The organism is Actinomyces sp. HMSC075B09, assembly GCF_001812395.1.
GTDB lineage: Bacteria > Actinomycetota > Actinomycetes > Actinomycetales > Actinomycetaceae > Gleimia > Gleimia europaea.
The window spans coordinates 57,672-99,165 of the sequence record NZ_KV808735.1 but is presented as its reverse complement, the minus strand read 5'-3'; the positions used below and the strand labels follow the sequence as shown (position 1 = coordinate 99,165).

Sequence of the window (41,494 nt, the reverse complement as noted above, 5' to 3'; positions counted from 1 at the left end):
CCCCCCCCCCAGCGAGAGCACACACCTCATATCGTGAGTGTCACCACGGTCGGTTCCGCTGCGCCACATCGCAGTCCAGGGCCGGCCCTCAATCAGGTCCAGCACTTGGCTTCATCCGTGTCTAAGCCGAGCTGGCACACACAGCGAGCACGAGGTGGGCTCACCTCAAGGATTGGAGTTCTCGCGGAGCTCGTGGTAACGTGCAGGTAATCGTTCAGCCCGCTTCGACCACTCGGTTGCAGACGGGCTGGATTTCTATCCAGATAGCAGCACTCCATGAAGAAGATCAAGAATCCCACCACGGTTGATGAGCAGATTGCACTCATGCGCACCCGCGGGATGAAGGTCAACGAGTCGCTAGCACGGCAATGGCTATTCAGCGTCTCTTACTACCGATTGTCCGGGTACTGGTACTCATACCGAGTGCTTCCGGAGCCTGAAGATCCCAAAGAACCACAACGCGCTGATGACTTCGTGCCGGGCACAACGTTTGAGGAAGTAGTGGCGCTCTACGAGTTCGACCGCAAAATGCGCACACTTATCTACGATGGGATTGAGCGCATTGAGGTTGCGCTTCGCGCGCGGATCGGTGAACTACTCATCACTAAAGGGGCCTTGTCCTACAAGGATCCCGGCTGTTTCCGGGAGGAATTCCAGCATCAAGATTGGCTAGAAACTGCAGAGAAGCGCGTGGACCGAGCACGCAAGCGCAATCATGCTGTTGCTCACTACGCAGCCAACTATGACGACTACCCTTTCTGGGTTCTTGCTGATGTCCTAGATTTCTCCGACATTTCGATGCTCTTTGACGGCCTCATCCTGGAGGATCAGCGAAGCATCTCACACAGGTTCGGTTTCCGTCTTGACCCTGATCAGCTGAATTCGCGCCAGAAGAAGAGCTACTACAATCAAGATCCACTCGCTCGATGGTGCGAACAACTCACCGTCCTACGAAACACTTGCGCTCACCACGGCCGACTGTGGAACCGTTACTTCACTCCCGCATCCACGAACGCTTTCCGCACGATCCAAGAGTTGTCTTGTCTCCCTAAAGGGCAAAGTGAACGACTCTTCGGGGCTCTCACCATCATCGCGTTCATGCTACGAAGCGTCTCTCCTGGCTCAACCTGGGTGAATAAGGTTCGCAAGCTGGTAAAGGAAGAGTACGAGCCACTGGCATTGCGGCAAATCGATGAGATGGGGTTCCCCGATGACTGGAGGAACCTACCTGTCTGGGACCTCGACTGAACAAAAGCGTGACCGTATCTTACCTCAGGGCGAGACAACGGCCACGGCTACTCGTTATCAGGCTTTGAACACGACTTCCTCAAGTCAAAACCTGATCCAGATCATAAAAATCATCATGGAACTCCTAGACGATACCCTATTCGAGTGGGTTCAAACGAAGACTCCACCGACTCCGAAACAGATCGAACTTGCATCAGTTGCCGTGGGAGATCGCAGGCGCGGGGCTCTAACCGATCCTATTATTCGCAACGCGCAAGAAGCTCTCCAAATGGCGGTTATACGAGACTGGTTAACCGCACGCGGATACACAGGACAACGTTATTCCAGCAATCTACCTCTGAAAGGCCTTCTCGCAGGAACTTTCTCGATACACAATGTCCGCGTCCAAAACCAAGACGGCAAGATGATCAATATGCCGATCGCCCTCATTGTTCAACCACATGTACGCAGGACATCCGATTTCCCAGTCCTTATTGAAGCCAAGAGTGCTGGCGACTTCACTAACACAAACAAAAGACGTAAGGAGGAGGCAACGAAGGCACACCAGCTGAAACGTACCTACGGCGAGGAAACTTGACCATCTCCTACTTCTATGCGGTTATTGTAATGCTGGATACCTTGGCTACGAAGCTGCTGAGGGACTCGACTGGGTCTGGGAACATCGCGTGGAGGATTTGGAAATTGTAGGAATTTGATCTGTCTATATTGGAGACGAAGCGCCCGGCTGATCAGGACAGACTGGACGCCAAGCGGGGAGCCGCTGAGCATAACAAAGAAGGGCAGTTCGCCATTCCCTCCTCTCCAGCGCACTCAATTGCCAAGTTCGTTCTCCCCCTCGTTTCCGTTGTAGATTTGATGGCCTTTATGTTGAACAATTCCTGGTCAAAGCCAGCTTCCCGATGAACCCCAACTGGTTAAGTTGTATCAAGATATTCAACTCATGTTCCCTACGACGTAGTTGTTGATACGTTACGACGCTTGCCCGTGCTGGGTGCATTTAGGTTTGGGCGGGTGCAAAACCGCGTGACCAGGGATTTTAGCCGAAGAAGATGGGTTCGCTGAGTTCTCGATGTAGTCCAGCAGATCGTCAACGAGGCGTGATAGTTCGATGTCGCAGGCGTGGAATTTCAGGTTACGGTTACGCCAGTAAAGGGACCAGAGTTTGGTGGATTTGGCGTAGCGCAGACGGGCTATCGGGAAACGGGTGTGTTCACCTTGCCCGTCCCTTGGTGGGCGGACTTAAACGATGGTGACGTGACGGTCGACGACGTCGGCTTCAACCTTGACCTGTTCCCATAGGTGTTTGGGGACGCGGGCATCGCACCAGCGACGGATGCGGACGAGGTCGAGCTGCGATATTCCCATAGCCTCAAAGCTACGGGAACCGGCATGCCAATGGATCCCGCACTTCTCTGTCTATCCGACACCTTTCGGCGACACTCATACTTTTCGGCGCAAACCACACTTTTTGGCACTACCCCCTTAGAACACTATTCGCGACCCGATCGAAGCACCCACAACCTGCTCAGGCACCCGCTTCCACGCTCGATCCGCACCATGCCAGAAGCACAACAAACCCCTCGAATTCCCTGTTTTACCTAGTAAAACTCGGAACCCGAGGGGTTCGTGCCGCACTCACACTTTTGTAGCCAAAGTTGAGTACTAATGGTTATCTGTACTCAACTTTGGATACAAATCCCGGAGTGGGTGCATGACCGGGGTGGGTGGGTGGGTGCAGTTAAGCCTTAGGTGGGTACACATGACCGCCAGACTGGGTGCAAATCGCTAGGTTTGCTGCACAACCTCAAGCAAGTTCAACCACGTCCACCTGGCATGACAAGCTGGTTCTACCTGTAGAAAACAACACGCGCATATCAGACACCTGTGAAAGACGAAGGCATCCCGGTCATTCTCTCCAGGACCGCAGCATGAAGTTCCTGCATGTTAACGACATCCCTTTGTTTCATGTCTGCCCTAGACACGACCGGGAATACTCGATCGAATTCAGGAACCATGTGTCGCTCTTGTCCATGTCTAACAACGACGAATGCAAGTCCGTTTATTGCCATCGAGAAAAGAAAGTCACCCCTTCTTCTGGCAGACTCAGCAAGGGTTGTCACACTGAAGAAGTATCCGTTTATTCCTGAAACATTCTCATTCAAGTAGATCTCAAACCCCGATGGCGTTCGCCCCTGTCGCAAGGTTCTGATCCAAGTCTTGTCAACCTTCTTGCCCGAGGCAATGGAAAGCAGTAGTGCAGTCTTTAGACACCACTGGATAAGTAAATCTACTGGCTTGACTAACGTAGATAGCACCTGTGCAGTTTTATAAAACTCCTGGTATGCGGCTGCAATAGGCTTTTCCAATTTTCGACCGAAGAATCCATTGCAGGAATCACATAAAATCTCAGCTGTAACTGGAGTCACTTGCCAGTACTTGGCGAGCCAATTCGGGGAGCAGTGTTCCCTCGTGACCCCATGCACACCGCACGCAACACAAACTTCTTCCTGCCGGATTTTTTCAGGTAACTCAGTCTGTTCACGAGTGGCGATGTAGCAGAAATATGAATCGTCACGCATTTGTTCTCCCCCAATAAAGATACTGGGGTTTCCCGGAACAACGAAGTTCCAGCTATTCGACATATCGATAATCTGATCCAGTTGTTTCGATGCAAGAGATCCGGGGAACACCGCCATCAATGGCGCTGGTTCATTCGTCATGACGCTGGCGATCAACTGCCCGAGCGTCGTTTGAATGATCAACGTCAAGGTTCCTGTGCCGCTGAGGAAGTATGCGAGGCGCGGTTCTATTAAGAACTTCTGCGACCTCCATTTTCCGTTAGCGTCGCTATAGCCCAGCTCAACAGAATCGGCACCAATTTCACTAATCGCAGGCGAGAGTTCGTCAAAGACTAAGGGAAACCTTACCCGCTTGGGAGTACGACGAGCCTTTATACTCTTAAGGAAGTCCAGTGTCTCAAAGCCACTAGCTGGATCATCCACCAACCCGTTCCACTCGACAACTGGGATGGCCATGAGTCGGTCGGTAGCTCCCGAAACACTCAGAGACTGATTTCTTCCAATTTTGTCATTACTCGACCCCTCCCCTACAAATAAGTAAGATGAGTAAGATGCCGCGGTCTCATTCTGAACCGTCTTAATCAGCTTATGAGCTATAAAGGACATTTTCTCTCCAGTATTACACGCTTGGGAGCCGTCTACAGCGGTTACGCAAGTATTTGCGCAATCTCCAGATGGATTTCCAACTTGGTCTAGCTCTGGGTGCAACGTTGGCCCTACAAGAATCTCTCCATGCCTGTCGGCAACATTTAAAGCTTACCTGGGCACGCCCGTCTTAGAATTGAAATTGCGAGTGTATAGCTCGTGGCTGTTTCGAGGAGGAGACGCCAATGGTTTCAGTCAATCTCATCCAGCATAAGGTGTTGCAGTGGCACTCCAAGGTCGAGACCGATCCGCCCAATGATGAGTGGAAGACATCGGCGAGCGCTGTCGAAGGGGGGCGCAATCAGCCGCAAGACCGGCGAGTACGTCGCCACATTGACTGACGTTGGCAAGCTGTACCTGCTGGATAACCCTACTCCCCCAGCTCCGAAACTTCCGCGCAAGCCAAGGCTTCCGAAACCGGCGGCCGAAGAGCCACTATCTATCGAATCAGAGGTAGCCAAGCAGTTATCCACCGGGGTCTCTCCGACGACAGCACCTAAGCGAATAAATCGTATGAAGCGTCCTGGGTTTTGTTCCTCGGTTTTATTGAGGAGGATTTGGGTATGTCCCAGAGATATTCACAGGAATTTAGAGCTCGTGCGGTGCGGCTTGTCTAGGATCGACTCCAGGGCGATCCTGGAGTGTCGGTCAGTGCCGTGTTGACGGATACGGCAGACAAGCTCGGTATAGCGAAAGAAACACTGCGCCGGTGGTATTCCCAAGATCAGGTCGATACCGGTCGTAAACCGGGGATCATGAGCGAGGAGAACGCTAAGATTCGCCGGATTCATGCCGAGAACTATGGAGTGTATGGCGTGCGGAAAATGTGGCACGCGATGCGTCGCGAGGGCTGGGAGATCGGCCGGGACCAAACTGCCCGATTGATGAAAATCGCCGAGGTCAGTGGCGTGCGTCGAGGTAGATCCCCAATCACAACTAGGCCACCGCAAGCGCCGGACACGAGGCCAGACCTCGTCCAGCGCAACTTCCGTGCCAATGGCCCGAACCAGTTGTGGGTTGCTGACATTACCTATGTTCGCACTCGGACCGGATTCGTCTACACCGCATTCGTCACCGACGTGTTCTCGCGCATGATCGTTGGCTGGTCGACCCGCTCAACCATGCGTACTGAAGCACTACCGTTGGAAGCTCTCGATCAGGCCATCAGCCAGGCCAAAGGCAATCTTGCCTCGCTCGTCCATCACAGTGATCACGGCTCGCAATACGTCTGCATCGCATACGGTGCCATGCTCGCCGAGCATGGGATCGCCTCATCGACCGGCACGGTTGGTGATTCGTACGACAATGCACTAGCCGAGAGCGTAAACGGTCTGTATAAGACTGAGCTGATCTACTCCCAGCACTGGGCCGGGGTAACAGAGGTTGAGTTCGCGACCATGAACTGGGTCCATTGGTGGAACACCAAGCGGCTACACGAAGCACTCGGACACCGGACCCCAGCAGAGCAGGTCAACAGTTACAATCAAACTCGTGCCAGAGCGTTGGCACCCATTTAAGAAGCGGAACAAAACCCAGGACGCTTCACACTCAAATTTTCAGCAACTACGCCTCAGGTATCTCTATGCAGAAGATCTGCCACAGACTCAACGCGCAAGAGATTCGCACAACCCGTGGAGGTAAGTTTGCCCCTAAAAACCTAAACAAGATACTCAAAAACCGTGCCTACATCGGTGAGTATTCATACGGTAAACAAGTAATTAAGGACGGGATGCCCCGCCTAGTTGACGACCTCACCTTTGAGAAAGTCCAGCACCGCTTTGCCCTCAATAAACGCTTAGGAGCGAAAACCCTGGCCGAACTCACCGCCCAAGGGGACGATGCCCCCGACTATTGGCTGACCGGGCGCACTTACTGCCTGGACTGTGGCGGATCCATGGAAGGTGTCTCAGGTACCTCAAAGACAGGACGCACCTACAGGTACTAATACTGCCTGAATCAACGTAAAAAGACATGCTCTGCTAAACCAATACGTAAAGAAGAAATCGAAACGCACATCGAAGAGATTATTGAGTCTTTCCTCAGCGACCCTGAAATGCTGGCCTCACTAGCAGTAGACACGGCAGACCATTACAGGAAAGCACACGGCCAAGAAAATGAAATCCTCAAAGCCCTAGAAACCCGCCGCAAAGATGTAGAAATCCAACTCGCCAACTTCGTCAAAGCAATATCCCAAGGAATCTTCAATGACACCACTGCCGAAGCCATGCGTACACTGGAAGAACAAAAATGCGATCTCAATCAAGCCATCCAAACAGAAAACGTCAAAACCGCCCTCTTTGAGGATGAAGCTTCCATTAGCTCGTTCTACAAGCGCTTCGCCCAGGCCACGATCGACACGCCCGAGACCCGCGATCAGCTCTTCGAATACTTCGTGGACAAGGTATTCATCGGTCGCGAGCAGATCGTCATCGCGTCCTATTTCCATGACAGCGCAGCGCCCATCGAGTTCGAGGACCTCGAAGAAGCACTCGCCAGCGGACACAGAGCGGGGGAAGTGCGAACCTACGCTCGAAAGCGAGAGTTCAACACTTCCCCCTCAGGTGGAGCTAAGGGGATTCGAACCCCTGACCTCTTCCATGCCATGGAAGCGCGCTACCAACTGCGCCATAGCCCCTTAAACAAGTAACAACTATACAGAACAACTCTGCCCTAGCCAAACCGGCACCTGTGCGACCGCTCACGCGCACGCCGCTACTGACAATCGGCTGTCACGCCCCGATGTTGTGGCCTACCAAGCGCCAGTACGGGGACCTATCAGCTTGCTCCAGAATCGACCAGTGACAGTTGTCCAGGCCGCGCAGACCAGACCAAGATCCCGGCGCGATCCCGAGCAATTGGGTAATCCCCTGCGTAATCGCCGACCCGTGCGACACAAACACGTACGTGCCGGGGGTAGCGTTAACAACTTCCGTAACTACCTCGGCGAAGCGCTGCCCCACATCCTCGCGCGATTCGATCTGTGCTCCTGCGCAATCGCCCGTTGCACGCCACTCGCGGTACCACTGTGGATGCTCCGCCAGCATCTCATCACGGCTCATCCCCTCAAAAGCACCAAAGTTGCGTTCCCGAATCCGTGGATCCGCAACCACTTCCACGCCCGAATGCCTCGAGATTTCATGGGCCGTATCCATCGCGCGTGACAGGTCAGATGAAACAATCGCATCGGGTTGAAGTGCCGCCACTACAGGGCCCATCTTAGCGGCTTGTGCTCGTCCCACCTCATTTAGCTCAATATCAATCACGCCCTGAACGCGACCTCCAATATTGAAGTCCGTCTGGCCATGACGTACAAAAATCACACGAGACTTAACAAGGGGTGCGTCACTCATAAGCCACTCAACTCCTCAAAGCTCAAGAATCGGGCAATCTGCCCACAAACGCTCCAACGCGTAAAACTCGCGCTGCTCATCCAACTGAACGTGAACCACGAAATCGCCAAAATCCATCAGAACCCAAGAAAGCTCCTCGCCGCTCTCCACGCGCGGACGCCTGCCTCCGGCCTCCAGCACCTTATCGGTGACCTCATTTGCAATGGCCTGCACCTGGCGACCACTCGACGCAGAAACGATCAAGAATACGTCCGTAAATGGAGTGCGCTGGCCAACTAGAATCGCAACCGGGTTGACGCCCAACTTATCTTGCGCAGCCTTAACCGCAACCTGCAGGTACTGCTTCGTAGAATCACTAAGTTCCAAAATCCACCTTCCGGCCCCAAAACCACTACTGCCTATACAAACCGTACTTATCTATGTACTGCACGACCCCGTCCGGCACCAAATACCACACCGGCTTTCCGGCCTTCACGCGCGCGCGACAATCCGTAGACGAAATTGCCATCGCGGGCACCTCCAGCAAAGACACCGACGCCGGTGGAAGCCCCTTCGCGTTCAGCTCATGGCCCGGCCTTGTCACGCCAATAAAATGCGCCATCTCAAAAAGCTTGTCCGAATCCTTCCACGTGAGGATCTGTTCCAGCGCATCCGCGCCCGTAATAAAGAAGAGGTCAGCATCCGGCCTCATTGCATGAATATCGCTCAACGTATCAATCGTGTATGTGGTGCCACCGCGATCAATATCGACGCGCGAAACCGTAAACCGATTATTCGAGGCCGTTGCAATCACCGTCATCAAATAGCGATGCTCCGCAGACGTAACCCTGCGCCCCTCCTTGAACGGCTGCATCTGAGTGGGAACGAAAACCACCTGATCCAGATTGAACACGTCCATTACTTCTGAAGCCGCAACGAGGTGCCCATGGTGGATCGGGTCAAACGTACCGCCCATCACCCCAATGGACGGCCTATGATTCAATACCTCGCCCTTCACGTGCCTCACATTCAATCCAAATACCGGCCGCTAACTACTTCCCTATCCTACGGGTTTGAAAGGATGTCGAAAGCGTATAAGCATTACTCGTCCGGATCGGTCCAAACTCCGGCTTCACGGTCCATCCAAAGCTCGTCGCGAGCCGCCTGCTTCGCATCCATACGCTCGTGGAAACGCGCCTTGCGTTCGCGCCTGGTCAGGCGCTCGCCACCCTCAAATCGCATGTCTGAACCGCGCGGGCCAAGCAACTCAGCACCTGTCTCCATGGTCGGCTCCCAATCGAAAATGACACCATCCTCAATGGATCCAATCACCACGGGATCACCCGGCAATGCACCAGCCTGTGCCAAGAGGTCTTCCACTCCCGCCAAACTCAAACGATCTGCCAGGTAGCCAACCGCCTCATCATTTGCGAAATCAGTCTGCAAAATCCAACGCTCCGGCCTGCGGCCTCGAACCTGGAACAAGTCCTGCCCAGCGTGAGAGACCTTGCGAACCGTAATGACCTCATCACGTTCACGTCCGCCAATCGCCTGCGGACGCAATACCGTGGGTGCAGGCTCGATCTCGGGCATCGAGTCACGATGATCCTGCACCATCTTCGCAAGCGCGAAAGACAGCTCCTTCAACCCCTCGTGCGTTACCGCAGAAACCTCAAAAACCGGCCAGCCAAACGCATGTAGCTCCTCGCTTTGCATATGTGCCATATCGCGGCCATCGGGGATGTCGATCTTATTCACCACAATCGCGCGCGGACGCTCCCCCAAAGGCACATAGCCTTCCAACTCGCCCAAATCGGAACGATACTGAGCTAGCTCCTCTTCAATCGTCTTGAGGTCCGAAACCGGATCGCGCTCAGGCTCAAACGTTGCCGCGTCCAAAACGTGCACAATCACAGACGAGCGTTCAATATGACGCAAAAACTCGAGACCAAGTCCCTTACCCTCCGAAGCTCCTGGAATCAGGCCCGGCACATCCGCAATGGTGTAGCGAATCTCGCCCGCCTGCACAACCCCCAGATTAGGAACCAGTGTTGTAAACGGGTAATCCGCAATCTTCGGACGGGCAGCCGACATGGCGGCGATAAGCGAAGACTTGCCCGCGGATGGGAAACCAACCAGCGCAACGTCAGCAACCGACTTCAGTTCCAGAATGACCGTGCGTTCCTCGCCCGGCTCACCCTTCAACGCAAAACCCGGAGCCTTGCGCTTACGAGAAGCCAATGCCGCGTTGCCAAGGCCTCCTCTACCACCCTCAGCGATGACCACGCGTGTCCCCACCTCGGTCAGGTCAGCGATGAGGGACCCATCCGCATCCTTAACCACTGTACCCACTGGAACCGGAAGTACTACGTCCTCACCGTTTCGGCCCTCACCGTCTCCACCAAGACCAGGAGTGCCATTCTCAGCCTTGCGGTGTGGAAGATGGTGGTAGTCAAGCAGAGACGTAGTTTGATCCGACACCTCAAGAATCACGTTTCCACCATCGCCACCATTACCCCCGTCGGGGCCGCCGAGTGGCTTGTACTTCTCACGGCGAATCGATGCGGCGCCGTGACCACCATTGCCACCGGTAACGTACAAAGTCACCCTGTCAACAAAAGACGCCATAGCTACTCCCTACGCGGCAAGCTTTTACAAATTCAGATAATAAAATTTTGAGGGTGATGGGAAACCCCAATCACCCTCAAAGCGTTAAGACTAGTTAGGCAGATACTGCCTCAACCACGTTAACGACGCGCCGATTGCGCTTGTTCGCGAACTCAACATCGCCTGCAACGAGTGCGAAAAGCGTGTCATCCTTGCCGCGACCTACGTTCTCACCAGCGTGGTAACGAGTCCCGCGCTGACGAACTAGAATCTCGCCGGCCTGTACAAACTGGCCTCCGAAGCGCTTGATGCCGAGACGCTGGGCATTAGAGTCGCGACCGTTCTTGGAAGAACCGAGTCCCTTCTTACTTGCCATCTTTCAGCTTCTTTCTGTCAGTCCTAAAACGAGTTTAGGAACACTAACTACTTGATGCCAGTTACCTTGATCTTCGTCAGGGGCTGACGATGACCTTGGCGCTTGCGGTAGCCAGTCTTGTTCTTGAACTTGATAATAGAAATCTTCGGACCCTTGGCGGGCTCAACGATTTCAGCAGTTACCTTAACCTTGCCGAGCTCCGACACGTCCGAGGTTACCTTGTCACCGTCGACCACCATTAGGGGCTGGAGTTCGACAGTATCGCCGGGTTCTCCTGCCAACTTGTCGACGACGACGACATCACCGACGGACACCTTCTCCTGTCGGCCGCCGGCCTTGACGATCGCGTAGACCACGTTGCTGCTCATCTCTTAATAGATTACGAATTAATTATGCGTTCAAAGAAACGCACCGACGATCAAGACTACTTGAAACGCGCGTAGCAATCAAACGAATTTGCTCGTTTTGCCACTTGTAGGCGTGTGGGATTCACCACCGGAGCCGCGCGCGTGTCGCCTTGAGTTTACTTATTCTCTTCCCCACCGGCATTAGGTTGCGACATTACCGCTCGCCTAGCCTTTTTAGCAGGACGGGAAGAAGCGTCAGGTAACTGAATGTCATCGAGGCTCACAGCCGCGGGCCTTCCAATCTTTTCAGTCTTCACCGGTTCGGGCAGATCTAGCTTCACCTTGGGGTGTCCAACCTCCATGGTGACCGCTCGCCGTGCTCGTTTGCGGGGCACAACCGCGCCTCCACCCGAATGATCCGGTTCCTCTAAAAGCTTTGCGGCTCGAGGCGCCGAAGACAACTGCTTCCGCTGACTGCTCGAGGACGCCTTCCTGGGGCGCTTGCCTTCCGGCTGAGTCTCGTCCGTAGCCACACCGTGGTTCGCAGCCTTGGCGCCATCCTTCTTCTCTCTCGACTGCTTCGAATCACGCTTGTGACCCGCTCCTCTTCCAGACTTCTTCGAGCTAGCCGCGTCATCGCCGTTATCTTGCTCAGATAAAACATTTACCTCGCCAGCTTCACCTTCACGAGGCTCTGTGGAGTCGCTAGCCGAATTCTTGTCATCGCGCTGCTTGCGATTTCTTTGCCCTCGCTTGCGATCAGAGTTTTTCGAGTTGCTCTGTTTTTCTCCCTCATCTTCGTGATGCTTCGAAGCAGCCGAGGCAGCGATTGCTGAAAGCGCTGCCTTCACTTCTTCATGCTTTTCATCGGATTCCGGCTCGCTTGCCGGTTCCGAATTCTGCTTCTTAGGCGGGATAGCGTGTCCAGACTTATCTTTTTCCACCGGACTGGAATGAACGATGAAGCCCCTGCCCTCACAGCACTCACACGGGGTAGAGAAGGCTTCAACTAACCCTTCACCAACCCGCTTTCGAGTCATTTGTACAAGGCCTAGAGCCGTAATCTCCGTAACCTGATGACGGGTACGATCACGTCCCAAGCACTCCACCAGCCTGCGTAGCACGAGGTCGCGGTTAGACTCGAGCACCATGTCAACAAAGTCAATGACGATGATTCCGCCAATATCGCGAAGCCGCAGCTGCCGAACAATCTCTTCAGCAGCCTCCAGGTTGTTCATGGTGACCGTTTCTTCAAGAGTGCCACCTGAGCCAATAAACTTGCCCGTGTTCACATCGATGACGGTCATTGCCTCCGTGCGGTCAATAATCAAGGAACCACCCGAGGGAAGCCAGACCTTATTATCCATTCCCTTCGCAAGCTGCTCATCAACGCGATGCGAGTGGAACACGTCCTCGCGTTTGGTCCAGTGAACCAAACGACCTTTCAGGTCCGGTGACAGCTTTGACACGTACTCGCTGATGGTCTTCCACGTACCCGATCCCTGCACCGTTAGCGAAGAAAAATCCTCGTTGAAGACATCGCGAACCACGCGAACAGCGAGCTCTGGCTCTGATCGCAGCATCACCGGAGCTTTCTGCCCCTTCTTCTGCTTCTGCACAACCTCGTCCCACTGCGCCTGCAGGCGATTCACATCATCGCGCAACTGCGCTTCCGTTGCCCCCTCCGCAGCAGTACGGACGATTACTCCCGAATCCTTCGGAACGATCTTAGACAGTAGCTTCTTCAGACGCGCCCGCTCCTTCTCGGGAAGTTTGCGCGAAATACCAGTCATCTGCCCGTCCGGCACCAGCACCAAGAAGCGGCCTGCCAAAGTGATTTGCGAGGTCAGCCGGGCACCCTTGTGCCCGATCGGATCCTTCGTGACCTGCACCAGGACCGTGTCACCCGACTTCAAAGCCTGTTCGATGCGACGCGGCCTGCCTTGGAATCCGAGCGCCTCCCAGTTCACTTCACCGGCATACAAAACCGCGTTACGACCCTTTCCAAGGTCAACGAACGCCGCCTCCATTGACGGCAAAACATTCTGCACGCGACCGAGGTAAATGTTGCCCACCATTGTCTGCTGGGTGCGGCGCGCAACGTAATGCTCCACAAGCAACCCATCTTCAAGAACGGCGATCTGGTTTAAACCATTCTTCTCGCGCACGATCATCTCGCGCTTCACAGACTCACGCCGGGCCAAGAACTCCGATTCGGTTACAACTTGACGGCGACGGTTCTCTCGACGCCCCTCACGCCTACGCTGACGTTTAGCCTCTAGACGCGTTGAGCCCTTAACGCCCTCAACCTCGTTAGACAGTTCAGAAGAATCATCTTCTGTCGAGGAACGCCTACGCCTGCGCCTGCGCACCGTAGTGACCTGCTCTTCGTTCGCATCGTCGCCAGTCTCCTGTGACTGTTCGCTGACGCTCTCGTCATCATCGAATGAGGACGAGTCCGCAACCTCTTCTTCCAATTCCTCTACGCGCCTGCGAGACCTCTGTTTACGAGCGGGACGCTCATCATCATTCCCGCTTGTGTCGGGGTGAGAAATCGCCGGAGCTTGGAACAGCAGCGTCGCTGCAGCAGCCACAGGGACCTTTGTCCCTTGCGGGACCTCCTCATTCGCTTTGCGCGCGCCCGAGAAAACCGGGGCGCCTACACCGGGCGAAAACAGATCGGTTTCGACCCCTTTTTCGCCGCGATCAGCCTCATTATTATTTTCTTTTGTCACAAGCCTTCTCCAGTTAGCGCAGGACTTCATACCAAGCTCCTGCAGCAGCCGTCTTACGCAGACGGAAACCTAAACGGTGTAGCCCAAGCGGCTAACACAAGCGCCATACAGGGAGAAAACATCACCTGCTTGCGCCACTTTCACGGTATGGCGAAAGTATCTCCAAGAGGAATTATCGCACAATATACGAAGATCGGACGAATACGTCGGCACAGAGGACGAAAATGCGTCCTTTGACACCATTTTCACCACCTCAAACATGGACCGAAAACAGCCTCGTCAATTATTGAAAAAACCTTTTTGGAAACAATAATTTTGCCTAATTATTTTTTTGTTTACCATTTCGTTATCAAAAACAACCCTTGTGAGCGGTCTAACATGCGCGTTATTACACGCTTTGTCAGATAGAATCTCGATTTGGAGATAAATCTTCCGCGCACACCTTGTATTCATGCATAAAGTGGTGTCTAAGAGGGGTCGTCGAAAGTCGCCGACCTCATTTACCTATCAACTCGGAAAGGCGGAAACATGACCGTCCTCCCAGCAGCACTCGACGCAGTGTTTCTGGCGCGGTGGCAGTTTGCAATCACAACTGTCTACCACTTCCTACAGGTACCCCTAACCATTGGCCTGGGTCTCCTGGTTGCAATCATGCAAACCAAGTGGCACAGAAGCGGTAATGAGGTCTGGCTGCAGGCAACGCGATTCTTCGGAAAACTGTTCCTTATTAACTTCGCGCTAGGCGTCGCCACCGGCATCGTACAGGAGTTCCAGTTCGGCATGAACTGGTCCGAATACTCCCGCTTCGTTGGCGACATCTTCGGCGCACCGCTAGCAGTTGAAGCACTGCTCGCATTCTTTATGGAATCGACCTTCCTTGGCCTATGGATCTTCGGCTGGGGTCGCATCTCAAAGCGGATGCACCTCGTTGCCATCTGGCTTGTAGCCATTGGCTCCACGCTTTCAGCCGTATGGATCCTCGCTGCAAACTCTTGGATGCAGCATCCTGTAGGCGCCTTCTACAACCCGGCCACCGGCCGCGCAGAACTTGACGGAGCCGGCGGCTTCTTCAAGGTCATCTCCAACCCCGTGCTATTCCTCGGATTCACGCACGTCCTCTTCACCTCCCTGTTCGTAGCTGGCACCTTCGTTGCCGGCATCGCAGTGTGGTGGACAGTGCGTTCCGCAAATGCTGGGGAGCACGGTGAACGCGAAGCACGCGAAATCTGGAAGCCGATCGCTAAGTTCGGCGCTTGGGCCCTCATCATCGCTGGCCTTGGCACCGTAGCAACCGGCCACTTCCAGGGCGTAGAAATGGTTAAACTCCAGCCAATGAAGATGGCTGTTGCTGAAGGCATCTGTATGGATACCGAAGGCGCCGCCTTCACCGTCGCTGGCTTTGGCGAATGCCCCCTCGACGATTCTGGCGATATGACCCGCTTCATCACGGTTCCTGGACTCGCATCGTTCCTGTCGCATAACTCCTTCAACGCTGAAGTAGAAGGCGTGCGCGACATCCAAGACCGTATGGTCGAGATGCTTAACGCCAACGAGTCGTTCACTTCGCGCTACGGTGATGCATCGCAGTACGACTTCCGCCCACCATCGATGCCAGTGTTCTACTCCTTCCGCATCATGGTTACGCTTGGCCTCATTTCGATGCTGCTGGGCCTAGGAATCCTCTACTGGTACCGCGGCGATAAGCTCGCCCGTTCCAAGTGGATGGCTAACTTCGCCCTCTTCTGCCTGCCCTGGCCGTTCATCGGCGCATCCGCAGGTTGGATCTTCACCGAAATTGGCCGCCAGCCATGGGTGGTATACCCGAACATTGCTGGCGCGCTGAACCAAGATCCAGTTGGTGGTGTTCTCCAGCTCACTGAGTTCGCCGCATCGGGTACGGTCCCGGCGGGACAGGTGCTGGTAACCACGGTGCTGTTCACCCTCCTATACGGCGGGCTCGGCGTCATCTGGTTCCTGCTGTTGCGTCGCTGGGTACGCGAAGGCATGCATGTGCCCTACTCGAAGACGAATGAAGTAACCCCCGACACGCACCTGTCGTTCGGATACTGAGGAAGGTTGGTATAAACAATGAGTTGGCTCAGTATCGTTTGGTTCATTCTCATCGCCGTCCTCTGGACCGGCTACCTGATTCTGGAAGGCTTCGACCTTGGCGTTGGTGCCCTCCTCCCGTTCGTAGCTAAGAACGACGAAGAACGCTCCCAAGCTGTGAAGACCATTGGCCCTCACTGGGACGGCAACGAAGTTTGGCTCCTCACCGCAGGCGGCGCAACCTTCGCAGCATTCCCAGAGTGGTACGCCACCATGTTCTCCGGCATGTACCTAGCACTGTTCCTCATCCTTGTGCTCCTCATCCTGCGTATCGCAGCGATCGAGTGGCGCAAGATGATTGACTCCGTTAAATGGCGTTCCACTTGGGACACCATCCACACGGTTGCAGGTTTTGGCGTTCCCCTACTGTTCGGCGTTGCATTCGCAAACCTCGTACAGGGCATGAAGATCGAGGTCGTAGACCCGATGACCCTTGAGGCCGTGACGCCCCCAATCACCGATGATGTGCTCGTACACTCCGTACACCACCTGACGGGCGGTTTCTTCTCGCTCCTCACGGTGTTCACACTCCTTGGTGGCGCAGCTGTTCTGCTCCTCGCCCTCTCCCAGGGCGCACAGTTCCTGTCGCTCAAGACTGCTGGCCCGGTGCACGACCGCGCGGAGGCTTTGTCCTCCAAGCTTTCGATCATTGCCGCTGGCGTTACCGCGATCTGGGCACTGTGGGCAGTAATCGCCTACGCCGGATCCGTCTGGGCGTGGCTACCACTCGTGGTTGCCGCAATCGCCCTCATCGTGTCCGCCGCACTATCGCAGAAGGCGCTCAACAATTCGATGGGCTCGTTCCTCGCGTCCTCGGTTGGAATTGCCGGCGCTGTCTCCTTCATCTTCGTTGCAATGGCACCGAACGTGATGAAGTCCAGCATCGATCCGGCATATTCTCTCACCATCGCGCAAGCGTCGTCCTCACACTCGACGCTCGTTGTGATGCTGACCGTAGCGATCGTGATGGTACCGATCGTCCTCGCATACACGGCATACTCCTACTGGGTATTCCGCAAGCGCGTCTCGCCTGATGACGTCGCAGAGAACCAGGGTCTACTACCCAAGCAGATCCGTGTTGGAGCGAACTTCCTCAAAGGCTAGATGAAGCACCAAGATGCGGGGCTGACCAATGCACGGTCAGCCCCGCATCTCTAATATAAGATGTGTATTCCACTTGAATCCGTATGAAAGTGCAGGACGGGTAAGCGTGAAACCCCTGGATAAACGATTGCTGACATACGCGGCAGCGGCCAAGAAATACATCATCTTCATTACTATTTTTGGCACGCTCACGGCAGTCCTCGTACTTGCACAGGCAATTTCAATATCCTCGGCCATCTCCCCCGTTATTTCCGAAGGCAAAACCCTTACGGACGTCTTCCCGTGGGTGATTACGTTGCTGGTAATCGTGACCGTGCGAGCCGGCCTGGTCTATCTTCTAAACTCACGTGCACACCGCGCAGCAAATGACGCCATTATTGAACTTCGCGAGCAGGTGCTTGACCACGTCACCAAGCTCGGCCCCCGCTGGCTAGCCCGCAAAGGCACCGACACAATCACGCTCATAACCCGCGGCCTAGATGACCTAGGACCATACTTCGTGTCCTATCTACCGCAACTACTCATGACTATGACGGTAACTCCCGTGGCTCTAGCCGTCATGCTTTACTACGACTTCCTCTCCGCCCTCATCGCAGTACTCACCATCCCTCTTATCCCTATCTTCATGATCTTGGTCGGCAAACTCACCCAGGAGTATTCCGACCAGAAACTGAAGACCATGGAGCGGCTTGGGTCCCAGCTTCTTGACCTCATCGCCGGCCTCGCCACCCTAAAAGCCCTCGGTCGCGAGAAAGCGCCTAACAAACACGTGCATCAGCTGGGACAAACCCACGCGAAAACCTCCATGCAAACCCTTCGCGTTGCATTCCTCTCTGGCGCAATCTTGGAGTTCATCGCCACCCTGTCCGTCGCACTTGTTGCCGTTGAGGTTGGCATGCGCCTGGTTTACGGCAACATTTCTCTATACGCCGGATTGATCGTAATTATGCTTGCCCCCGAGGTGTACCTGCCCCTGCGCGAAGTTGGCAAGCAGTTCCATAACTCGGCAGACGGTGTAGCCGCGGCAAACGCCGCCTTCGAGATTCTCGAAGAGCCCGTTCAAGCGGAGGGTAGCACCGAGGCACCAAACCTTGCCCAGGACCTCGTTCAGATTGAAGATCTCCACGTCGCCGCACGCGGCGCATGGGCTCCCGCCGGACTTAAAGCATCCATCCAAAGAGGGAAGATCACTGCCCTCGTAGGCCCGTCAGGCGCCGGCAAAACTACGACCGTTATGGTTCTTCTAGGGTTGCTCAAACCAACTCGCGGACGCGTGTTAGTGGGCGGAATTGACCTAGCCGAAATCGATCCGTCTTCCTGGTGGCGGCAACACACGTGGGTTCCCCAAGCACCCGCCATACTGCCGGGAACTATCCGAGAAAACATATCCTTCGGTCTTGACGTCTCACAATACAAACTTGAAGAAGCAGCGCGCGCAACCGGTTTTCTTGAAGTCGTGGAAAAACTCCCGGCCAAATGGGACACCCCGATTGGTCAAGGAGGCATCGGACTATCGGTTGGGCAACGCCAGCGCCTTGCCCTAACTCGCGCCCTTCTGGAACAAACTCCCTGGGTAATACTCGACGAGCCAACCGCGCACCTGGACGCCCTCACCGAATCACAGGTCATCGACACAATGATTCGCCTTCGCGACATGGGACGAACCGTTATCGTCATCGCGCACCGCAAAGCCGTAGTTGATGCAGCCGACTCCATCGTCCAAATCGAATCACGCCCCGCCACCGAACAGGAGATTCTGGACTACCCACAGCTTGCGGAAAAGACTATTGAACAGTTCTTCCTTACCGAACAGCCCCGACTGTTGGAGGAAACCCGATGAGACTCTTCATTACCAAGCCAGAACGCGCCGCACTCAAGCGACTCATGCCCATGCTGCAGGTAAACAAGGCGCAATTTGCCCTCGCTGTACTACTCGGCGCACTCGGACTTGGCGCCACCATCGGCCTGGGAGCCACATCTGCGTGGCTCATCGCTCGCGCTTCACAAATGCCACCCGTCCTCTTCCTCACCGTGGCCACCGTCGGCGTACGCTTCTTTGGCGTATCCAAGGCAGTTTTGCGCTACGTACAACGCCTCGCATCACATACCGTTGCAATCTATGGCATCGCAGATCTTCGCGAAAATGTCTACCGCACGCTCTCCACGCGCAAAACCGATGCCATCACCAAACTGAAACGAGGTGACCTCTTAGAGCGCACCGGAGCCGACGTGGACGCCTTGGGCGACCTGCTTGTAAAATCGGTACTCCCCGCTTGGATCGCGGCAGTAGCAGGCATCGGTACCGTGATAGGCATTGCGTTCCTGTCACTTCCCGTAGCGCTAGTGTTAGCCGTCTGCCTACTCCTATCAGGTGTAGTTGGTCCCCTCCTCACCGCCCGGTCCGCCAGAATCGCGCAGCTTGCCGAAGAAAAGGCCCGAACCGAATTAGCCAGTGAGGCCCTGACCCTCACCGACCACTACGCTGAACTTGCCGTATCCGGAAAAATGCAAGGCGTTCGCGACGCCATTCGCAAAACCCAAAACGACCTTACCTTGGCCAAAGATCAGGCCGCGCGTCCCGCAGCATTCGCTGCCGCCATCGACGCAATAGCCATGGGCCTTGCCGTGGCCGGAGCAATAGCGCTTGGCATCCCAGAAGTGCACGCCGGCCTCGTCTCCGCCGTTGCGCTTGCCGTGCTTGTACTCACGCCGCTATCGTCCTTTGAAGGAACCGCCGAACTTGGCCCTGCAGCCGTTCAACTTATCCGCTCCGCACGCGCGGCTACCCGCATCGACGAAATCCTCAACACCGACGAGATGCCAAGACGAGTGGACATTCCGAAAGCAAAAGGCCCAGTGTTGAAGGCGGAAAATCTCTCCGTAGGATGGCCGGGCGGTCCGATTGTTGCAACCGACATAAACCTCGAGCTAAAACCCGGCTCTCACCTGGCACTCGTAGGCCCGTCGGGCATTGGGAAATCCACTATTTTATTCACTCTGGCCGGCATGCTTGAACCAAAGGCTGGACGCGTAACCTTAAATGGCGTGGACATCTACGGTGCCGACCGCGCAGAAGTGGGTAAGCGAGTCTCCCTAACCGCTGAGGACGCACACATCTTCGCAACCTCAGTACTGGAAAACCTGCGCGTAGCTAACCCCTCGTTGACCGAAGATGACGTGATCGCGCTCCTAGACCGCTCGGGCCTACACGAATGGAGGACCAATCTACCAGAAGGACTGGAAACCATCCTCGGCTCTGGCGGCACCACCGTTTCTGGAGGTGAAAGGCGACGCCTGCTACTTGCGCGGGCCCTTGCCGCACCAGCTCCTCTCCTGCTTATTGATGAGCCGGGCGAACACGTTGACAACCGGACTGCCGACAGACTCATCCGCGACCTTTTGACCGTAGATGGGGAAAGCCAAGACCTGGGCGTTTTGGTAGTGACACACCGTCTAACTCCTCTAGATCACGCCCAGCAGGCAATGGTTATCTCCGCAAATGAAGGAGAGCCAGCGACCATAACCGCACGTGGCACGCATGCCGAGCTCGTCGCGGGCAACAACGCTTACCGTTGGGCGCTTACACGCGAAGGCAGTCTGGAAATCTCCAACTAGAGGAAGTCGCTATGTTTGATCTTTTCCAAGCGGATTCCCCCGGGGCGATGGTGAGCGCAAACTCATCCCTTAAAGCCGACCCCGAGCTCAAAGCCACACTCGAAGCACTCGTCCACGAAGTATGCGACCTCACGCAATCTCCCCAGGGACTGTTCGTTATCCAAGACGTGTGGGGAGCTCCCTCGCTTCTCATTTCAAATAACGACCGGTTCGAGAACATGGACGTCCCCGCAAAAACGTTTTTGCGACTCATAGCCGCGAACATTCATCCGAACTCCCCCGTTGTTCTCAATGAGATCAGCCCGCAAGTTCTCCAGGCCGGTATCACTTTTGACATTAAGAGGGCCGTTGGAGTACCCGTACTACAGCGCGGGCAACTGCTTGGCCGCCTCGTGGTTTTCGACAAATCTGATCCTTACAGCGAATACGACCTGCGCATCGCCACTCACTTTGCGAAAATGATCAGCCTTGAAGTAGAAGTTTCTGAACTTTCCAGGCGCGTAAGTCAAGACGAGCAGTGGATAGAAACCAGCCAAGGAGTAACCCAAGCTCTCTTCGATGCAACAGATGATGAGGGGCTAGAGCCCGTAGTTAGCGCTATCAAAAACGGGTTGCAGGTGGACACCGTTTTGGTGATCCTCCCATCTGTGGCGGGCACTTGGGCGTGCGAATTTGCCAGTGGACATATGGCCGAAGAGCTGCTGGGCGCCGTCTTCCCAGAAGGAGGGCGCGCCCTCTTTGTGATCTCGGAGAAGGCGGGCATGATCGTTGAGTCGTTCGATTCTGCTCTCAACGTTAAGCTCGCTCCCCTGCGACACTTCGGCCCCGCCCTATATGCGCCCCTCATGAACCGCAATGAAGCAGTTGGCGTGCTCGTGCTACTTCGCAAAAAAGGCGCCATGCCCTTCGATATGCCCGACCTTCGTTTTGCTGAAAGCGTCTCACTGCAAGCGGCATTCGGCCTAGAAATATTCGAGGCGCGACACATCATCGAAATGACCGCGCTTGCTAACGAGCGTGAACGCATCAGCGCTGACCTGCATGACTTCGCTATTCAGGAGCTTTTTGCCGCCGGCATTCAAATAACTGCCGCTAAGAACGAACTTGAGAAAATCAATGCGCCAGATGACGCCAAACAATACCTAGATGGAGCCCTCGACGCCATCGACAACTCCGTTGTACAGGTTCGGTCAATCGTGCAAAACCTCAAGGATGATGTTGAAGGAACAAACGTCTTTGAGCGAATCTGCCAGGTGACTTCGGCGGCAAGAAGATCGCTCGGCTTCGCCCCCTCTTGCCTTCTGAATATCGACGGCCGCGCGGTAACTGACGTGCAAGATCCAGTCGTAGAACAGGCCCTATCCCTATTCGGCGATGAGCTAGCCAGCGATATTACCGCCTTCGTTCGCGAAGGCCTCTCCAACGTCGCCAGACACGCGCAAGCAGATGTAGTGACCGTTAATATCGACCTAAAAACTCAAGGTGAACCGCAGATCGATATTGAAATCGAGGACGACGGGATTGGGATCGATCCGAATAGGACCCGCAACTCGGGGCTCGCTAATCTAGACAAGCGCGTGAAAAAACACGGCGGCACAATGAGCATCGATAAACGCACCGACAAGGGCACCACCCTAAAATGCGAACTACCGATCGCGTAACGCTGCTGCTCGACTTCGAAGCGGACAGAGCTTAGAGCTACGACTGACCCCGCCACGGAGCTGACTGCTGCCCCGCGGCCCATGCCATAACTTGAGTGCGCCTCTTCAGTCCCATCTTAGAAAGAAGTGACGTGATGTGGTTCTTCACCGTCTTTTCAGAGATTCCTAGTGTCTCAGCGATCTCAGCATTAGACATGCCCTTTGAGATGAGTCCCACGATTCGTCGCTCCGCGGGCGTCAAAGCGGCCATCACATCATCCTGGTCGCCTGCCCGACGGGTGATTGTCTTCTCGTCCAGCAACACCTTGCCATCATGTACAAGACGGATAACGCGGCTTATTTCCGCGCCGTGGACAGTCTTAAGAATGAATGCCTTGGCTCCGGCCTTACAAGACTCCGCAAGCGCGTCATCGTCATCAAAAGAAGTAAGAACTATACATTTCGTATCGGGAAGCGATTTACGCACGTGATTCATGATGTCTATACCCGTGCCATCAGGTAGCTGCAAATCGACCAACATCACATCGGGAGTGGTCAAGTCTGCCCGGGTTATGGCGTCGTGCACACTGCCGGCTTCCGCAACTACCTCAAATCCTTCGGTACGGCCGACGAGTTCTATAATGCCGTAGCGGACAATCTCATGGTCATCCACAACCATTACGCGAATATTTGAGTCAGTACTGGAATTCTTTATAGCCACGGAATAATTATATGCGAAGCTATATAGTTTCTCAGCACCGGTTATCCTTTGGACACCCCTCGCTTACGCCGGCCAGAGCGAGGCTGGCACACGGGGCAATAATGATGTGAACGGCCACTAATACTGACCCTAGCGATAGGCGTACCGCAGTTAATACAAGCCTGCCCAGCGCGTCCATAAACCGCTAAATAGCGGGCGAAATAACCCGGCTCGCCAACCGTATTCACATACAGTTCATCGAAAGAGGTGCCTCCAGCTTTAATCGACCTGCGCATAACAGCCCGGGCCGCTTCTAAAATCTGATGAACCTCGTAGACACGGACGTTCTTACCCATTCGCTGGCCGTGCACGCCAGCTAGAAACAGAGCCTCGTCCGCATAAATATTACCTATGCCAGACACTATCTCTTGATGCAAAAGCAGGTTTTTAACCGCGCTTCTTGACGCGCGTATCTTTTGCACTACCTGGTCAGGATCAAACACCGGATCTAGCGGATCACGCGCAATGTGCGCCGCGGACTGCGGAATCGCATCCAAAGTGGCGCCTTGACCAGCGACAGCTCCGTCCAAAGTAGGAACGCAATCACACACCTCAATTCGCCCGAAGGTGCGCTGATCTACAAACGAAAGCACCTGGCCATTGCTCAAAACGATTCTGGCATGCTCATGGCGAAAACGTGGAAGGTCACCATCACTCAGCCGAAGCTGCCCGGACATGCCCAGGTGAAACACGAGGCCACGGCCACTATCTAACTCCGCCCACAAAAATTTGCCTCGGCGCGCCAGAGCCTCCACTCGTCTGCCTCGGATAGCGTCTTCCAGCGCCGCGGGCCCGCCCGGCTGGTTACGTGCCGTACGCTCACCCCAAACGGTTACGCCCGTAGCCGTCTGCCCCACGATATGGGGAGCTAAACCCATGCGGATAGTCTCTACCTCGGGAAGTTCAGGCATTGTTCACTCCAGCTATTCTGCGCTTTTCGGGTCGTCCTCACGCAAGTGGAAATAAGCTGCCTTTGCGGCGCTCGAGTTCGCGGTTTTCTTCGACGTGCCTTCCCCCTCGCCCATCACAACGCCGCCAATCGAAACGGTCGCGCTGAAAATACGCGCATGATCTGGGCCACGGCTCGTCGTTTCATACATTGGCTCGCCAAGGCCCGCCTGCGCCGTGTACTCCTGGAGCGTGGTCTTGTAATCAGACGAACGCCCAAGCTCAACCGCATCCTCCAAGAAGGGACGCAAATGTTCCTCAACAACCCTTCGCGTGGGCTCTAGGCCATGCGAAATGTAGGTCGCTCCAATTAAAGCCTCGACCGTGTCACAAAGAATGGAATCACGATCACGCCCACCCGTTAAGTTCTCGCCCTTTCCAAGCAAAATATAATCTCCCAGGCCGATGCTTCGCCCCACTTTAGCGAGCGTCACCTGCGAAACTATAGCGCCCCTCATCCGCGACAACTGGGCCTCAGTGCACGTGGGGAACTTAATGAAAAGATGCTCCGTCACGATGATCGACAAAACCGAGTCACCAAGAAACTCCAGCCGCTCATTGTGCGGCAAATCGCCCTGCTCATACGCAAACGAACGATGCGTCAAAGCAAGTATTAAAAGTTCAGGATCCAGCTGAATTCGCCAGCGTCCCAAGAGATCTAGAGGATCACCTGCCGGCCCACTGGCGTCTCGTGATTGTTGTTTACTCACTTTTCATCTTGCTCGAGCAACGCCGCAAGCTTGGCGAAACGCGGATCAATCACCTCGTGCATGTGGTCGCTCGGCAAATCCTCCCACTTCTTGCCACACACATCGCAAAGTCCCTTGCAGTCAGGCTTGCACAAAGGCTGGAACGGGAAGCTCGTCACAATCGCATCCCTAAAAATCGGCTCAAGCGCGATCTCGTCACCGTCCAAAACCTCGAGGTCTTCAACTCCCTCTTCACCATGTTCCTCTCGCATACGCGCGATAGCTTCAGCAGTGAAGAACATTTGCGATACTTCCGTAATTTCCACGCCCTCAATCGGCTCGAGGCAACGCACGCACTCCGAACGCACCTGCGAATCAGCGCGCCCTTCAAACAGCACACCTTCAACGAGGGAACGAAGCGTAATATCCACGCTCACAACAGAGCCTGGAACCACCTCCATCACAACCGTGCCAAGGTCCTGGGGCGCCACCAGATCAAGGTGAAAGCTACGCTCCTGATTCGGCTCCGCGGGGAGCGTGCGAATATCCAAGATCGCGCCATTAAACTGGCGATCAGCCATCGCTAATCCCTCCAAGAAAAGTATCTACAAATAGCTAGTGCGCCCCTCGCACAGGGCTACGCAGGAAAACATTTTAACGCCCGGCGCGACGGGCCTCTTGACGAGACTCGATTGCATCCTGGCCGGCATGAGTCTGGTGTGCAATACGATCAATCGCGATTGCGAGCGTCTCCAACGAATCCGCGCAATACTGATCGGCGTCCTCAGCAAGCTCCATGGCCTTTTGATGTGCCGAGCTAACGATTTCCTCAGCGCGCTCGCGAGCCTGAACCGAGATGTTCTCCTGCGCGATCAACCCCTCGGCCTCCGCGTGCGCCTGCTCAACTATCTGCTGGGCCTGCTCCTTGGCATTTGTAACCAGGCGCTCAGCCTCTGCCGCGGCACGCTCACGAACGGCCTCGGCGTCCTCACGCGAACGCTGCGCCAAATCATCAGCCTTTTTGCGGGCGTCCTCAACAATGCCGTCAGCCCTGGCATTTGCCTCATTAATAGTGGATTCGGCGGCCGAATCCGCGCGCCCCATTACCGCATCCGCATCTGCAACCACCGCATCCGCCGCAACCAAATCATCGGGCAGTGCCTGACGGGCCTGCTCCAGCAAGTCAAGCACCTCAGCCTTGTTAACGAGCACTGAAGCACTCATAGGCAATGCGCGCGCAATCTCAACTAGATCCTCAATCTGGTCAAGAGCAGCGATCACCGTGGAAGGGCCGTACACGTCATCAATAGGCTCCCCCGCCTGCGCGCCCTGCAGATCATCCGAGTAAATATCGCTCATGATTTGGCCCCCTTAGCCACGAATCTTAATATCCAATGTTTCTTTCACGCCTGCACTAACCATAGACGAAACATCACCACCGTTAGCCGCAACTTCCTTAACAATCGTAGAAGAAATGTGAGCAAGCGCCGGGTTGGTAGCAAGCAGAATAGTCTCAATATCGCCTAGCTCGCGGTTAATCGTAGCCTGGGGAAGCTCAAATCCCGCATCAACCGCGGAGCGAAGCCCCTTCACGATCACGTTCGCGTCATTTTCAACGCACCACTTGGCCAACAGTCCGTCAAGAGCTTTAACTTGCACACCGGGCATCCCCGCCGTGCTTTGTTTAGCAAGCTCCACGCGTTCCTCGATTGAAAACCAGTACTTTTTAGACAGGTTGTCTCCCACTCCAACGATTACTTCGTCAAAGAGCTTCACGCACCTTTTAACAATGTCGAGGTGACCGTTTGTGAACGGGTCAAAGGAGCCTGGAAATACTGCGCGTATCATGCCTCCACGCTACCGGTTTGCCGCGAAAAAGTTAGGAACCACACCATGGTTTCGCCCCATTTCTTACTCGACTCACGCTGGTACGAAGATGGCCACTGCGGTTCGGGGGTGCGGGCTGACAGTTCGACTACTACAAGAGCGTCTTCCTCTAAGAATTTCTCTATATGTTCAAGCACGTTGCGTAGCAGGCCCATATCAATATCGTAAGGAGGGTCTAGGAATGCCAGGCTAAAAGAGTGAATGCTCTCAAACTTCGCTGCGTCAGCTCGAACCACCCGCACATTGGGGAAACCGTTTTTGCTCACGTTGGAGCGCAAAACCTTTAGGGCACCCGTCGAGTTATCTACCAACGTGGCGCTGGCTGCTCCTCGCGAAAGCGCCTCAAACCCCAGTGCACCCGAACCGGCAAAGAGGTCCAGCACTCTGGCTCCGCGAACCTCTCCCCAACTCTCTAAACGCGAGAATAGAGCCTCTCTTACCCGCTCAGACGTTGGTCGCGTACCGGCTGCAGGCACCTCCAGCCTGCGCCCGCCAAACGTTCCTGAAACAATCCGTGTCATACGTAAAGCCTACGCGATATCATGATCGTTCCATCCACTGGACTGCCTGGTCCATCCGGTTCGCCGCCTGCAGTAGCTGCGGGTAGGTGCTTAGGGACATGTCTTCTTCCAACAGCGTTTCCGCGTACTTGCGAGCGGCTTCAATAATCGCCCCGTCGCGCGTGACACGCAAGGCCTTCAACGAAGTGCGCGCGCCCGACTGGCTCTCGCCCAGCACGTTACCTTCCCTACGCAGCCTCAAATCTGTCTCCGCTAACGCGAACCCATCCGTAGTGGAAGCAAACGCCTCCAAACGCTTCATCGACTCTGGGGCAAGTCCCGTTCGGTGGTGGGCCATGCAGATCGCCTGCTGACCACCGCGACCAACTCGTCCTCGCAACTGGTGCAACTGAGATAGACCAAACTGTTGCGCATCCAAAATAACCATCATTGAGGCGGCAGAAATATCTACACCTACCTCGATAACCGTTGTTGTTACCAAGATAGGGGTGGTTCCATCATCAAACCGATCGATTGCCTCAGCCTTCTCTTCTACGCTCATGCGCCCGTGCAGCAACCCAACCTCAATACCCCCTAACTGCGGAAGGTTGGCCAGCATCTCGCGGCTATCCATCACGTTGGCCAACTGCGAATCATCACCATCGGCCGAATCTATTCGAGGAGCCACCACAAACACGCGGCCGCCGGCCACAACTTCTTCTTTGGCTCTCTCCCACATACGCTTGTTCCAAGCGTCATTCGCCGCATCAACGAGGAAGGTTTGAACCTCTTTGCGGCCCTTCGGTAGCTCGCGAATAGTGATCGCATCTAGATCCCCAAAAACCGTCATTGCGATTGTGCGCGGAATAGGCGTAGCCGTCATGGTTAGCATGTGTGGAGCTATTTGACCACCTTCGCGAAGTCGATCGCGTTGAGCAACCCCGAAGCGATGCTGCTCATCCACCACCACAAGCCCCAGATTAGAAAACTGGAGCGAATCCTGAATCAGCGCGTGCGTGCCAACGAAAACCGCCGGCTGGCCCGAAGATGCGAGTACAGATACATCACCACGATGTTTGGACTTAGACGAACCCGTAAGGAGCTCCACCGGGACGGGCAGCATTCTTGAAAGCGACACCGCGTGTTGAGCTGCAAGCACCTCCGTGGGAGCCAGTAAGGCTGCCTGATACCCCGCGTCCACGGTAGCCGTCATCGCAAGGCCAGCTACCACCGTCTTACCCGCACCGACATCGGCCTGCAGTAACTTTTGCATGGGATGCTCACCCGCCATATCTGACAGGATTTGTCCCAAGACCTCTTCCTGGCCGGCTGTCAAGGTGAACGGTAGCGCAGCCTTTGCAGTAGCAAATGCTTCCCCCGCTTCTATGCGAGGCGCCGTAGCATCTTTACTGCGGGCACGACGGCGAAGCAACGCCGTTTGCAAAGTGAGGGCTTCGGCCCATCTAACGGTTAGTTTGGCACGCGCAATTTCCTCATCAGATTGTGGATCATGTAACTGCCTCAGCGCCTCAACGTACGTCATGAGGTCGCGATCTTCGCGCAGTTTTGGCGGAATCGGATCGAGGACATCACCGGGCTTCAACATCGCCGCAATAATCTTCGCGGACTTGGATGTCAGCCAGCTTGGACACTTCGAGTTAGCCGAGTAAATCGGGATCGGACGATCCACGCGATCCTTCGCATCACCCTGCTCAAACCGCTCAAAATCAGGATGGGTCAACTGCAGGCGACCGCGATAGGAAGATACCTTTCCCGCAAATAAATGCGACGACCCGGGAGTAAGCATCCTCTCATGCACCGACAGCGCGCCCGGATGGCGGGCAAAAAAAGTTGCGTTGATACTCTTGTAGCCGTCCGTAAGTTCAACTGATAGACGCACTCCCCCATTGCGGTTGCGCACCATCTGCGCAGACTCCACCTGCGCGAGCAACGTCACGTCCTCTCCCTCATGAATCGCTGCGAGAGGAGTTAGCTTGCCCCAATGCCCGTAGCGCCGCGGGAAGAACATGAGCAAATCTGACGCCGTTTCCAGCCCTAGGGAGGCAATCTTCTTAGCCGTGCGCGGCCCGAGCAGACGATCCAACGGCGAATCAAGTAACTGCGGCTTGCTAGGAACGGAAGCACTCATCGATTTACCAACACCACCTGGGTGCGATTATCACGCGCATACTCCACGTACTGCGTAGCGCCGCGATCATCTAGCGCCATCTCAATAGAATGTCGAAGAAGCATGTCCGGTTCAGGCGCGATCATCACAACTCGTTCCAGCCCGTAACCAACCAATTGCTTAAGAGAGAATGACACCGTTTGTGGGTCCACTTCCTCTAGGACCGCAACGCGTGCCTTCGCAGCCCTCGCTGCTGACTCGAGCAGATCGCGAGTGATCTTGGCCGTTCGATCCCCCACCTGCGGCATGAATATGGGCGCTGCCTTCCCCGCAAGTACGCTTACCGCCACGTCCGAATAAGGCGGCGTATCACTCACCACAAAAACTTCGGCAGATTTTAGAGCAAGCCTTTTCGCGCGCATCGCAACCTCAGCGGCGTCCTCATCACCTGCCACCACAAGGCTTACCCGGGAGGGAGCTGACAGCATGAGCTCAGAAATCAAAACCGCGTCCTGACGAATCGGATTCAAAATCACGTGCGCTCCAGTAGAGGCAACCTCCTCCAAGAAATGCTCATTACGCAACAGAGCAATTACGAGCACAGTTTCGGGGCGCTGCCACGTGGGGCGAGAAAGATACAAAACGCCCGACTCTTCTTCTTGCACGGCCAGTTCGTCATATCCAATCAACTCCCCATAGCGGGCATCCTTAACTACGATATGGCGCGTCCACCCAACCTTGGGTAAAACCGCGGCGGGGTCGGATGTGTCAATGTGGAAACGCCACGTACCCATTCCAAGCTGATCCACGCTACCCTGCATCGAATACCGATAGCCCCGCTCATCCAGACTCGCCCGGAACTCCGCAAGGTCCTCCGCCATGCAATCTACGTGAAAATCAACGGAGAACTGCGCCCCCTCATGCGGAGCCTCGCTCCGTTTTGAGATCTTCGCCGACTGCGCGAGCGAACGCATCATGTCACGCGCTACCTCAAGTGGAGCAAGAGAGTTCTCGTAGACCGAATGCAGCGCCGAAATCATCACAGCGAACACGCACGCACCCGGGTTTATCCACCCGCTAGTAGCCTCTATTAGCGCATCCTGGACCACCATCGATGCGCGGCCAACCATCATGTGCGCCGCGTCAATCGGATCCGGCGTATCCAACGCCACCGCTCGTGCCGCCGTAGCCATCTCCATTAGCTCTGCGGCAGGCGTTGAAAAAGCATCCTCCAGCGCGTTTGGAAGAGACGCGAGGAATGCGCGCATATCAATCGGTCTTACCTCGTTTGCCGAGGTAGCCGATGACAATGCCGCAATAATGCTCGTTATCAGTATGCCCACATGGCCCGCGGATCCCGCCCGTGCATACACCGTTAGTGCCTGTAAGAACGTGGACGCCGAATCTACCTCTTCGCCAGAGCGTTGCATTAACCGTTTTACCGCGGCGAACGAACGAGCCGCGTTAGCTCCCGTATCAAAATCTGACCCGCCCAGAGCATTCAAGTCATCCAAGAATGGGGCGAGGGCATCAAGCGCCTCGCCGCAACGGTCGATAAACTGAACAATGTCTTCCCCGCTCAGTGCGGAACGATACTGGCTGGTCATAGACAAATGGTCTCATAAGACACGGACTAAATGAGGGAGTCTAACTGCCAGCAAAGCCCATACTGTGGTCCACTAGACACAAAAACACGCCCCGATAGTTGGCAAAGGGGCCTTCATTTCGATAGTCTAAACAGGTTGCCTGAGGTGCGCGTACCTGCGTGCCCCAGCAGTGTTCAGAAATGAACAGTTGTATGAGACTTTACTAGGAATCGGAGATAGACCGTGGCTTCTAAGTGCGACGTGTGTGGCAAGGGACCCGGCTTCGGCAAGAGCGTTTCGCACTCCCACGTGCGAACCAACCGTCGTTGGAACCCCAACATTCAGCGTGTGCGTGCAGTCGTTAATGGCACCCCTAAGCGCCTCAACGTATGCACCACCTGCATCAAGAGCGAGCGCGTTACCCGCGCTATATAACCTACCACTCTTACTGTGTTCGCCCTCGAAAGAGGGCGAATTTTTTTATACCGCCAGGCCCTGCTCATCTTGAATTCCTTAACAAGACGGCAACATCTTAGCTGTTGACGCAACGAGCTAGTTTGTTATCCTGGCGAATGATGATCCCAAGATTAGGAGGATATTTGGCACACTAATCCGTCATTTCGCGCGTGCTCCCTCGCGTATTCTCTATGGGAATTAAGGAATATTTATGTCTGACCAGAACTCTAATTCGATGGTCTCCCCTTCCACGTCTATTTCTGAAGCGCGCAAACAAGACCGAAATGTTCGCGCCGACACGTCATTTTTTGGCCATCCTCGTGGATTGGCAGCACTTTTCAATCTGGAGCTGTGGGAACGTTTCTCATATTTAGGTTTCCAAGCTATCTTGGCTCTCTACTTCGCCGACGCTATAGCCTCAGGAGGACTAGGCTACGATCAGCAAACCGCATCTTCTGTGGTAGCAGCATACGGCGCTCTAGTTTATTTGTTGGCCCTCGTTGGTGCTTGGATAGCCGACCGAGTTGTCGGTACGTATCGCTCCGTTCTATGGGGTTCCGTCCTTATTGCCAGCGGACACATTTTTATGGGAATCCCCCCGGAGTTCGCAACCTGGGTCGGTTTAGCTCTGATTATTCTCGGTACGGGCCTATTGAAGCCAAATGTCTCGACAATGGTCGGAGAGCTATACGAGCAAGGCGATAGACGGCGCGACGCAGGGTTTTCAATCTATTATTCCGGAATCAACATCGGCGCTTTCTTGGGCCCACTCGTTGCTGGCTTTCTTGGCCAAACCTACCACTGGCACCTCGGATTCGCAGCGGCCGCAGTGGGGATGATTATCGGAATATTTTTCTTTATCCGCGGACGTTCCTCGTTTGCTGGGAAGGAAAGATCACAACGAATCCAAAACTCCTTCGAATTTGATGCAAATTTTTGGAAAACCACCGCGGCTGCCACAACAGCAATTGTAATTGGCCTCGTTTTTTTCTTCGCCACCGATGCCACTTTGGGAACGCTGGTGAACCTGGTGACCGGAGTTTCTGCGTTAGTTCCTTTTGCTTTTATTATCTGGATGGGACGTTCGGATTCTGTTACCCCTACGGAAAAACGCAATCTTTTGCCTTTTTCCTTGTTGCTTATCGCCCTTGTGGCATACAACCTCACGTACTTCCAGACAGGGAACACTTTGAATTTCCTGGCCCTGGAACAAACCTCAAACACGATCGGAAGTTTTTCCTACCCATCCACCTGGTACATATCTTTAACTGCGATCGTCGAGATCATAATGGGACCTGTTCTTGCCTGGATCTGGGTAAAACTTGGCAAACGGCAGCCTCATGTGGCTTCGAAAGTCGGCATGGGTACGATGCTGGGTGGTGTCGCATTTCTAATGGTCACACTCGGTCAAACCTTAACCCCGCGTGGCGCCCTTATGTCGAGCATTTGGATGGTCTCTTGCTATGTTTTCCTCGGGCTTGGAGATTTGATCTTGCAGACCTCCGGGATGTCCGCAACCACGAAGCTCGCACCGCGCGCATTTGCCTCTCAAACTATGGCACTTTGGTTTGCCGCAATGGCGCTAGCGCAGGGTATCCAGGCACAAATCGTTAAATTCTTTACATACGAAAATGCCGCATTTTATTTCGGTATTCAAGGAATCATCATCGTGGTTTACGCAATACTACTTATGGCTCTAACACCGTGGATGCGTAAACGTATGAAGAACGTTGTCTAGGAGGCGACTCAAACATGAAATACATTGAGCAGTTCCCCTTTGAACACGAAGTGATAGAAGAGTGGATCCCTTTATCTGATGGAACAAAACTTTGGATGAAGCGTTGGATGCCACAGACCAATCATCCAGTACCTGCCATTTTGGAATATCTACCATACAGGGCCGGAGACTGGACAGCCCCACGCGATTACGAACGGCACCCTTTCTACGCCGGGCATGGCTATGCTTCGATCCGAGTCGATATTCGGGGCCACGGCAACTCCGAAGGCGTACCGGGAGACGAGTACAGCCCTCAAGAACACGCCGACGGCGTTGAAGTGATCAACTGGATCGCACAACAGGATTGGTGCACAGGCAATGTGGGGATGTTTGGCATTTCCTGGGGCGGTTTCAACTCGCTTCAGCTGGCTGCACTGCACCCAGAACCGTTGAAAGCAATTGTCACCACCTGCTCGACAGACGATCGTTACGACAACGACGTGCACTACCTTGGTGGCTCGATGCTGGGTGTTGACATGCATGCATGGGCTGCCACCATGTTAGCCTTCGAGTCACGCCCCTTAGACAAACGTGTTTGGGGGGAAAAGTGGCGAGAGAAGTGGGAGTATCGACTAAACCGAATGGAGCCATACATCGACACGTGGCTGAGTCACCAAAGAAGAGACTCCTACTGGGAGCACGGCTCCGTATGCGAAGACTACTCCCAAATAAATGCAGCTGTTATGGCTGTAGGTGGCTGGTACGACCCGTATCGCGACACCGTATTGCGTCTTTGCGAACACCTTTCAGCGCTTGACAAAAATGTTAAAGGGCTACTCGGGCCTTGGTCTCACCAGTATCCCGATCGTGATCTACGTCCCGGACCACATATAGATTTTCTAAACGAGACCCTACGCTGGTGGGATCACTGGTTAAAAGAAAAGCCCAATGATGTGGTTAATGAGCCGTTGTTGCGTACTTGGATAACAGATCCGATTCCACCTCGGTCCGTCTACGATGAAATGCCCGGACGTTGGGTTGCTGAAACCAGTTGGCCGTCCCCAAACATCGTGCCAACCACACTCAACTTCGAAAAAGGCTGTATAAACACGGTAAAAACTAATGCTGGTCATGTTCTCGTCGATTCTCCTCATGATACGGGACAAGCTGCAGGACGGTATTTCCCCTTTGGAAATGCAGCTGATCTACCTGTAGACCAGCGAGCTGATGATGGCAGATCGGTAACGGTCGACTTCGAAGTAACTGAATCGTTCGAGATCTTGGGAAATGCGAAGTTAAAAATGCGTGTGAAAACCCCAGCTCGCAGGGGGCAACTATACGCGCGTTTGAACGACGTTTCACCCGCGGGTGAATCAACGCTGGTAACTCGTGGAGCACTTAACCTTAGCTCCCGCGAAGGTCGTGACAAGGCAGTTCCAATGCCCACGGATGAATGGGTGGACGTGGAGTTCGCGATGACTGGAATTGGATATCACTTTGCGGCTGGCCATGTCCTGCGCATTGCAATCTCTAACGCGTACTGGCCATGGATCTGGCCACAACCCGATTCGGGTGTGATCACCCTCGATCTAACCGGTTCTCATATCGAGCTACCTGTCCGGCCGATCCCCGCTGCTGGTAGCGAACGCGCGAAACTTGATGCCGCTATTCATTTCGACGAGGCAGCGCAACCCGTGCCATTGGACGTGAAATATCCGGAAGCTGGACTGGCCGGATCGCGCAGGCCAGAACGGCTTATCTGCACCGATGTAGTTGCAAAAACTACCCTACTGCAAGTGGATCCCGCATATGGCGGTACCCGCATTTATCCTGACGGGTTGCACTTTGACGAGGACTCAGTAGAACGATATTGGATACAGTGGGATGACCCCACCACGGCACGTACAGAGTCACAGTGGCGGATCAAGCTAGAACGCCCAGATCTTGACTGGCAAGCGCGGGTGGAAGCCGATACCCGTATTACTTGTGACGACGCCAATTTCTATACTGAATCAGACGTCAAATGTTACGACGGCGACGAAGAGATTTTCGCAAAAGTTTGGAAGCGTACCATTCCAAGAGAAGCTTCCTAGCCCCCTACTGGATTTTAAGTTGAATAACCACCTTAGGTGGTTATTCAACTTAAAACGTGAACGTGAAAACACTGGCACTGGCACTTCGGGAACCGACCACCGTACTTGCTCTGCATGATGATCAGGAGCAAATACATCATCTTTGCAAGTGATCCCATCCACCAACCGGATACGGCTCGTCATCAAGCGTGACCGTTCCTACTTCCCCGCCGGTCACGTCACCGATAATCCTGAACGGGGGCGGCACGTTTATATCCGACGGGAACGTGGCCAGCAGCGCGTGATCCTCTCCGCGGTTGAACAGTCCTATCTTCTCGACCAGTTCCCAAGTATTAAGTTGCCCCACGTCCAGCTGTTTTAAAGCAACATCGAGCCACGGTTGGTGTTCATCGACAATATTTTTCAAAAGTGACCTAGACAATCGCATTGAAACTTTCGATGCTTTCGCAATCCGCGACAGGTCAATACCAAGACCATCTGAAACATCGATCATTGCAGTTGCGCCCGCGTTAGCAGCTATAGGTCCCGCCTGGAGCGGAACCTTAGGAACCCGATAGAACGAGAGCGGATAATGATAGAACCCAAGCGTTTCTGCGCCGCGGAGGGCGGGGTTTACGACATGGTTTTGTAGCAACGCCAATCCAACGCCACTAACCCCAATATCGCCCGCGTAAGCGATTACATCACCCGGCTTTGCTTGTGCGCGCGTCACGAGGCGGTCACAATAACCAAATGCAGTAACCGCCAGCGTGAAATCTCTCCCGCTCGTGATATCTCCTCCGATAACTCCTGCACCAGTTTTCGCTACCTCACTACCGAAGCCCGAAACAACCTCGAGGATCCAATCCTCATCGCTTCCAGGAGGGATAACCATTGCGACTACGAGGCCTGAGGCCCGGCCTCCGCACGCTGCGATATCGGCGAGATTTTGGACCGCAGCCCGCGCCCCAATCTCACGAGGAGTAGACCAATCACGTCGAAAATGCTGCCCCTCCACGAGAGCGTCTGTAGTGACGAGAAAACTCCCCTCCGGTGCCTCAACCAATGCGCAGTCATCACCTGAACCGAGCATCGTTCGCGTCCCTTCGGGGAGCACCTCGCGCATCCGCGCGATCAATTGTCCTTCGCTACTCATACCCGCATTCTATGGCGCGCCTTTGCGGTCGCAAACAGACAAATTGCGGCGGCGGCTGAGACATTCAATGACTCGGCATGCCCGCCCAGCGGAATCGACACAGAGTGATCAATAACCGATTCATCGAGCTGAGCGAAACCATGCGCCTCGTTACCAAATACCCAGGCAGTGGGCGCGGCAAGATCTAGCGATTCCATGCCATCTTGAGCATCAAACAAGTTCACGCTACCGTGCCCGTCCGCAGCCACCAAAGACATTTTGCGGGACTTCACCCACTCCGCAACCTCGTCAAAACCAACGTTCACAATCGAGGGCAAATGAAAAACAGAGCCGGCCGAAGCGCGCACAACTTTTGGAGATGAAACGTCAACCGTGCCTGAACATGCGATCACGGCGTCTGCCCCAGCAGCATCGGCCGCTCGAATGATGTTACCCGCATTACCCGGATCTTGAGTCTGGCCCATGATCACGACGAAATCCCAATCAACCTTGGGCAGACCATCGGTGCGAAAATCCTTTACCACGGCGGCAACACCCTGCGCCGAAGGGGACATAGCCTTGGCTACCTGCTCCGTCATCGGGTGAACCCAACGGGTTGCCTTTAACGCGTCACGCAGAAGCTGCGGATCGCGCTGCTCCACCTCTTGCGAAATATAGACATCCACCAGGTCTTTGCCGCAAAACCGCACGGCCTCGCGCACCGCTTGCGGCCCCTCTACAAGAACTTCACCACTACGCCTACGTGCCGAACGCCCGGCCAATGCTGCAACCTTACGAATGCGATCAGCATTCGGATTGTCCAGCAAAGCCGGGCGTTTGGAACGTGGCTGAAAATCAGCCGACATGTTTAGTTCTTCGGAGCGTTAACGTCTGCCGGAAGAGCGGCCTTCGCGGTCTCAACGAGGGCGGTGAACGCCTTCGGATCCGAAACAGCTAGGTCAGCAAGCATTTTGCGGTCAACCTCTACGCCAGCCAGGTTAAGACCCTGGATGAAGCGGTTGTACGTCATACCGTTCTCACGGACCGCAGCGTTGATGCGCTGGATCCAGAGGCGACGGAAGTCACGCTTGCGAGCGCGACGGTCGCGGTAGGAGTACACCATTGAGTGGGTAACCTGCTCCTTAGCCTTACGGTAAAGGCGGGAGCGCTGACCGCGGTAGCCGGATGCGCGCTCAAGGGTAGTGCGACGCTTCTTGCGCGCGTTTACAGACCTTTTAACTCGTGCCATGAAAGTCTCCTGTTAAATCTAAAACCGCGGGTTACATACCCAGTAGGCGGCGAACGTTCTTCTCATCTGCTTTTGCAACTACCTGGTCGCGCGATAGGCGACGGGTGCGGGTAGAAGGCTTGTGCTCCAGGAGGTGACGCTTACCGGCCCTCTCACGCATAAGCTTTCCGCTTCCCGTAACGCGGAAACGCTTCTTCGCACCGGAGTGCGTCTTCATCTTCGCCATGTTTCTTCCTTTTTCTACTAGTCAAACGCGGGGGCTCTAGCTGCCAGACTTTGCTGATCTCTCAGCTTGGCGATCCCGCTTTGCTTGGCGCTCAGCTTCACGACGGCGACGCTGTTCGCTCTTTGCCTCAGACTTCTTGCGAGTTGGTGCGAGAACCATCGTCATGTTGCGACCATCCTGACGGGGTTTAGACTCGACCACGCCAAGTTCAGCAACATCCTCAGCCAAACGCTCAAGCAAACGAATACCCATTTCCGGGCGAGACTGCTCGCGGCCACGGAACATGATCATGACCTTGACCTTGTCACCACCACCCAGGAACCGCTCAACGTGACCCTTCTTGGTCTCGTAATCGTGATCGTCGATCTTTAGGCGGAAACGGATTTCCTTCAAAACCGTGTTTGCCTGGTTTCGACGAGACTCACGTGCCTTTTGCGCAAGTTCGTACTTGTACTTGCCAAAGTCCATCAGCTTCGCAACCGGTGGACGCGCATTCGGGGCAACCTCAACTAGGTCAAGGCCCGCCTCTTCAGCTAACCGGAGGGCGTCAGCCACACGCACGACGCCGACCTGTTCTCCTTCAGGTCCCACGAGGCGTACCTCTGGGACTCGGATTCGGTCATTAACACGAGGCTCGTTGATAAGTTGCTCCTTCAATAGTTCCCTGGTGACACGAAGAGGGCCTTCGCGCCGTCAGCACACGAAGACCCCGAAAATAACGGCTAAACCGCCGTAGTATTTACCCGGTTCCGGTGGCCGTAAGGTTTACCCTCGAAGAGGTTGGAACCCAGGTGGGATCACTCCGCTTGCTGTTGGCATTCATCTGAACGCCTACTGGTTGAGACTCTCGCTCAACAATCAACAGTTAGTTTAACAAATTTGCCGCGCTAATAGCGAACTGCCGGTATGGAGTCCGTCACGCCTGCGCCACGACGGTTGGTACTATTTCCACCAGTTCTGCTGCCGGACGCAACCTGGGCGTAGCCGCAATCTGTTGTAAATCACGAGTCAGACTCTCTTTAGATGCACCCTGCAAGATACCAACTGCGAGGCGCAAGGTGGCACCCGCACTGGGTAACGGCTTTACAAATGCAATGCGTGGTGTAAGGCGGCCGGCAAGCTCTTCGAGCAGCTCGCCATCCTGCCAGGCAGGAAGCCATCTATCCCCGTGTGCCAAAGCCACCGTGGCCGGCCGCGGAATACGTATGTCAGATCGGCCCTTGTCAATCACGAGGCGCCCCGAGGTTTGGGCAACCGCCAGCATAGCTACCCGGCGAGCAGGCATGGGTACCGGTCTTGCACCCGCATCCCACTCGTTCATAGCATCAGCGCTGGTAAAAGCAACAACAGCAGGCCCCTGCTTCGTTTGCGTAACCGAGACCTCACCTTCCTCACATGCTCCGCCTTCCACTACCGCGGGCACAAGCAGACGCTCATTTTCTAAAGCCTCTACTAAGGTCACCAGGCGCTGCGCCGGATCTTGAAGCGTCAAAGCAGCCGCTGTTTGTGGAAGGGTTTGGCCGGCCTCGCTGGCGTCAACCGACTGGTTTAGCCTTGCCTGCAGGCTCTCGAATGAGTGCTTAGGCACCTGCGACCTCCAGGGCCTGTTCCAAGGTGAAGGCGCCGGAATATATGGCTTTACCAACGATCACGCCCTCCACGCCCTCATCTTGAAGGGGCAAAAGCGCGCGAATGTCATCCAGCTTAGACACGCCGCCCGAAGCGATTACCGCCGCATCGGTATGTGCACACACCTGTTTTAAAAGCTCAATGTTAGGTCCAGTGAGCGTACCGTCCTTGGCAACGTCGGTAACCACGTAGCGCTCGCAACCAGCGCGGTCCAAAAGTTCAATCATCTCGAACAGATCACCACCCTGCTTGGTCCACCCGCGGGTTGCAAGCGTAGTACCACGAACGTCCAATCCCACCGCGATGCGATCGCCGTACTCACCAATAACGCGCTTGGTCCACTCGGTGTTTTCGATTGCTGCGGTGCCGAGGTTCACGCGTCTTGCTCCGGCCTGAAGCGCCCGGTTAAGCGACTCATCGTCACGAATACCGCCCGAAAGCTCAATGTTAATATCCACACTCCCGGCGATTTCGTGCGCGAGTTCCGCATTAGACCCGCGGCCAAACGCGGCATCCAAATCAACCATGTGGATCCACTGCGCGCCTTTAGCCGCAAAATCGGCGGCAATCTGTGCTGGATCACCGTAGAACGTCTCGGTTCCAGCTTCACCTTGATGCAGGCGCACAGCGCGACCGTCCACAATATCGATGGCAGGTAGAACAATCATTTTTGATTCCTAAGTTCGTTTGGGAAAACCAAAGCCGCGCCCTTTCGGAACCGGACGTTCCGTAGCGTGCACCGCGTCCGGGTAATCTTGCGGGCGAGACCTACCAAGTAGCAGGTCTTCAGCGCGGATATCGATCGAGTTGATCAATAGGCCAGCAGGAATCGCATCCTCCGGCTTGCCGTTCACATAACGCCTGGCATACACCGATCCGGAAACCAGCGAATCTTCCTCCGCGAGCGTAGATACCACAGCTACTGCCCCGAACTTCGAAAGCTTTGAAATAACCTTTGCGAAACGGTCAACCTCTTCGGGCATGGGGCGTTCTTCGCCCAGCAGGCTCGCGAACTCCTCTTCCTCATCATCCGGGTCCAATTCTAGGTAGAGGACGATTTGGTGATCGATTGGAACGATCCACCTGGCGATCTTGTACATGCCAAGCATGCGGGCAACTGCGGAGGCTGGACGCAGGGGCGCGAAGATAAGGCCGATGCGTTGCGCGCCTTCCTCCAGGTGCAGGCTTTCATCAACCGGCTGGTCCGGATCCGCCTGCTCTACCTGATCATCTTGCCGCGCAGTCGTGTCTGGTTCTGAGGCGCCTTCGTTCGCATCCGGCTCTTCCATACCGGCAATGATGCGTTCGAATTCCTCATCAATATTGCGCTCGCTCACAGTGCGCCCTTTGTGGACGGAATGCCAGAAGCTCGCGGATCCATTTCAACAGCTGCGCGCAATGCCCTCGCCAACGCTTTAAACTGCGCTTCAACAATGTGGTGCGGGTCGCGACCGCGAATCAAGTCCACATGCAGACAGATGCCCGCGTTATACGCCAGGGACTCAAAAACATGCCGGGTCATTGCACCTGTAAAGTGACCGCCAATCAGGTGGTAAATCTGCTCGTTTGGCTCTCCCTCATGCACCACGTGCGGGCGGCCCGCAAGGTCTACCACTGCCCGGGCAAGCGCCTCATCGAGTGGCACCGTCGCATCTCCATAACGCCGAATCCCGCTCTTATCACCCAGCGCTTGCTTCAGTGCCTGACCGATACAGATAGCGGTGTCTTCAACCGTGTGGTGGACGTCTACTTCAACGTCGCCATTTGCCTCAATCGTCAGGTCGATCAGCGAATGCTTACCGAGCGCAGTCAGCATGTGGTCATAAAAGGGAACGCCCGTATTGATCTGAGTTTTGCCAGTGCCATCCAGGTTCAATTCAACTCGAATCGTGGACTCAAATGTTGAACGCTCCACGACGGCCGTACGCGGATTCGACATTCTCACAAGATCTCCTCTAACGCCGCTCGAAAACGAGCGTCTTCTTCATCAGTACCTACACTAACCCGAAGATACCCTTCCGGGCCCACAACGCGAATCAAAACGCCTCGTTCTAAAAGTTGTTCGAATACGCGCTCACGATCCGCAAACTTACCAAAGAGAACGAAGTTTGCATCAGAATCGGCGACCTCCAGCCCCTTGCCACGCAACCAGATTACGAGATCATCACGGGTAGCGCG

42 protein-coding genes, 1 tRNA gene and 1 pseudogene (1 of these 44 running past the window's edge) are annotated in these 41,494 nt (G+C 54.9%); 14 read left to right on the top strand and 30 right to left on the bottom strand.

Translation table 11 applies throughout. The annotated features are described in order from the left end of the window. The first annotated feature begins 276 nt into the window (after positions 1–276). From HMPREF2854_RS05030 to HMPREF2854_RS08900, 3 genes and pseudogenes are all read left to right on the top strand, one after another. Positions 277–1,248, top strand: coding sequence for an Abi family protein (locus HMPREF2854_RS05030; RefSeq protein WP_070619931.1), 972 nt, complete (start codon positions 277–279; stop codon positions 1,246–1,248). Beyond that, entirely contained in the window at positions 1,211–1,825 is a 615-nt protein-coding gene (locus tag HMPREF2854_RS05025) for a XamI family restriction endonuclease (RefSeq protein ID WP_070619928.1), read from the top strand. Before HMPREF2854_RS05030 ends, HMPREF2854_RS05025 begins: the two co-directional genes overlap by 38 nt. A 10-nt stretch (positions 1,826–1,835) precedes the next feature. Next, a pseudogene (locus HMPREF2854_RS08900) lies at positions 1,836–1,943 on the top strand (XamI family restriction endonuclease); the annotation flags it as partial. Between the two features lie 274 nt (positions 1,944–2,217). Here HMPREF2854_RS08900 and HMPREF2854_RS08895 read toward each other — a convergent pair. Then, positions 2,218–2,433 (bottom strand): DUF3024 domain-containing protein, encoded by a 216-nt coding sequence (locus HMPREF2854_RS08895; RefSeq protein WP_366486067.1) that lies wholly within the window; start codon positions 2,431–2,433, stop codon positions 2,218–2,220. Here HMPREF2854_RS08895 and HMPREF2854_RS08770 point away from each other — a divergent pair. After that, positions 2,368–2,547 carry a hypothetical protein gene (locus HMPREF2854_RS08770; protein ID WP_222563167.1) on the top strand — a complete coding sequence of 60 codons (180 nt, stop codon included), beginning with the start codon at positions 2,368–2,370 and terminating at the stop codon, positions 2,545–2,547. The genes HMPREF2854_RS08895 and HMPREF2854_RS08770 overlap by 66 nt on opposite strands. A gap of 575 nt (positions 2,548–3,122) precedes the next feature. On the opposite strand, the gene HMPREF2854_RS05015 is transcribed toward HMPREF2854_RS08770, so the two are convergent. Further along, positions 3,123–4,433 (bottom strand): hypothetical protein, encoded by a 1,311-nt coding sequence (locus tag HMPREF2854_RS05015; protein ID WP_070619922.1) that lies wholly within the window; start codon positions 4,431–4,433, stop codon positions 3,123–3,125. A 680-nt stretch (positions 4,434–5,113) separates the two neighbouring features. Here HMPREF2854_RS05015 and HMPREF2854_RS05010 point away from each other — a divergent pair. Both HMPREF2854_RS05010 and HMPREF2854_RS08765 read left to right on the top strand, forming a co-directional pair. Further along, positions 5,114–5,989: an IS3 family transposase gene (locus HMPREF2854_RS05010; protein ID WP_148130901.1), complete on the top strand. Its 876-nt coding sequence runs from the start codon at positions 5,114–5,116 to the stop codon at positions 5,987–5,989. Continuing rightward, positions 5,887–6,417, top strand: a complete 531-nt coding sequence (locus HMPREF2854_RS08765; protein ID WP_261666662.1) for a recombinase family protein — start codon at positions 5,887–5,889, stop codon at positions 6,415–6,417. Before HMPREF2854_RS05010 ends, HMPREF2854_RS08765 begins: the two co-directional genes overlap by 103 nt. 186 nt (positions 6,418–6,603) lie before the next feature. On the opposite strand, the gene HMPREF2854_RS08760 is transcribed toward HMPREF2854_RS08765, so the two are convergent. From HMPREF2854_RS08760 to HMPREF2854_RS04960, 9 genes are all read right to left on the bottom strand, one after another. Then, positions 6,604–6,918: a hypothetical protein gene (locus HMPREF2854_RS08760; RefSeq protein ID WP_070619916.1), complete on the bottom strand. Its 315-nt coding sequence runs from the start codon at positions 6,916–6,918 to the stop codon at positions 6,604–6,606. 116 nt (positions 6,919–7,034) lie between these two features. Then, positions 7,035–7,107: transfer RNA gene (locus HMPREF2854_RS04995), tRNA-Ala, on the bottom strand. Between the two features lie 94 nt (positions 7,108–7,201). Beyond that, on the bottom strand, positions 7,202–7,822 hold the full coding sequence (locus HMPREF2854_RS04990) for a histidine phosphatase family protein (RefSeq protein ID WP_070619914.1): 621 nt from the start codon (positions 7,820–7,822) through the stop codon (positions 7,202–7,204). A 15-nt stretch (positions 7,823–7,837) separates the two neighbouring features. Next, a complete protein-coding gene (gene rsfS / locus HMPREF2854_RS04985; protein WP_070619911.1) occupies positions 7,838–8,188 on the bottom strand; it encodes a ribosome silencing factor in 351 nt (116 codons plus the stop codon). Between the two features lie 25 nt (positions 8,189–8,213). After that, positions 8,214–8,828 carry a nicotinate-nucleotide adenylyltransferase gene (gene nadD / locus HMPREF2854_RS04980; RefSeq protein ID WP_016443459.1) on the bottom strand — a complete coding sequence of 205 codons (615 nt, stop codon included), beginning with the start codon at positions 8,826–8,828 and terminating at the stop codon, positions 8,214–8,216. A gap of 74 nt (positions 8,829–8,902) precedes the next feature. Beyond that, positions 8,903–10,429: a GTPase ObgE gene (obgE, locus tag HMPREF2854_RS04975; protein WP_070619908.1), complete on the bottom strand. Its 1,527-nt coding sequence runs from the start codon at positions 10,427–10,429 to the stop codon at positions 8,903–8,905. A 94-nt stretch (positions 10,430–10,523) separates the two neighbouring features. Then, positions 10,524–10,784, bottom strand: a complete 261-nt coding sequence (gene rpmA, locus HMPREF2854_RS04970; RefSeq protein ID WP_016443457.1) for a 50S ribosomal protein L27 — start codon at positions 10,782–10,784, stop codon at positions 10,524–10,526. A gap of 47 nt (positions 10,785–10,831) precedes the next feature. After that, complete coding sequence (gene rplU / locus HMPREF2854_RS04965; protein WP_034510036.1) at positions 10,832–11,152, bottom strand: 50S ribosomal protein L21; 321 nt, start codon at positions 11,150–11,152, stop codon at positions 10,832–10,834. A gap of 155 nt (positions 11,153–11,307) precedes the next feature. Beyond that, on the bottom strand, positions 11,308–13,896 hold the full coding sequence (locus HMPREF2854_RS04960) for an Rne/Rng family ribonuclease (protein ID WP_070619905.1): 2,589 nt from the start codon (positions 13,894–13,896) through the stop codon (positions 11,308–11,310). A gap of 498 nt (positions 13,897–14,394) precedes the next feature. Here HMPREF2854_RS04960 and HMPREF2854_RS04955 point away from each other — a divergent pair, with 498 nt between their 5' ends. The 5 genes from HMPREF2854_RS04955 (at position 14,395) to HMPREF2854_RS04935 (ending at position 22,355) form a co-directional block, all read left to right on the top strand. Continuing rightward, the gene (locus HMPREF2854_RS04955) at positions 14,395–15,936 is read left to right on the top strand and encodes a cytochrome ubiquinol oxidase subunit I (protein WP_034510043.1); all 1,542 of its coding nucleotides are present in this window, start codon (positions 14,395–14,397) and stop codon (positions 15,934–15,936) included. An 18-nt stretch (positions 15,937–15,954) separates the two neighbouring features. Further along, the gene (gene cydB / locus HMPREF2854_RS04950; protein WP_070619902.1) at positions 15,955–17,079 is read left to right on the top strand and encodes a cytochrome d ubiquinol oxidase subunit II; all 1,125 of its coding nucleotides are present in this window, start codon (positions 15,955–15,957) and stop codon (positions 17,077–17,079) included. A gap of 127 nt (positions 17,080–17,206) precedes the next feature. Continuing rightward, positions 17,207–18,919, top strand: coding sequence for a thiol reductant ABC exporter subunit CydD (gene cydD, locus HMPREF2854_RS04945; RefSeq protein ID WP_261666661.1), 1,713 nt, complete (start codon positions 17,207–17,209; stop codon positions 18,917–18,919). After that, positions 18,916–20,694 carry a thiol reductant ABC exporter subunit CydC gene (cydC, locus tag HMPREF2854_RS04940; protein WP_070619897.1) on the top strand — a complete coding sequence of 593 codons (1,779 nt, stop codon included), beginning with the start codon at positions 18,916–18,918 and terminating at the stop codon, positions 20,692–20,694. The genes cydD and cydC overlap by 4 nt, the downstream gene beginning before the upstream one ends. Positions 20,695–20,705: 11 nt before the next feature. Beyond that, the gene (locus HMPREF2854_RS04935; RefSeq protein ID WP_070619894.1) at positions 20,706–22,355 is read left to right on the top strand and encodes a sensor histidine kinase; all 1,650 of its coding nucleotides are present in this window, start codon (positions 20,706–20,708) and stop codon (positions 22,353–22,355) included. 37 nt (positions 22,356–22,392) lie between these two features. Here the strand turns inward: HMPREF2854_RS04935 and HMPREF2854_RS04930 are convergent, their stop codons facing one another. The 9 genes from HMPREF2854_RS04930 to HMPREF2854_RS04890 all read right to left on the bottom strand — a co-directional run bounded on the left by HMPREF2854_RS04930 (position 22,393) and on the right by HMPREF2854_RS04890 (position 30,853). Next, positions 22,393–23,013, bottom strand: a complete 621-nt coding sequence (locus HMPREF2854_RS04930; protein WP_070619891.1) for a response regulator — start codon at positions 23,011–23,013, stop codon at positions 22,393–22,395. 83 nt (positions 23,014–23,096) lie between these two features. Continuing rightward, entirely contained in the window at positions 23,097–24,005 is a 909-nt protein-coding gene (mutM, locus tag HMPREF2854_RS04925; RefSeq protein ID WP_070619888.1) for a bifunctional DNA-formamidopyrimidine glycosylase/DNA-(apurinic or apyrimidinic site) lyase, read from the bottom strand. Between the two features lie 12 nt (positions 24,006–24,017). Beyond that, positions 24,018–24,752 (bottom strand): ribonuclease III, encoded by a 735-nt coding sequence (rnc, locus tag HMPREF2854_RS04920; protein ID WP_070619885.1) that lies wholly within the window; start codon positions 24,750–24,752, stop codon positions 24,018–24,020. After that, positions 24,749–25,312: a YceD family protein gene (locus tag HMPREF2854_RS04915; protein ID WP_083309399.1), complete on the bottom strand. Its 564-nt coding sequence runs from the start codon at positions 25,310–25,312 to the stop codon at positions 24,749–24,751. The genes rnc and HMPREF2854_RS04915 overlap by 4 nt, the downstream gene beginning before the upstream one ends. 73 nt (positions 25,313–25,385) lie before the next feature. Continuing rightward, positions 25,386–26,090 carry a hypothetical protein gene (locus HMPREF2854_RS04910; protein ID WP_070619883.1) on the bottom strand — a complete coding sequence of 235 codons (705 nt, stop codon included), beginning with the start codon at positions 26,088–26,090 and terminating at the stop codon, positions 25,386–25,388. Between the two features lie 12 nt (positions 26,091–26,102). Further along, a complete protein-coding gene (gene coaD / locus HMPREF2854_RS04905) occupies positions 26,103–26,579 on the bottom strand; it encodes a pantetheine-phosphate adenylyltransferase (RefSeq protein ID WP_070619880.1) in 477 nt (158 codons plus the stop codon). Then, positions 26,576–27,139, bottom strand: a complete 564-nt coding sequence (rsmD, locus tag HMPREF2854_RS04900; protein WP_070619877.1) for a 16S rRNA (guanine(966)-N(2))-methyltransferase RsmD — start codon at positions 27,137–27,139, stop codon at positions 26,576–26,578. The genes coaD and rsmD overlap by 4 nt, the downstream gene beginning before the upstream one ends. Positions 27,140–27,158: 19 nt before the next feature. Further along, on the bottom strand, positions 27,159–29,267 hold the full coding sequence (locus HMPREF2854_RS04895; protein ID WP_070619874.1) for an ATP-dependent DNA helicase RecG: 2,109 nt from the start codon (positions 29,265–29,267) through the stop codon (positions 27,159–27,161). Further along, positions 29,264–30,853, bottom strand: coding sequence for a hypothetical protein (locus HMPREF2854_RS04890; RefSeq protein WP_070619871.1), 1,590 nt, complete (start codon positions 30,851–30,853; stop codon positions 29,264–29,266). The genes HMPREF2854_RS04895 and HMPREF2854_RS04890 overlap by 4 nt, the downstream gene beginning before the upstream one ends. Positions 30,854–31,075: 222 nt before the next feature. On the opposite strand from HMPREF2854_RS04890, the gene rpmB reads away from it, so the two are divergent. The 3 genes from rpmB to HMPREF2854_RS04880 all read left to right on the top strand — a co-directional run bounded on the left by rpmB (position 31,076) and on the right by HMPREF2854_RS04880 (position 35,098). Further along, a complete protein-coding gene (gene rpmB, locus HMPREF2854_RS08545; protein ID WP_072341093.1) occupies positions 31,076–31,267 on the top strand; it encodes a 50S ribosomal protein L28 in 192 nt (63 codons plus the stop codon). A 232-nt stretch (positions 31,268–31,499) separates the two neighbouring features. Beyond that, entirely contained in the window at positions 31,500–33,026 is a 1,527-nt protein-coding gene (locus HMPREF2854_RS04885) for a peptide MFS transporter (protein WP_083309398.1), read from the top strand. Positions 33,027–33,040: 14 nt separating this feature from the next. Further along, a complete protein-coding gene (locus HMPREF2854_RS04880; RefSeq protein ID WP_070619868.1) occupies positions 33,041–35,098 on the top strand; it encodes a CocE/NonD family hydrolase in 2,058 nt (685 codons plus the stop codon). A gap of 136 nt (positions 35,099–35,234) precedes the next feature. Here HMPREF2854_RS04880 and thiL read toward each other — a convergent pair whose 3' ends face one another. The 10 genes from thiL to HMPREF2854_RS04830 all read right to left on the bottom strand — a co-directional run. Continuing rightward, positions 35,235–36,233: a thiamine-phosphate kinase gene (gene thiL / locus HMPREF2854_RS04875; protein ID WP_070619865.1), complete on the bottom strand. Its 999-nt coding sequence runs from the start codon at positions 36,231–36,233 to the stop codon at positions 35,235–35,237. Beyond that, the gene (locus tag HMPREF2854_RS04870) at positions 36,230–37,078 is read right to left on the bottom strand and encodes a TrmH family RNA methyltransferase (protein WP_070619862.1); all 849 of its coding nucleotides are present in this window, start codon (positions 37,076–37,078) and stop codon (positions 36,230–36,232) included. The genes thiL and HMPREF2854_RS04870 overlap by 4 nt, the downstream gene beginning before the upstream one ends. Positions 37,079–37,080: 2 nt before the next feature. Then, the gene (rplT, locus tag HMPREF2854_RS04865; protein WP_034510308.1) at positions 37,081–37,461 is read right to left on the bottom strand and encodes a 50S ribosomal protein L20; all 381 of its coding nucleotides are present in this window, start codon (positions 37,459–37,461) and stop codon (positions 37,081–37,083) included. A 31-nt stretch (positions 37,462–37,492) separates the two neighbouring features. Further along, on the bottom strand, positions 37,493–37,687 hold the full coding sequence (rpmI, locus tag HMPREF2854_RS04860; protein ID WP_034510310.1) for a 50S ribosomal protein L35: 195 nt from the start codon (positions 37,685–37,687) through the stop codon (positions 37,493–37,495). A 36-nt stretch (positions 37,688–37,723) separates the two neighbouring features. Next, positions 37,724–38,344 carry a translation initiation factor IF-3 gene (infC, locus tag HMPREF2854_RS04855; protein WP_070663720.1) on the bottom strand — a complete coding sequence of 207 codons (621 nt, stop codon included), beginning with the start codon at positions 38,342–38,344 and terminating at the stop codon, positions 37,724–37,726. 259 nt (positions 38,345–38,603) lie between these two features. Then, a complete protein-coding gene (locus tag HMPREF2854_RS04850) occupies positions 38,604–39,275 on the bottom strand; it encodes an SseB family protein (RefSeq protein ID WP_070619859.1) in 672 nt (223 codons plus the stop codon). Further along, a complete protein-coding gene (gene priA / locus HMPREF2854_RS04845) occupies positions 39,268–39,984 on the bottom strand; it encodes a bifunctional 1-(5-phosphoribosyl)-5-((5-phosphoribosylamino)methylideneamino)imidazole-4-carboxamide isomerase/phosphoribosylanthranilate isomerase PriA (protein WP_070619855.1) in 717 nt (238 codons plus the stop codon). Before priA ends, HMPREF2854_RS04850 begins: the two co-directional genes overlap by 8 nt. Before the next feature lie 9 nt (positions 39,985–39,993). After that, positions 39,994–40,653: a hypothetical protein gene (locus HMPREF2854_RS04840; protein ID WP_083309396.1), complete on the bottom strand. Its 660-nt coding sequence runs from the start codon at positions 40,651–40,653 to the stop codon at positions 39,994–39,996. Further along, the gene (gene hisB, locus HMPREF2854_RS04835) at positions 40,650–41,255 is read right to left on the bottom strand and encodes an imidazoleglycerol-phosphate dehydratase HisB (RefSeq protein ID WP_070619852.1); all 606 of its coding nucleotides are present in this window, start codon (positions 41,253–41,255) and stop codon (positions 40,650–40,652) included. Before hisB ends, HMPREF2854_RS04840 begins: the two co-directional genes overlap by 4 nt. Positions 41,256–41,257: 2 nt before the next feature. Further along, a protein-coding gene (locus HMPREF2854_RS04830; RefSeq protein ID WP_070619849.1) for a histidinol-phosphate transaminase crosses the window boundary here: on the bottom strand, positions 41,258–41,494 show its 3' end. It continues 873 nt past the right edge of the window; 237 of the gene's 1,110 nt are visible here — the last part of the coding sequence; its start codon lies beyond the right edge, outside the window; the stop codon is at positions 41,258–41,260.

Coding starts and splice junctions, on each gene's coding strand:
- HMPREF2854_RS05030 (WP_070619931.1), top strand. CDS start 277: ATGAAGAAGATCAAGAATCCCACCACGGTTGATGAGCAGATTGCACTC.
- HMPREF2854_RS05025 (WP_070619928.1), top strand. CDS start 1,211: ATGACTGGAGGAACCTACCTGTCTGGGACCTCGACTGAACAAAAGCGT.
- HMPREF2854_RS05015 (WP_070619922.1), bottom strand. CDS start 4,433: ATGTCCTTTATAGCTCATAAGCTGATTAAGACGGTTCAGAATGAGACC.
- HMPREF2854_RS08760 (WP_070619916.1), bottom strand. CDS start 6,918: ATGGAAATAGGACGCGATGACGATCTGCTCGCGACCGATGAATACCTT.
- HMPREF2854_RS04990 (WP_070619914.1), bottom strand. CDS start 7,822: ATGAGTGACGCACCCCTTGTTAAGTCTCGTGTGATTTTTGTACGTCAT.
- obgE (WP_070619908.1), bottom strand. CDS start 10,429: ATGGCGTCTTTTGTTGACAGGGTGACTTTGTACGTTACCGGTGGCAAT.
- rpmA (WP_016443457.1), bottom strand. CDS start 10,784: ATGGCAAGTAAGAAGGGACTCGGTTCTTCCAAGAACGGTCGCGACTCT.
- rplU (WP_034510036.1), bottom strand. CDS start 11,152: ATGAGCAGCAACGTGGTCTACGCGATCGTCAAGGCCGGCGGCCGACAG.
- HMPREF2854_RS04960 (WP_070619905.1), bottom strand. CDS start 13,896: ATGAAGTCCTGCGCTAACTGGAGAAGGCTTGTGACAAAAGAAAATAAT.
- HMPREF2854_RS04955 (WP_034510043.1), top strand. CDS start 14,395: ATGACCGTCCTCCCAGCAGCACTCGACGCAGTGTTTCTGGCGCGGTGG.
- cydB (WP_070619902.1), top strand. CDS start 15,955: ATGAGTTGGCTCAGTATCGTTTGGTTCATTCTCATCGCCGTCCTCTGG.
- cydC (WP_070619897.1), top strand. CDS start 18,916: ATGAGACTCTTCATTACCAAGCCAGAACGCGCCGCACTCAAGCGACTC.
- HMPREF2854_RS04935 (WP_070619894.1), top strand. CDS start 20,706: ATGTTTGATCTTTTCCAAGCGGATTCCCCCGGGGCGATGGTGAGCGCA.
- HMPREF2854_RS04930 (WP_070619891.1), bottom strand. CDS start 23,013: ATGGTTGTGGATGACCATGAGATTGTCCGCTACGGCATTATAGAACTC.
- mutM (WP_070619888.1), bottom strand. CDS start 24,005: ATGCCTGAACTTCCCGAGGTAGAGACTATCCGCATGGGTTTAGCTCCC.
- HMPREF2854_RS04915 (WP_083309399.1), bottom strand. CDS start 25,312: ATGGCTGATCGCCAGTTTAATGGCGCGATCTTGGATATTCGCACGCTC.
- HMPREF2854_RS04910 (WP_070619883.1), bottom strand. CDS start 26,090: ATGAGCGATATTTACTCGGATGATCTGCAGGGCGCGCAGGCGGGGGAG.
- coaD (WP_070619880.1), bottom strand. CDS start 26,579: ATGATACGCGCAGTATTTCCAGGCTCCTTTGACCCGTTCACAAACGGT.
- rsmD (WP_070619877.1), bottom strand. CDS start 27,139: ATGACACGGATTGTTTCAGGAACGTTTGGCGGGCGCAGGCTGGAGGTG.
- HMPREF2854_RS04895 (WP_070619874.1), bottom strand. CDS start 29,267: ATGAGTGCTTCCGTTCCTAGCAAGCCGCAGTTACTTGATTCGCCGTTG.
- HMPREF2854_RS04890 (WP_070619871.1), bottom strand. CDS start 30,853: ATGACCAGCCAGTATCGTTCCGCACTGAGCGGGGAAGACATTGTTCAG.
- HMPREF2854_RS04885 (WP_083309398.1), top strand. CDS start 31,500: ATGTCTGACCAGAACTCTAATTCGATGGTCTCCCCTTCCACGTCTATT.
- HMPREF2854_RS04880 (WP_070619868.1), top strand. CDS start 33,041: ATGAAATACATTGAGCAGTTCCCCTTTGAACACGAAGTGATAGAAGAG.
- thiL (WP_070619865.1), bottom strand. CDS start 36,233: ATGAGTAGCGAAGGACAATTGATCGCGCGGATGCGCGAGGTGCTCCCC.
- HMPREF2854_RS04870 (WP_070619862.1), bottom strand. CDS start 37,078: ATGTCGGCTGATTTTCAGCCACGTTCCAAACGCCCGGCTTTGCTGGAC.
- rplT (WP_034510308.1), bottom strand. CDS start 37,461: ATGGCACGAGTTAAAAGGTCTGTAAACGCGCGCAAGAAGCGTCGCACT.
- rpmI (WP_034510310.1), bottom strand. CDS start 37,687: ATGGCGAAGATGAAGACGCACTCCGGTGCGAAGAAGCGTTTCCGCGTT.
- priA (WP_070619855.1), bottom strand. CDS start 39,984: ATGATTGTTCTACCTGCCATCGATATTGTGGACGGTCGCGCTGTGCGC.
- hisB (WP_070619852.1), bottom strand. CDS start 41,255: ATGTCGAATCCGCGTACGGCCGTCGTGGAGCGTTCAACATTTGAGTCC.